Origin of the sequence: Corynebacterium sp. ACRQK (assembly GCF_022345965.1) — a bacterium.
GTDB lineage: Bacteria > Actinomycetota > Actinomycetes > Mycobacteriales > Mycobacteriaceae > Corynebacterium.
Map to the genome: position 1 here is coordinate 1 of NZ_JAKRMU010000003.1, position 57,009 is coordinate 57,009.

At 62.0% G+C, this 57,009-nt stretch carries 50 protein-coding genes and 2 tRNA genes (1 of these 52 only partly in view); 26 read left to right on the top strand and 26 right to left on the bottom strand.

Going from position 1 to position 57,009, the window contains the following annotated elements; genetic code table 11:
• Positions 1-197 precede the first annotated feature (197 nt).
• From MHX63_RS04190 to MHX63_RS04205, 4 genes are all read left to right on the top strand, one after another.
• On the top strand, positions 198-1,862 hold the full coding sequence (locus tag MHX63_RS04190) for a sodium-dependent transporter (protein ID WP_239387375.1): 1,665 nt from the start codon (positions 198-200) through the stop codon (positions 1,860-1,862).
• Positions 1,859-2,038, top strand: coding sequence for a methionine/alanine import NSS transporter subunit MetS (gene metS, locus MHX63_RS04195; protein ID WP_239387376.1), 180 nt, complete (start codon positions 1,859-1,861; stop codon positions 2,036-2,038). The genes MHX63_RS04190 and metS overlap by 4 nt, the downstream gene beginning before the upstream one ends.
• Positions 2,039-2,111: 73 nt before the next feature.
• On the top strand, positions 2,112-3,929 hold the full coding sequence (locus MHX63_RS04200; protein ID WP_239387377.1) for an AI-2E family transporter: 1,818 nt from the start codon (positions 2,112-2,114) through the stop codon (positions 3,927-3,929).
• A 27-nt stretch (positions 3,930-3,956) separates the two neighbouring features.
• A complete protein-coding gene (locus MHX63_RS04205) occupies positions 3,957-4,889 on the top strand; it encodes a DUF6542 domain-containing protein (protein WP_239387378.1) in 933 nt (310 codons plus the stop codon).
• An 85-nt stretch (positions 4,890-4,974) separates the two neighbouring features.
• Here MHX63_RS04205 and MHX63_RS04210 read toward each other — a convergent pair whose 3' ends face one another.
• Positions 4,975-5,961: a 4-hydroxy-3-methylbut-2-enyl diphosphate reductase gene (locus MHX63_RS04210; RefSeq protein WP_239387379.1), complete on the bottom strand. Its 987-nt coding sequence runs from the start codon at positions 5,959-5,961 to the stop codon at positions 4,975-4,977.
• Positions 5,962-6,059: 98 nt separating this feature from the next.
• Here MHX63_RS04210 and xseA point away from each other — a divergent pair, with 98 nt between their 5' ends.
• Together xseA and MHX63_RS04220 are read left to right on the top strand one after the other, a co-directional pair.
• The gene (xseA, locus tag MHX63_RS04215) at positions 6,060-7,379 is read left to right on the top strand and encodes an exodeoxyribonuclease VII large subunit (RefSeq protein ID WP_239387380.1); all 1,320 of its coding nucleotides are present in this window, start codon (positions 6,060-6,062) and stop codon (positions 7,377-7,379) included.
• Positions 7,380-7,383: 4 nt separating this feature from the next.
• Positions 7,384-7,671, top strand: a complete 288-nt coding sequence (locus MHX63_RS04220) for an exodeoxyribonuclease VII small subunit (RefSeq protein WP_239387381.1) — start codon at positions 7,384-7,386, stop codon at positions 7,669-7,671.
• Positions 7,672-7,684: 13 nt separating this feature from the next.
• Here MHX63_RS04220 and MHX63_RS04225 read toward each other — a convergent pair whose 3' ends face one another.
• Positions 7,685-8,323: a DUF4245 domain-containing protein gene (locus MHX63_RS04225; protein ID WP_239387382.1), complete on the bottom strand. Its 639-nt coding sequence runs from the start codon at positions 8,321-8,323 to the stop codon at positions 7,685-7,687.
• 169 nt (positions 8,324-8,492) lie between these two features.
• Between MHX63_RS04225 and glpX the strand changes: the two genes are divergently transcribed.
• From glpX to MHX63_RS04245, 4 genes are all read left to right on the top strand, one after another.
• Positions 8,493-9,524: a class II fructose-bisphosphatase gene (gene glpX / locus MHX63_RS04230; RefSeq protein ID WP_239387383.1), complete on the top strand. Its 1,032-nt coding sequence runs from the start codon at positions 8,493-8,495 to the stop codon at positions 9,522-9,524.
• Between the two features lie 176 nt (positions 9,525-9,700).
• The gene (locus tag MHX63_RS04235; protein WP_049049125.1) at positions 9,701-11,104 is read left to right on the top strand and encodes a class II fumarate hydratase; all 1,404 of its coding nucleotides are present in this window, start codon (positions 9,701-9,703) and stop codon (positions 11,102-11,104) included.
• Positions 11,105-11,967: 863 nt separating this feature from the next.
• Entirely contained in the window at positions 11,968-12,744 is a 777-nt protein-coding gene (locus MHX63_RS04240; protein ID WP_239387580.1) for a TetR/AcrR family transcriptional regulator, read from the top strand.
• Complete coding sequence (locus MHX63_RS04245) at positions 12,741-14,360, top strand: MDR family MFS transporter (protein WP_239387384.1); 1,620 nt, start codon at positions 12,741-12,743, stop codon at positions 14,358-14,360. Before MHX63_RS04240 ends, MHX63_RS04245 begins: the two co-directional genes overlap by 4 nt.
• A gap of 113 nt (positions 14,361-14,473) precedes the next feature.
• On the opposite strand, the gene MHX63_RS04250 is transcribed toward MHX63_RS04245, so the two are convergent.
• The 4 genes from MHX63_RS04250 to MHX63_RS04265 all read right to left on the bottom strand — a co-directional run bounded on the left by MHX63_RS04250 (position 14,474) and on the right by MHX63_RS04265 (position 18,402).
• Positions 14,474-15,220, bottom strand: coding sequence for a GNAT family N-acetyltransferase (locus tag MHX63_RS04250; protein WP_239387385.1), 747 nt, complete (start codon positions 15,218-15,220; stop codon positions 14,474-14,476).
• A gap of 63 nt (positions 15,221-15,283) precedes the next feature.
• A complete protein-coding gene (locus tag MHX63_RS04255; protein WP_239387386.1) occupies positions 15,284-16,675 on the bottom strand; it encodes a PhoH family protein in 1,392 nt (463 codons plus the stop codon).
• A gap of 255 nt (positions 16,676-16,930) precedes the next feature.
• On the bottom strand, positions 16,931-17,563 hold the full coding sequence (locus MHX63_RS04260) for an LGFP repeat-containing protein (protein WP_239387387.1): 633 nt from the start codon (positions 17,561-17,563) through the stop codon (positions 16,931-16,933).
• A gap of 131 nt (positions 17,564-17,694) precedes the next feature.
• Positions 17,695-18,402 carry a LysR substrate-binding domain-containing protein gene (locus MHX63_RS04265; RefSeq protein WP_239387388.1) on the bottom strand — a complete coding sequence of 236 codons (708 nt, stop codon included), beginning with the start codon at positions 18,400-18,402 and terminating at the stop codon, positions 17,695-17,697.
• A 37-nt stretch (positions 18,403-18,439) separates the two neighbouring features.
• Between MHX63_RS04265 and MHX63_RS04270 the strand changes: the two genes are divergently transcribed.
• On the top strand, positions 18,440-18,808 hold the full coding sequence (locus MHX63_RS04270; protein WP_239200275.1) for a DUF5997 family protein: 369 nt from the start codon (positions 18,440-18,442) through the stop codon (positions 18,806-18,808).
• A gap of 729 nt (positions 18,809-19,537) precedes the next feature.
• Positions 19,538-20,713 carry an acyl-CoA dehydrogenase family protein gene (locus MHX63_RS04275; protein ID WP_071057189.1) on the top strand — a complete coding sequence of 392 codons (1,176 nt, stop codon included), beginning with the start codon at positions 19,538-19,540 and terminating at the stop codon, positions 20,711-20,713.
• Between the two features lie 9 nt (positions 20,714-20,722).
• Here the strand turns inward: MHX63_RS04275 and MHX63_RS04280 are convergent, their stop codons facing one another.
• The 3 genes from MHX63_RS04280 to glyA all read right to left on the bottom strand — a co-directional run bounded on the left by MHX63_RS04280 (position 20,723) and on the right by glyA (position 23,632).
• Entirely contained in the window at positions 20,723-21,523 is an 801-nt protein-coding gene (locus MHX63_RS04280; RefSeq protein WP_239387389.1) for an enoyl-CoA hydratase/isomerase family protein, read from the bottom strand.
• 123 nt (positions 21,524-21,646) lie between these two features.
• Complete coding sequence (locus tag MHX63_RS04285) at positions 21,647-22,285, bottom strand: isochorismatase family protein (RefSeq protein ID WP_239387390.1); 639 nt, start codon at positions 22,283-22,285, stop codon at positions 21,647-21,649.
• 36 nt (positions 22,286-22,321) lie between these two features.
• A complete protein-coding gene (gene glyA / locus MHX63_RS04290) occupies positions 22,322-23,632 on the bottom strand; it encodes a serine hydroxymethyltransferase (RefSeq protein ID WP_370643969.1) in 1,311 nt (436 codons plus the stop codon).
• 176 nt (positions 23,633-23,808) lie between these two features.
• On the opposite strand from glyA, the gene coaA reads away from it, so the two are divergent.
• Positions 23,809-24,735: a type I pantothenate kinase gene (gene coaA, locus MHX63_RS04295; protein WP_035004421.1), complete on the top strand. Its 927-nt coding sequence runs from the start codon at positions 23,809-23,811 to the stop codon at positions 24,733-24,735.
• Positions 24,736-24,792: 57 nt separating this feature from the next.
• Here coaA and MHX63_RS04300 read toward each other — a convergent pair whose 3' ends face one another.
• The 3 genes from MHX63_RS04300 to mca form a co-directional block, all read right to left on the bottom strand.
• A complete protein-coding gene (locus MHX63_RS04300; RefSeq protein WP_370643971.1) occupies positions 24,793-25,563 on the bottom strand; it encodes an isoprenyl transferase in 771 nt (256 codons plus the stop codon).
• 10 nt (positions 25,564-25,573) lie between these two features.
• Entirely contained in the window at positions 25,574-25,993 is a 420-nt protein-coding gene (locus MHX63_RS04305; RefSeq protein WP_239387391.1) for a hypothetical protein, read from the bottom strand.
• Between the two features lie 95 nt (positions 25,994-26,088).
• A complete protein-coding gene (mca, locus tag MHX63_RS04310) occupies positions 26,089-26,997 on the bottom strand; it encodes a mycothiol conjugate amidase Mca (RefSeq protein WP_370643972.1) in 909 nt (302 codons plus the stop codon).
• A gap of 109 nt (positions 26,998-27,106) precedes the next feature.
• Here mca and MHX63_RS04315 point away from each other — a divergent pair, with 109 nt between their 5' ends.
• A complete protein-coding gene (locus MHX63_RS04315; protein WP_239387392.1) occupies positions 27,107-27,541 on the top strand; it encodes a DUF4307 domain-containing protein in 435 nt (144 codons plus the stop codon).
• Positions 27,542-27,688: 147 nt separating this feature from the next.
• Positions 27,689-28,210: a transcription elongation factor GreA gene (greA, locus tag MHX63_RS04320; RefSeq protein WP_071057200.1), complete on the top strand. Its 522-nt coding sequence runs from the start codon at positions 27,689-27,691 to the stop codon at positions 28,208-28,210.
• Positions 28,211-28,770: 560 nt separating this feature from the next.
• On the opposite strand, the gene MHX63_RS04325 is transcribed toward greA, so the two are convergent.
• Positions 28,771-29,658: a Bax inhibitor-1/YccA family protein gene (locus MHX63_RS04325; RefSeq protein ID WP_239387393.1), complete on the bottom strand. Its 888-nt coding sequence runs from the start codon at positions 29,656-29,658 to the stop codon at positions 28,771-28,773.
• 217 nt (positions 29,659-29,875) lie between these two features.
• Here MHX63_RS04325 and MHX63_RS04330 point away from each other — a divergent pair, with 217 nt between their 5' ends.
• Positions 29,876-31,477 (top strand): succinic semialdehyde dehydrogenase, encoded by a 1,602-nt coding sequence (locus tag MHX63_RS04330; RefSeq protein ID WP_239387394.1) that lies wholly within the window; start codon positions 29,876-29,878, stop codon positions 31,475-31,477.
• Between the two features lie 34 nt (positions 31,478-31,511).
• Here MHX63_RS04330 and MHX63_RS04335 read toward each other — a convergent pair whose 3' ends face one another.
• Genes MHX63_RS04335 through MHX63_RS04345 form a run of 3 tightly spaced genes read right to left on the bottom strand, consistent with a single transcriptional unit; the run spans position 31,512 to position 35,081 of the window.
• Positions 31,512-32,621: an NAD(P)-binding domain-containing protein gene (locus MHX63_RS04335; protein WP_239387395.1), complete on the bottom strand. Its 1,110-nt coding sequence runs from the start codon at positions 32,619-32,621 to the stop codon at positions 31,512-31,514.
• A 21-nt stretch (positions 32,622-32,642) separates the two neighbouring features.
• Positions 32,643-33,341, bottom strand: a complete 699-nt coding sequence (locus tag MHX63_RS04340; RefSeq protein WP_239387396.1) for an SDR family oxidoreductase — start codon at positions 33,339-33,341, stop codon at positions 32,643-32,645.
• Positions 33,342-33,401: 60 nt separating this feature from the next.
• Positions 33,402-35,081, bottom strand: a complete 1,680-nt coding sequence (locus tag MHX63_RS04345; RefSeq protein ID WP_239387397.1) for a bifunctional ADP-dependent NAD(P)H-hydrate dehydratase/NAD(P)H-hydrate epimerase — start codon at positions 35,079-35,081, stop codon at positions 33,402-33,404.
• Between the two features lie 200 nt (positions 35,082-35,281).
• On the opposite strand from MHX63_RS04345, the gene MHX63_RS04350 reads away from it, so the two are divergent.
• From MHX63_RS04350 to MHX63_RS04360, 3 genes are all read left to right on the top strand, one after another.
• Positions 35,282-37,366: an acyltransferase family protein gene (locus tag MHX63_RS04350; RefSeq protein WP_239387398.1), complete on the top strand. Its 2,085-nt coding sequence runs from the start codon at positions 35,282-35,284 to the stop codon at positions 37,364-37,366.
• A gap of 394 nt (positions 37,367-37,760) precedes the next feature.
• Positions 37,761-38,102, top strand: coding sequence for a hypothetical protein (locus tag MHX63_RS04355; protein WP_239387399.1), 342 nt, complete (start codon positions 37,761-37,763; stop codon positions 38,100-38,102).
• Entirely contained in the window at positions 38,099-38,503 is a 405-nt protein-coding gene (locus tag MHX63_RS04360) for a hypothetical protein (RefSeq protein WP_239387400.1), read from the top strand. The genes MHX63_RS04355 and MHX63_RS04360 overlap by 4 nt, the downstream gene beginning before the upstream one ends.
• Positions 38,504-38,519: 16 nt before the next feature.
• On the opposite strand, the gene MHX63_RS04365 is transcribed toward MHX63_RS04360, so the two are convergent.
• From MHX63_RS04365 to MHX63_RS04400, 8 genes are all read right to left on the bottom strand, one after another.
• Positions 38,520-39,683 (bottom strand): acyl-CoA dehydrogenase family protein, encoded by a 1,164-nt coding sequence (locus tag MHX63_RS04365; protein ID WP_239387401.1) that lies wholly within the window; start codon positions 39,681-39,683, stop codon positions 38,520-38,522.
• A gap of 140 nt (positions 39,684-39,823) precedes the next feature.
• Positions 39,824-39,897, bottom strand: a tRNA-Leu gene (locus tag MHX63_RS04370).
• Positions 39,888-40,883, bottom strand: coding sequence for a Ppx/GppA phosphatase family protein (locus MHX63_RS04375; RefSeq protein ID WP_239387402.1), 996 nt, complete (start codon positions 40,881-40,883; stop codon positions 39,888-39,890). Before MHX63_RS04375 ends, MHX63_RS04370 begins: the two co-directional genes overlap by 10 nt.
• Positions 40,884-40,905: 22 nt before the next feature.
• The gene (locus MHX63_RS04380) at positions 40,906-41,472 is read right to left on the bottom strand and encodes a DUF501 domain-containing protein (protein WP_239387403.1); all 567 of its coding nucleotides are present in this window, start codon (positions 41,470-41,472) and stop codon (positions 40,906-40,908) included.
• A gap of 35 nt (positions 41,473-41,507) precedes the next feature.
• Entirely contained in the window at positions 41,508-42,245 is a 738-nt protein-coding gene (locus MHX63_RS04385; protein WP_239387404.1) for a septum formation initiator family protein, read from the bottom strand.
• Between the two features lie 119 nt (positions 42,246-42,364).
• Complete coding sequence (eno, locus tag MHX63_RS04390) at positions 42,365-43,642, bottom strand: phosphopyruvate hydratase (protein ID WP_011273912.1); 1,278 nt, start codon at positions 43,640-43,642, stop codon at positions 42,365-42,367.
• A gap of 213 nt (positions 43,643-43,855) precedes the next feature.
• The gene (locus tag MHX63_RS04395) at positions 43,856-44,725 is read right to left on the bottom strand and encodes a lytic transglycosylase domain-containing protein (protein ID WP_239387405.1); all 870 of its coding nucleotides are present in this window, start codon (positions 44,723-44,725) and stop codon (positions 43,856-43,858) included.
• Between the two features lie 24 nt (positions 44,726-44,749).
• A complete protein-coding gene (locus MHX63_RS04400) occupies positions 44,750-45,466 on the bottom strand; it encodes a metal-dependent transcriptional regulator (protein ID WP_239387406.1) in 717 nt (238 codons plus the stop codon).
• A 123-nt stretch (positions 45,467-45,589) separates the two neighbouring features.
• On the opposite strand from MHX63_RS04400, the gene MHX63_RS04405 reads away from it, so the two are divergent.
• From MHX63_RS04405 to MHX63_RS04415, 3 genes are read left to right on the top strand one after another with little or no spacing between them, the layout of a single operon-like run.
• A complete protein-coding gene (locus MHX63_RS04405; protein WP_239387407.1) occupies positions 45,590-46,504 on the top strand; it encodes a metal ABC transporter solute-binding protein, Zn/Mn family in 915 nt (304 codons plus the stop codon).
• Positions 46,505-47,314, top strand: a complete 810-nt coding sequence (locus tag MHX63_RS04410; protein WP_239387408.1) for a metal ABC transporter ATP-binding protein — start codon at positions 46,505-46,507, stop codon at positions 47,312-47,314.
• Positions 47,311-48,168 carry a metal ABC transporter permease gene (locus MHX63_RS04415; protein WP_239387409.1) on the top strand — a complete coding sequence of 286 codons (858 nt, stop codon included), beginning with the start codon at positions 47,311-47,313 and terminating at the stop codon, positions 48,166-48,168. Before MHX63_RS04410 ends, MHX63_RS04415 begins: the two co-directional genes overlap by 4 nt.
• On the opposite strand, the gene MHX63_RS04420 is transcribed toward MHX63_RS04415, so the two are convergent.
• Both MHX63_RS04420 and mfd read right to left on the bottom strand, forming a co-directional pair.
• Positions 48,165-49,490 (bottom strand): MazG nucleotide pyrophosphohydrolase domain-containing protein, encoded by a 1,326-nt coding sequence (locus MHX63_RS04420; protein ID WP_239387410.1) that lies wholly within the window; start codon positions 49,488-49,490, stop codon positions 48,165-48,167. The genes MHX63_RS04415 and MHX63_RS04420 overlap by 4 nt on opposite strands.
• A 25-nt stretch (positions 49,491-49,515) precedes the next feature.
• Positions 49,516-53,271 (bottom strand): transcription-repair coupling factor, encoded by a 3,756-nt coding sequence (mfd, locus tag MHX63_RS04425; protein WP_239387411.1) that lies wholly within the window; start codon positions 53,269-53,271, stop codon positions 49,516-49,518.
• A gap of 90 nt (positions 53,272-53,361) precedes the next feature.
• Between mfd and MHX63_RS04430 the strand changes: the two genes are divergently transcribed.
• From MHX63_RS04430 to MHX63_RS04445, 4 genes are all read left to right on the top strand, one after another.
• Positions 53,362-53,433: transfer RNA gene (locus tag MHX63_RS04430), tRNA-Gln, on the top strand.
• 24 nt (positions 53,434-53,457) lie between these two features.
• Positions 53,458-54,840 (top strand): MFS transporter, encoded by a 1,383-nt coding sequence (locus MHX63_RS04435; RefSeq protein WP_239387412.1) that lies wholly within the window; start codon positions 53,458-53,460, stop codon positions 54,838-54,840.
• An 88-nt stretch (positions 54,841-54,928) separates the two neighbouring features.
• A complete protein-coding gene (gene glmU / locus MHX63_RS04440) occupies positions 54,929-56,446 on the top strand; it encodes a bifunctional UDP-N-acetylglucosamine diphosphorylase/glucosamine-1-phosphate N-acetyltransferase GlmU (protein WP_370643975.1) in 1,518 nt (505 codons plus the stop codon).
• Positions 56,447-56,557: 111 nt separating this feature from the next.
• On the top strand, positions 56,558-57,009 hold the start of the coding sequence (locus tag MHX63_RS04445; RefSeq protein ID WP_370643976.1) for a ribose-phosphate diphosphokinase. The gene runs 520 nt beyond the window's last position; 452 of the gene's 972 nt are visible here — the first part of the coding sequence; the start codon lies at positions 56,558-56,560; the stop codon falls past the right edge of the window.

Here is a 57,009-nt window from a genome sequence, read left to right on the forward strand (position 1 = left end):
CACATACCCCAGACCGCCTACCCCCGCCCCTTCATTGGGTAGTCAATATCAGGAAAAAATTGTGAAAACCCACTATCAGAGCCTTTCAACAGCCATATAGTAAGAGCACCTTAGAAAACCTTGAGGCTTTACCACCCCTTAAGCCTCTTCTGTTAATTCTTCGCCTTGCGAGATGCCTGCTAGAAAGTTGCGCCTCAATGACCACTTCATCCTCCTCGCCTGAAGCTAGTGCCCGTCAGAGACGGGAAACATTCAACACCCGCCTCGTGTTCCTGATGGCCGCAATCGGCTCCGCGGTCGGCCTGGGTAACATTTGGCGTTTCCCCTACGTCGCCTATGAAAACGGCGGCGGCGCTTTCCTGATTCCCTACCTGGTTGCACTACTCACTGCGGGTATTCCGCTACTGTGGTTCGACCTCGCCATGGGTCACCGCTTTCGCGGTTCCACTCCCCTGACGTTCCGCCGTACCAGCAAGTACGCCGAGCCGATCGGCTGGCTAAAGGTGGGCGTGAACTTCTTCATTGCGGTCTACTACGCTGCCATCATCGCCTGGGCGGGCCTCTACACCTGGAAGTCCATTGGAAAGACGTGGGGTGAAGACGCAGAGACTTACTTCCAGGCTGAATTCCTGAAGCTCGACGATTCGTCCGCCTGGACAGGCGACTTCGTCATCCCGGTTCTGCTGGTCATGGCCGCCGTATGGGTGGTCTGTATCTTCACCCTGGCCCGCGGGATTAACGAGGGTATCGGTCGCGTCACCATGTTCTTCGTGCCGGTGCTGATCGTCCTTTTCATCGTCATGGTGGTCCGAGCCCTATTCCTCGATGGTTCCGCCGATGGCCTGAACACGTTCTTCACCCCGGACTGGAGCGTCCTGTCCGATACCTCCGTATGGATCGCCGCCTACGGCCAAATCTTCTTCTCCCTGTCCATCGGCTTCGGCATCATGATGACCTACGCCTCCTACCTGAAGCCGCGCACGAACCTCACCGGCACCGGTATGGTCACGGCCTTCGCTAACTCCTCCTTCGAGGTTCTGGCCGGCATCGGCGTGTTCGCCACCCTGGGCTTCATGGCTGCGCAGTCCGGCAGCTCCGTCGAGGAATCGGTTTCCGGCGGTATCGGCCTGGCATTCATCGCCTTCCCGACCATCATCAACGAAATGCCAGCGGGACCCCTGTTCGGCGTGCTGTTCTTCGGCTCCCTGTTCCTGGCCGGTATTACGTCGCTGATCTCCATCATGGAGGTCGTTATCTCCGCTGTGAAGGACAAGCTGAACCTGACTCGCGAGGTCGCCGCCATTAGCATCGGTGGCGTCATGGCCGTCGTCTCCTGCCTGCTGTTCTCCACCACGTCTGGTCTGATCACCCTGGACATCATGGATAAGTTCACCAACAACCTGGGCATCGTGATCTGTGCCGTCGCCGCGGTTCTGACCATTGGTTGGATTCAGGGGCGCCGTAACGAAATGGCGCAGCACCTCAACGCTGTTTCGGAGCTGCGTCTGGGATTCGTGTGGCAAGCTTGCGTATTCGCCATCACCCCTGTGGTGCTGCTGTACTTCCTGTTCGAGGAAATCCGTACCCTCCTCTCCGAAGGCTACGAGGGCTACGCATCCGGGACGATCTTCGCTTACGGCTGGTTGGTGCTCATCATCATCGGCCTGGGCGCGGTGGTATGGAGCTTCGTGCCTTTCCGCGGCAACCTGTTCCTCGATGGTCTACCGAGTTCGGACTACGGCGTGCCTCCAAAGGGTCGACCGAGCGGCAGTCCGAACCCGCTCACCAATGGCGCTGCCACCGCCGCTACTTCTTCCACCAGCTCTAACAATGGCCCTAACAATGGAAAGGAACTGTCATGACCGGCCCCGCAATTCTCCTGATGGCCCTGTTCATTATCGTGATCTGGGGTGGGCTCGTTGCAGCGATTCTTATGCTCGCGAAAACGGATGACGCCACCACCGGCGAGCTGGGATCCGCACCCGGCACGGACAACGATTCCCTGCTCAAGGTGAACACGTCCTCCGTGGCACATTAAGCCGCCTATCAACACACCCAGGGAGCGCGTCATAAACTCCCGTTTTGGACCTGCGTGAGGCAGAATAGGGAGAATGAACTCCCAGAACCCTCACGACAGGTCCTTTCCCTATAAGGATGGCCGTGACTTTGCAGACTTCATCGCAGGGTCCCATCGACTGGATACGGAAAACATTCCTATCCCAGGGGACGACAGGGACGAAGAACGCCTCGGCCGCGGACAGTTCGTTGACGAACCGGAGGCCGCCAAGCACCCAACAATCAGCCCCGACTCCCCCGAGGCCGAGCTGGTCGAGGATAAGCGAGCAGAAACTGCCCCCACAGTGGCGGAAAAGGGGGACTCCTACGTCCAGGAGCGCAACACCGCCCGCGCCACGACAGGCATGGAGAAGCCACTGGATGAAGTTCACGAGCCAGACGGAGAAACAGAAACTGACGATCGTCCTGGGCTTCGCTCGCACGCCGCAAAAGTCAAGAAGAAGGATAAGAAGCCTGCTAAGAAGTCTCCTGTCGATGAGGAGCTAAACCCTGAACTGCGCGACCGCGCGGAGGTCATCGGCACCACCGGTCGCTGGTTTGCGGGCTGGTGCTTGCGTTTTATCATCATCGCCGCGGCGCTGTACCTGGGATTCCAAGTATTCGGCAAGCTCTGGGCCGGCATTCTGCCGGTCTGCCTGTCGGTGATCGTATGTACCGTGCTGTGGCCGGTCGTGCGCCTGCTCCGCAAGTTGAAGATCCCCAACAGCTTGGCTGTGCTGATCTCTATCCTAGGCTTCTTCGCCCTCATCATCGGCACCTTCGCCGCCATCGCGCCCAGTGCCGTGGAGCAGGGTAAGACGATCGTCAACCAGGCCAGCGACGGCATCGGCCGGATCCAGGACTGGCTGCAAGGACCCCCTGTGAACTTGCAGGAAAGCCAGTTCAACGATGGTGTCCAGCAGATCACCGACTGGCTGCAGAACAAATCCGGCGACATCGCAACGAGCATCGCCGCCTTCGGCACGGAAACCGCCTCCTTACTGGTCACCCTCTTCGTGATGCTGGTGCTAACCTTCTTCTTCCTGAAGGACGGAGAGAACTTCCTGCCGATGCTGCGCCGCGTGGCGGGTCGCCGCGTCGGCTGGCACCTCACTGAGGTTCTGACTCGTTGCTGGAACACCCTGGGCGGCTTCATCCGCACCCAGGCCATCGTGTCCGCGATCGACGCCATCTTCATCGGCCTGGGCCTCGTGCTGCTGAACGTTCCGCTGGCCGGCCCGCTGGCTATCCTGACGTTCTTCGGCGGCTTCATCCCCATGGTCGGCGCTTTCGTCGCCGGCGCGCTGTCCGTGTTGATCGCTCTCGTGGCAGTTGACTTCAACACCGCCGTTATGGCGCTGCTTCTGGTTATTGCAGTCCAGCAGTTGGAAGGCAACATCCTACAGCCGGTGCTGCAGTCCCGCGCGATGAACGTCCACCCCGTCATCATTCTGCTGTCCGTCACCCTGGGCTCCACCCTATTCGGCATCATCGGTGCCTTCCTAGCCGTGCCCTGCGCCGCTATGATCGCTGTCATCCTGCGATACATGGGCGACCTAACGGACCTCGCCACGGGCGAAAAAACCTCCCAGGATATCGAGTTTGCTACCACCGCGGGTTCTCTCACAGGCGAACAGTCGGAGCGTGCCGCCCAACGCTGGCAGGAGCTGCGCAAGACCATGATGTTGAATAGCTCCGACAAGACTGATTCTGCCGATTCCTCCGAGACTACGACCGCCACGGCGGTCAGCGACGATCCTGCGGAGGCGGCGGCCGACGCGGACGAGGGGGCGTCATCCCTCAGCGACAAGAGGGCACAGATCCGCGGTAGGGTGCAGTCAATCTATAAGTCCCTCCGTGGCAATAACGAGTAGAGCGAACCAAAGAAGTAGCATTACCCCGTGACCGAAAGCAGCCGACACAGAAGCAACAACCGCTCCGTACACCGTGGCGTACGCAGCCGCGGCATGGCTGAGGTGGCGCATGATGATTCACCGGCGCACTGGTTCCCCGTCTGGGCACCCGCACTGGTGATGCTGGCCATTGTCTTCACCGGCCTAGTGCTCGCCAATGGCGATACCACGATCCCGACTCTTTTCTTCGGCCTCTTCGCCGTAGGAATGATTGCCTCTACCATCTTCGTCGAGCCGCGCGGGCTCTTCATCACCGTCGCCTCGTTCCCACTGTTTTACCTGTTCGGATCGCTTTTGATTGGCTGGTTCAGTTCCGGAAGGGCGACAATTGCCAGCCGAAAGACGAAGGTCATCACCTCGATCTACCCCGCCATTGAGCACTACCTATGGCTACTGATCCCCTTCCTCGTCGCAGTGGGTATTGCGGTTTTCCGCTGGTGGAACTTCCGCGAGTCCCTCACCCGCAAGGCCGCGAAGCTGGAGATGCAGCGCCGCCGTCGCAGCGAGTCCGACCGCAGCAACATTGAGACCTACGGCCGCGCACAGGAGCGTTCGCATGCCCGGAGCCACGCGCGCAGGAGTGCTCGTTCTGTTGATGGCGCCCCCAGCTACGAGCCGCGGGAGCGTTCAGAGCGGACAGCACAGCGTGGAACCCGCATTCCGCGGGGCGGGGATTCGGTTCCTGCCCCCTATCAGGAGCGCGCCGCCAGGAGCTTGGATAGGGATTCCGACAGGAGCATCGATAGGGACGAGGAATTCCTGCGCCTTGGAGAGACCTCCAGCGCCGACAACTCCCGTACTAGCGCCAAGCGGGTAACCCGCAGCTCTGAGGAGTTGCGCGAGAACGCTCAGCGCCGCCGGGTCCCCTTCCCAGAGCGGCGCATGTCCCCCAAGCGCTACCTCGACGACGAGCGCGACTAAACAGACGGGACTCGACAGGGTAAGAGGAGGTAAGTCCTTGGACTAACCCTAGGTCTCCCCCTCCCTCAGCGATTCACATCGCGTTTTACTTCTGGGTCCGCGGCGGACGCAGCTCGCGTGGCAGGGAGAAGATCAGATCCTCCGTGGCGGTGGTGACTTCCTCCACCTCGCCGTAGCCCTTCTCCGCCAGCAGCTCCAGCACACCGCGAACGAGGATCTCCGGGACGGATGCGCCTGAGGTTACGCCGACGTGCGTCACGCCATCCAGCCAAGCGGGATCGACCTGTTCTGCGTAGTCCACCAGGTGGGCATCCTGCGTACCGTGCTGCAGGGCTACCTCCACCAGGCGCTTGGAGTTGGAGGAGTTCTGCGAACCAACCACGATCATGAGCTCCACCTTCGGAGCGATGGCCTTGACCGCGACCTGACGGTTCTGAGTGGCGTAGCAGATGTCATCGGACGGCGGATCCTGGATGTGCGGGAACTTCTCGCGCAGCAGCTTCACGGTTGTCATAGTTTCGTCCACGCTCAGGGTGGTCTGGGACAGCCACACCAGCTTCGTATCCTCCGGGAAGTCCAGCTCATTCACGTCGTCCTCGCCGTCGACCAAGTGGACGACATCCGGGGCCTCACCCGCGGTGCCCTCGACCTCTTCGTGGCCGTGGTGGCCGATCAGGATGATCTGATAGCCCTGCTTAGCGAAGCGCGTGACCTCGTGGTGGACCTTGGTGACGAGCGGGCACGTGGCGTCAAAAGTCTTCAACTCGAGTTGGCGTGCCTCCTCGTGCACGGCGGGCGATACACCGTGCGCCGAGAACACCACATTGGAGCCGCGAGGAATCTCCGAGGTCTCGTCGACGAAGATCACGCCGCGATCTTCGAAAGTCTTCACAACGTGCTTGTTGTGCACAATTTCCTTACGCACATACAGCGGCGCACCGTGCTTTTCCAAAGCCTTCTCGACGGACTCGACGGCACGATCGACTCCGGCGCAATAACCGCGCGGGGCAGCTAGATAAACCTTCTTCGTGTCGGCAGTTGCCTCGGTAATTGGGGTACTCATGTGCCCCATCGTAATGGAAGTACCTGACAGTGCCCATCCCCTGCCCATCCGCTGCGCATCCCGCAGCCATCCACTGGTGTCCGGGCCGTCATTTAGAATGCTTAACCATGAGCGTTCCAAACTCCGCTGAGGCCCCGTGGGCGGTCGGGCAGCTAAACGACCAGGTGAAGAACTGGATCCAGAGACTGGGGTTCATCTGGGTAGAAGGCCAGGTCACGCAGGTAAACATGAAGAGCACCTGGCGGTTTTCCTACATCACCCTGCGTGATGTGAACCTGGAAGCTTCGGTCTCCCTGACCGTGGAGACGACCGCGCTGAAGAACCTGGCCACGCCAGTGAAGGACGGCGACCGCATTGTCGTTCACGGCAAGCCGTCGTTCTATTCCAAGCGCGGCAGCTTTTCCCTGTGGGTCACGGAAATCCGACAGGTTGGTATCGGCCAGCTGCTCGCGCAGATCGAACAGCTGAAGAAGGCCATGTTTGCCGAGGGACTTTTCGATCCCCGCCTGAAGGCTCCCCTGCCCTTCCTGCCCACCACCGTGGGTTTGATTACCGGTCGTGGTTCGGCGGCGGAGCGGGACGTGATGGAGGTGGCCAAGCGCCGCTGGCCCGCAGTGCGCTTTCGGGTGATTAATACAGCCGTCCAAGGCCCGAAGACGGTTCCGCAGGTCGTCGATGCTCTACACGAGCTGGAGCAGGACCCGGCGGTCGACGTAATCATCGTCGCCCGTGGCGGTGGTTCGGTGGAAGACCTCCTACCATTCTCCGAGGAAGCACTGGTCCGCGAAGTATCCCGTCTGCGAACCCCGGTGGTTTCGGCCATCGGGCACGAGCCGGACAATCCCCTGCTGGACTACGTGGCCGACGTCCGCGCGGCCACTCCCACGGACGCAGCCAAGACGGTGGTGCCGGATGTGGTTCAGGAGCTGCGAATCATCAGCGAAGCACGCCAGCGCGGCGCCGGTGCCCTGCGCAACTGGGTCGCTCACGAACGTAAGGGGCTGGCGCAGATCCGCACCCGGCCCGTGATGGCGGACCCCAGCCTGCCAGTTACCCGTCAGAAAGACATCATCGCAGAGGCTCTGCAGCGCAAGGATCGTGCCCTGGGGGTGCATGTCCGCTCACTGCGTTCCTCGATCGAGTCGCTGAAGGCACAGGTCAATGCCCTGGGGCCGTCCCAGACCCTTGCGCGTGGCTATTCCATCGTGCAGGTCATTCCGCGCGACAAGTCGGGAGCCCAGGTGGTCACCACGGTGGATCAGGTTGACCCCGGTTCGCAGCTTCGCATCCGTGTCCCCGACGGATCCATCACGGCCGCGGCGATGGGTGTGCAGGCGGCGCCTGGGGGCGTCATGAATAAAAACAGCAACAAGACAGACAGTACCGGCAGCACAGACAGCACCGAGAACAGCACAGGAGAGGCTTAAGACGATGGCGAACAACACCAGCAACGGCACCAACAACACCGAAAGCGGCGAGCAGCAGAAGTTTCGCCCGCTCGACCAGCTGAGCTACGAGCAGGCACGCGATGAACTGGTGGAGGTTGTGAAGATCCTCGAGCTCGGGCAGATGAGCCTCGACGAGTCGCTGAACTACTGGGAACGCGGCGAGGAGCTGGCCGCATACTGTGAGGACTACCTCAATGGCGCATCCAAGCGCATCGAGCAAGCGCTACAGCAGCGCGAAGCACGCAACGCCGAGGCGCAGGGCGAAAGCTAGCCAGCGCCTGGGGCTAGTTAGCTGTTTCGGCGCTACTGGGCCCGGCAGCCGCTCCCGCAGTATCGGGACTGTCGGAAACGTCGGTGACGTCAATTGGCTGGGTCGCAGCAATCTTCTCCGCGGCAGTGCGAGTCTGCTCGTGGGAGGCCATCGCCTCAATAGCCAGGCGCACATCCCCCAGGTCAGCGACCCACAGCGGACGGGCGTCGTCTCCGGTGAAGACGTGCCACTCGACGTCCCCCGTGGTCTCCGTGCCAGTCTCTTCCCGCACGGAATCATCAGGCTGAGAAGCAGCCTTAAAGTCGGCACCGGTTTGGGTCAAGGAAATGTAGTTCTCCCCGTTAATAACCCAACCGACCAGGCTCGACGGCTCGCCGCCGACCATCACACGACGGGCGGAGTTGGCCACCCAGCCTTCCGGCATCTCCGGATTACGGATAGGGAAGTCGAAGGTCCGGGCATCCATCTGCAGCACAGTATCCTTGTCGACCTCCTGCACAGGACCCGAGCGATCAGCCTCTCCAGGGTTATAGGAGCACAGGCCCGTAAACCCGACCGTCAGGAACATGGCAACCAACAGCACCACCAGGGAAAGCACAATGTCCTTGGTGGATTGAAACGCACGGGGTTTTTGAATCTGCACGCCCGCCATTATCGCATTGCCTCCGCTGGCCTGGCCAAATCAACCCTAGGTAGGGCTGGACGGCGAAAGATAGGGCAAAGCATGAAACAACGCCCGGGGTAAATGAGGCACAATGGAAGAAGAGTGGAAACAATTACCTATCAGCCACCAATCAGCAACAGAAAAGAGCTTGAAGATCATGTCTACTGAGCACATCCCTGCTGTCTCCCCAAACCCGGAGGCTCCGGATCGCAACCTGGCGATGGAGCTAGTCCGCGTGACGGAAGCCGCCGCCCTCGCCTCCGGCAAGTGGGTTGGTCGTGGACAGAAAGAATCCGGTGACGGTGCAGCCGTGGATGCGATGCGCCAGATGATCAACTCCGTGGAGATGGACGGCGTTGTCGTGATCGGCGAGGGCGAGAAGGACGAAGCCCCCATGCTGTTCAACGGCGAGCAGGTCGGCACCGGCAACGGCCCGGCAGTGGACATCGCCGTCGACCCAGTCGACGGCACCACCCTGATGGCCGAAGGCCGCCCGAACGCCATCTCCGTGATCGCCGCCGCCGAGCGCGGATCCATGTACGACCCGTCTGCTGTGTTCTACATGAAGAAGATCGCGGTTGGCCCTGAGGCCGTGGGCAAGGTGGACATCGACGCTCCGGTCGCTGACAACATCAACGCCGTGGCCAAGGCCAAGGGCACTGTCCCAGGCGACATCACCGTCGTCGTGCTGGACCGCCCACGCCACGAGGATCTGATCCGCGAGATCCGCGAGGCCGGCGCGAAGGTCCGCCTGATTGGCGACGGCGACGTGGCTGGCGCCGTAGCAACCGCCCAGGACACCTCCACCAACTCCGTGGACATCATGATGGGCATCGGCGGCACCCCGGAGGGCGTTATCGCCGCCGCCGCCATGAAGTGCATGGGCGGCGAGATCCAGGGCAAGCTGTGGCCAAAGGACGAGGCCGAGCGCCAGAAGGCTCTGGACGCAGGCCACGACCTCGACCGCGTGCTGACTACCAACGACCTGGTGAACTCCGAGCACTGCTACTTCGTCGCCACCGGCGTGACCAACGGCGACATGGTGCGCGGTGTCTCCTACCACCATAACTCCGCCACCACCCGTTCCCTGGTCATGCGCTCTCGCTCCGGCACGATCCGCTTCATCGAGTCGCAGCACCAGCTGGCGAAGCTGCAGTCCTACTCCGTGCTGGATTACACCCGTAACTAGCCCTTTTTATGACGCCCCCACGCCGCCCCGCGCAGCAGGCCTTTTAGGTAGATTGGGCGGTGTCCGTGCGGGGCACGAAAGACTATCCGCTTTCCCACGGTTCCCGACTTTTGAACCCTTCGGTGGGTTCGGAGCGGGAGGCGTCAAAAAGCTAAGAAGATAAAGGTGATGAAAGAATGACCGAGCAAGAATTCCGCATTGAACACGACACGATGGGCGAGGTTAAGGTTCCCGCGAAGGCTCTGTGGCGTGCGCAGACACAGCGTGCCGTGGAGAACTTCCCGATCTCCGATCGCCCGCTGGAGTCCGCACAGATCCGCGCGATGGGGCTGCTGAAGGCCGCCTGCGCGCAGGTGAACAAGGATCGTGGCCTGCTGACCGACGAGCAGGCGGATGCCATCATCTCCGCCGCCAAGGAAATCGGCGAGGGCAAGCACGACGCTGAGTTCCCGATCGACGTGTTCCAGACCGGCTCCGGTACCTCTTCCAACATGAACACCAACGAGGTCATCGCCTCCATCGCCAAGAACAACGGCGTGGAGATCCACCCGAATGACCACGTGAACATGGGCCAGTCCTCCAACGACACGTTCCCAACCGCTACCCACGTGGCCGCCACCCAGGCTGCGGTTAACGACCTGATCCCGGGACTAAAGGTCCTGCAGGAGTCCCTGGCCAAGAAGGCCAAGGAGTGGGAGACGGTCGTGAAGTCCGGTCGCACCCACCTAATGGATGCCGTCCCGGTAACCCTGGGCCAGGAGTTCTCCGGCTACGCCCGCCAGATCGAGGCAGGCATCGAGCGCGTTGAGGCCACCCTGCCCCGCCTGGGTGAGCTGCCGATCGGCGGTACCGCAGTCGGCACCGGCCTGAACACCCCGGCTGACTTCGGCGCCAACGTGACCGCCGAGCTGGTGAAGCTGACCGGCGTGGAGCAGCTGCGTGAGGCAGAGAACCACTTCGAGGCACAGGCTAACCGCGATGGCCTGGTCGAGTTCTCCGGTGCTATGCGCACCATCGCTGTCTCCCTGAACAAGATCGCCAACGACATCCGCTGGATGGGCTCCGGCCCGCTGACCGGCCTGGGCGAGATCCACCTGCCGGACCTGCAGCCGGGCTCCTCCATCATGCCGGGCAAGGTCAACCCAGTTCTGTGTGAGACCGCAACCCAGGTTGCTGCGCAGGTCATCGGTAACGACGCTGCTGTTGCATTTGGCGGTTCCCAGGGCGCGTTCGAGCTGAACGTGTACATCCCGATGATGGCCCGCAACGTGCTGGAGTCTGCGAAGCTGCTGGCTAACACCGCCCGCGTCTTCGCAGAGAAGCTGGTCGACGGCATCGAGCCGAACGAGGAGCGTATGCGCACTCTGGCTGAGTCCTCCCCGTCCATCGTTACCCCGCTGAACTCTGCCATTGGCTACGAGGCTGCGGCGAAGGTTGCTAAGACTGCCCTGAAGGAAGGCAAGACCATCCGCCAGACGGTCATCGACCTGGGCTTTGTCGACGGCGAGAAGCTGACCGAGGAGGAGCTGGATAAGCGCCTCGACGTCCTGGCTATGGCAAACACCGACCGCGACAAGTAGGCGAAAACTAAGTACTGACGCTGTTGCGGGGCCAGCTGGCTAGTTGGCTGGTTGGCTGGCACACTAGCCGGGCCACACTAGCCGGGTCATCCTGGCTGGTCACACTTGCCGACACACCCGCTGTTGTTTTCCGAAGGCGCTAGTAGTCATTAGTGCTACTAGCAGGCACTAGCCACCGTCTTTGGAGGAGCGACAGCGGGTTTTCCTATTTGCCATGCATCTGGCCACCTGCCCCTCTGCCCCCTCTTGCCGCCTCCGCAGGGGGCGAAATGTCGCTAGAACGAGAATATGTACAGCCGCGAAACCGGCTTGAGGAAATCACAACGCCCTGGACTGGGCTTTTGCCTTACTGGAATTTGATCCCGTTAACGAATTCTCGTTCTAGCGACACTCAGCCTCTCCAGCACCGACCAATACCCACTATCTGCCACCACACCGCCAACAACCACTATCCTTCAAAAGCTATTGGTCACACCAGCACCACGCGTTTCAAGGATGTCGGAAAAGTTGCAAAACGCCTCCCTCCCAAAATCGGCACCCTCCACACCACCCCCGTGACCTGCACATTTAAAATATTGGAAATCTACCCCGACAAGGTTTTGCAACTTTTCCGACATTTACCCCACCGGAGTGCAACATTTCCGACATTTGCACCCCCCTTGGAATGGAGCTTTGTCGCCACGCGAGCCACTATATACCCACCCACCACGCCAGTCGCAGCACACCCACCCGCCATGCGAACCACCGTATGCCCGCCCGCGTCGCCGACCGTTAACCACCACACACAGGGCAAACCTCTATGAAAAATGACACAAATCTTGCACTGGATATAACTTTGCACTGGGTGTAAGTTTGTCCGAGTGATGAGTTCGAACTGCTGCGATCCAACAGATCCCACGGATATCTCCACCATGGGGTTGCGCGAGCGCAAGCGCCTGGAAACGAGGCTAAGGATTGAGGACGAGGCCACCCGTCTCTTCCTCGACCGATCCTTCGATGGAGTCACCCTGGAGGAAATCTGCGAAGCGGCCGACATCAGCCGCCGCACCTTCTTCAACTACTTCTCCTCAAAGGAGCACGTTGCGGTCGGTAAACAACCCCCGTTGCTCACCAAGGATGACTTCAACAAGCTCGAGAGATTCTCCCCCGCACAAGGCAGCCTGCCTCAATACCTCTACGACATGCTGACCAAGAAGCGCATCGAGGAGGCCAAGAAGTTGGACAATGCCAACCTCGATCCGAAACTGGCGGAGTCGATAAGGTGGCGTCGATCCCAAATAATAAAGAAGTTCCCCAGCCTGGCACTTGCGAAGCTCGCCAGCTACGAAAAGCTGCGCAGCGATCTTGCCGAAGCGGTGTGCAAGAACCTCGAAGGGCACCCGGGCAACCGCAGCACCGACATGGAGGCGATGGAAGAGGCGCACCTCATCGTCACCGCGGCAACAACGGTGCAATGGGCCGCAGCAACCTCAGCCGCACGGCACGGAAAGCCACTAACCAGCACAAACGACTTCGATATCGCGCTTGCCGGGTTGCAAGAGATTTTCAGCGCCATCTCACCAGCCACTTTTGAGCCACCCCCACAATCGACCGCAGACCCCTCGCAGAAACCGCAGGAGATCAAGGAGAACCGCCCATGAAAGTTACTCGCGAAACGGCCACCGCCGCCAACGCGCAAGCTGCCAACGCGCAACCAGCCAAGGCACGGCTCGACGCGGCGGAAAAGCAGCGCCAAGAAAAACGCAACAACGTCCCCCTGGTCTTCGGCTGCCTGATGCTGGGCATGCTGATGTCCTCGCTCGGGCAAATGATCTTCTCCACCGCTCTACCCACCCTCGTTGGCGAGCTCGGCGGAGCCGACAAAATGAGCTGGGTCATCACCAGCTTCCTGCTGACCATGACCATCGGCATGCCCGTCTACGGCAAGTTGGGCGACCAGATGGGCCGCAAGCCGCTGTATCTGGTGGCAGTAGCCCTGTTCCTGACCGGCTCCGTCATTGGCGCGCTGGCGCAGAGTATGGACATGATGATCGTCGCCCGCGGTGTGCAGGGCCTCGGCGCCGGCGGCCTGATGATCGGCGCGCAGGCAATCATCGCCGACGTAGTTCCCGCCCGCGATCGCGGGCGCTACATGGGCATCATGGGCGCAGTCTTCGGTCTGAGCTCCGTGCTGGGGCCATTGCTGGGTGGCTTTTTCACCGACGGCCCGGGCTGGCGTTGGGCGCTGTGGTTCAACGTTCCGTTGGCGGTCATCACGTTCCTGATGGTGTTCTTCAACCTCCAGCTGCCGAAGCGTGGCTCGGGCGCCCGCCTGGACGTCCCCGGCACGGTCCTGATGACCGGCGCAACTAGCTCGTTGATTCTGCTGCTCACCTGGGGTGGGCGCGATTACGCCTGGTCCAGCCCCGTCATTATCTGCTTGGGCATCGCGGCAGCCGTCTTGGCTCCCCTGTTTGTGCTGGTGGAACGCAAGGTGAAGGATCCGCTGATCCCGATGCGGCTGTTCACCGTCCGCAACTTTGTGGTCACGACTGCGGCCGGCACGATCACGGGTGTGGTCATGTTTGGCGTGTTGGCTTACATGCCGACATACATTCAGATGGTGCACGGCATGACCCCCACCAAGGCCGGTCTAATGATGATCCCGATGATGGCCGGCATGATCGTCACCGCCACCGCCTCCGGCCAGTATGTTTCCCGGACAGGTCGCTACAAGTGGTTCCCCGTCGCGGGTCTGCTCGTTGCCGCCACTGCGGTTGGTCTTATGGGACTTTTTGACGCCCACGATTCCCTCGTGCACCTCGGTCTTGTCTTGGCTCTCATGGGTGTTGGCCTGGGGCTTTCGATGCAGATTTTGGTGCTGATTGTGCAGAATTCTTTCCCGATCTCGATGGTGGGCACTGCGACTGCTTCGAATAACTTCTTCCGCCAGATTGGTGGTACGGCTGGCTCAGCGATCATCGGTTCGCTGTTCACGCACCGCGTGGCTGATCTGATGGGTCAACGGGTGCCCGGCGCGCTGCAGGAGCTGGGCCCGCAGGGAGCTAAGTTCGCGCACGATTTCCAGGGGGGCGGCAGTGCCCGGCTCACCCCGGAGATCGTCGATACGCTGCCTGGCCCGCTGCACGACGCGATCACTACCTCGTATAACGACGCCCTAGTCCCCGTGCTCGGCGCCATGGCGCCGGTAGCCGTGTTGGCTGCGCTGATTCTGGTCTTGGTGCGTCAGGACAATTTGAAGGAAACTATCGAATAGTCCCCGTTGGGATTCCACGCAAGCGAAAGGCGACCGCGCTAATGGCTAATGCGGTCGCCTTTCGCTGTGTCTGAGCTCGCTCGGGAAACGTGCTCGGAAAAGTGCTTGGAAAGTTACTCGGACTTTTCTGCCGATCCCTTGGAGTTGTCGGTGTTGCCAGCGCTGTCGGCGCTACCCTCGTCGGAGTGCTCCAGGTTTTCCTGGTAGTACTTCCATGCCGGGCCGCCCTCTAGGATCTTCTCCATCACCATGTTGTGGCGCCACGTGCCCTTCTTCGGGCCGTAGTTCATGCGGGACATGCAGTGGAATACGCCCACTTCCTCGAAGCCTCGAGAGGCGTGCAGCCGGACAGAGCCCTCATTCTCCGGGAAGATGCTGGAGTGCATCGCCCAGTGGCCCTGCTCGGCGGCGTCCTTGAGCAGCCTATCGAGCAGGCTACCGGCCACGCCCTTGCCCGCGGCATCCTTGTGGACGTAGATCGAGTCCTCCAACACCCCGTCGAACACGTCACGGTGGCTGGCGGAGGTGGCGGTGATCCACCCCAGGATCTTCTCCTCATCTTCGCCAAGTCCCGCGGCTGCGGCAGCCGCGGGATCGGTATCGACGGCGACGAAGGAGAGCTCGGGCAGGCGGTGGCGCATGAAGTCGTCCCACGCTTCGGGCGCGTTCTCCTCAAAGGTCGCCTCGCCCGTATCCATACCGGTCTGCAGGATCTTTTGGACCTGCGGATAGTCCCTCTCCTCCATCAGGCGGATGGAGATTGCCTGCTTGGCACTGTTCTTGGCGTTGTTGCCAGCACTGCTATCTGCAGCGCTCCCGGCCGTGTTCGCAGTGTTCCCTGCGGTGTTCGCGGAAGTCATGGAAGAAATTGTGCCCTAAGACCCAGCGGTTACGCCACCTGACTACCGGCAGCTGTGAGCGAACTATCCCTTTTCCAGCAGATTCGTCACCAGTTCAGCGATCGCGGAACGCTCGGATCGGGTCAGCGTGACGTGCGCGAACAGCGGATTATTCTTCAGCTTTTCGATGACCGCCTGGATGCCATCATGGCGGCCTACGCGCAGGTTATCGCGCTGCGCAACGTCGTGAGTCAGCACGACACGGGAGTTGCGCCCCAGGCGGGAGAGCACAGTCAGCAGAACGTTGCGCTCGAGCGACTGAGCCTCGTCCACGATGACGAAGCTATCGTTCAGGCTGCGGCCGCGGATATGCGTCAGCGGCAGGACCTCCAGCAGACCGCGGGCGTCGATCTCTTCCAGCACGTTGTCGCTCACCACCCCTTCCAGGGTGTCGTACACCGCCTGCGCCCACGGGTTCATCTTTTCCGTCTCACTGCCGGGCAGGTAGCCCAAGTCCTGTCCACCTACGGCATACAGGGGGCGGAAGACCACGATTCGCTTGTGCTCACCGCGTTCCAGCACTGCCTCCAAACCGGCGCACAATGCTAGAGCGGATTTGCCGGTGCCCGCGGAACCGCCGAGGCTTACGATGCCAACCTCGTTATCCAGCAGCAGGTCCAGCGCCACGCGCTGCTGGGCGCTGCGCCCGCGGATACCGAACGCTTCCAGGTCGGTGGGAACCTGGCGCACCATGCCGTCACCCATCGAGCGCGCCAGAACGGATTGGCTGCCCGCGGTCAGCTGCAGGCCGCAGTGGATCGGCAGCTTGTCGACCTCGTCGCCGTCTACCGTCAGTGCGCCAGAGATGTCGGCCTCCCCCACGTCGTATAGTTCGTCGATGATGCTGGAGGGCACCTCCGCACGAGCCATGCCGTTGTATCCGGTGAGCACGACGTCCTGGGCATGGTATTCGTCGGCGTCAAGACCAACGGCACCGGCCTTCACACGCAGTGGCACGTCCTTCGTCACCAGCGTGACGTTGTGTCCTTCAGCCCGCAGGTTCAAAGCACAAGCCAGGATGCGGTGGTCATTCTGCTCTCCGCGCAAACCAGTAGGAAGCACGGACTGGTCAACGTGGTTCAGCTCGACCTGGATGGTACCGCCCGTTTCGTTGACGATGCTGGGCATGTCCAGTCGGCCATGCTCCTGACGAAAGTCTTCGAGCATGCGTAGAGCCTGGCGAGCAAACCAGCCAAGTTCCGGGTGGTGGCGCTTGCCCTCGAGTTCACTGATGACGACGACGGGGAGGATGATGCGGTGTTCCGCAAACTTGATGAGTGCCCAGGGATCGGAAAGCAACACCGAGGTGTCGAGGACGTACGTGCGTAGGCCGAGCTCTGCATCGGAGTGCGCGTTGAGAGCTTGCTCTGCCTGAAAGTTCTGATGTGCCTGATCAGTGGGCGCGGCGGAAGTCATGGAGGTGGTGCTCCTTGTAGAGGATTATGAGTCGATCAACCCGGACGTTCCACGCCGCAAAAGCTACGCTTTACATCCGGGAAACGGATGAGGTGGGTAGTTGTTACTTGCTTCGGACATCCTCGACGCTATGCGCACCGCATGGAAATTACATTGTTGTCAGATGAACTCTGGGTAAACATAAAAAAGCCCCAGGCTCCGGGACATTTACCGTCCCTCACCTGGGGTTATCAAGCTCTACTTTAAGGTTAGAACTTAGCGCTTCTCGATGGTCTCGGAGAACTGACCGGACTCATCCTTAGCCCACGTGATGGTGCCGTTCTCGAAGGACTGAGTCCAGCCGTCGGCTGCGTCGCCCTTCTCCGGAGCGGTCGGCAGACCCAGCTCGTTGTCCAGGCCGCCGCCGTTGTTCCAGGTCTCACCGATCTTGCCGATCAGCGGAACTGCACCATGATCCTTGGAGTTAGCGATCCAGCCCTTTTCAAAGGTTGCCAGGGAGCCGTTCTCGCCCTCGGCAAACTCGGCGAGCTTACCGAAGGAACCGGACTCGCCGCCCTCGTTGTCCCAAGCGGTCTTGACGTCCTTCGGCAGCTCAACTTCTTCACCGCTAGCGGTCTGGACCTTCTCGGTCTCACCCTCGGCGCCCTCAGCGTCAGCGCCCTCAGAGTCAGCACCCTCAGCCTCGGACTCACCGTCCTCGCCTTCACCGGCCTTCGCGGTAGCAGAGTCGGCAGCCTCACCAGCCTTCTCAGTAGCGGAGTTTGCTGCGTCGCCAGCCTTGTCCTTGGCGTCCTCAGCATCGTCAGAGCATGCAGCAACACCGAAAACCAGGGATGCACCTGCAGCCAGTGCCACTGCGGAACGACGGAAGCGCTTGTTGGAGTTCATTACTAATACCTTTCTGTCGGCTCTTTTTCAGCTCTCGCTTATTGCAAAAGCAATACCCCCTATTCCTAATAGTGTTCCAACGAAAAATACACGTTTTGTTTAGGATCTTTAACCCAATCGGAACCAATTCTTTATTTTCGCCGCGCGCCTTGAGAAGTCTTTTTCTTACCTCTTTTCTTTGTTTTATCTGCATTTTTATGGACGCCACCACTCCCGCGCTTAGCCACCTGCCGCGAGCTACTCGCGGTGCGCCCTTTACATATTCCAACGAAGTCCTGGATGACGTCACTGTCGGATTCGGTAAGCCACATCAGAGCCACGCGGGTGCGGGGGCAGGTGGTGGCGTCAATCCCTGAAAGATCCCGATGCACCACCCCGCGCTGGTTAATAGCCCGCAGCAAGGGGCGCGGCGCGACGGCGATGCCAACATTGGCAGCAACCACCTGCAGGGCTTCGCGCAGAGCTATCACATTATCCCAGCCGGTAGAAGGAGTGACGTACATGAGTTTCTCGTCGGCCAACTCCCGGAAGTCTATGGAATCCATGACCTTGACGGGATGCTCCTTAGGTGCGGCAACGCCGATCTGCTCCTCGTAGAGGGCAACCTCGTGCATGTAAGCCGGGCGCTCGAACCCTTCCGTCGGGAGGCGCACCAAAGCAACATCCGCCTGGCCTGCGCGAATATAGGGCAACGGATCGTCGGTGCCCGCGCTGGCGATCTTCCACCCGGGAACCCGCTCGTCGAAGCGACGGAACCACTTATCCGGCTGTACGCCAGTGCTAAAGACAACTTTTAGGTGCTGGCGCGGTTTCGCGGCGTGGTTCTGCTGAGTGGGCATGGCACCAATAATAGAGCCGTTCATTAGAATGATGAACATGACTGACGCGATCCCAAGTTACAAGTCCGGCCCGCCCATGAAGCCTGCCACCGCCGCAAAGAAGCTGGCCATCTACCTTCCAGCCACGCCGCAGGAGTTTCAAGATTCCGCACTTACCCATGAGCAATTCGTGGAGCTGCAGAAGAACCCGCCTGAGTGGCTACAGACGCTGCGCCGAGAGGGGCCACACCCTCGCCCCGAGGTAGCTCGCAAGCTGGGCATTAGCATTACGTCGCTGAAGAACAATGACATGGACAAGCCACTGACGACCGCGGAGATTAAGGCATTGCTTGAAAAGCAGCCGGAGTGGCTGCGAGAGGCTCGCCGTAAGTTGGCTAGTGAGCGCGAGGAGACGGGGCGTCAATAAGTTCAGCTAGAGGCGGCACAAGAATAAGAAAAAGGCGAGGATAAGCCCGATATTTCGGACCTTTCCTCGCCTTTTCGCCTTTGGCCATTGACCTTCGGCCTTCGATGGTGACGAGCCATCAGAAGCTTTATCCGGTAAGCAACCTCCAGGTGACGAAGCTGACGGTTGCCGGGTAACCGGATGAACAACCACAGCACCTCGGAGGAGAAAGTGGCTACCGATGCTCATGCGCTTCGGGGAGAAGAGAGAAACCCTCGTCGCATGAATACTGCGCCGACAACTGAACTTTCGACAGGTGCTGCAATATATTCCACAACTGCAGTGCGCCTCAGGTGACTAGCCTGCGACACATCCATGAGGTTAGCCAAGCCTCACCTAGCTTGTCAATATTTAAACAACAAAAATGTTGAATAAATCGCTGACCTGGTTCTTTGCTGGGCGGGGGTGGCCAGCTTTCACAGCAGGGGTGAAGCAACAACCGTGTGTGGCACATAACGGTGTGTTTTCTCCCAACATCGAGGGGTTTCCTTGTACTTTCGCCCCAAAGAAATGCTATTCTCATAAGCAACGCAGAGATGCACGTCACAATAGCGACGTAACATCGGGCTGCAACACACAAAAATCTCTATAACCGACTTTGCTGCCCTCTGGCGCTACGCACGCTGCTGGAATCCCAGTAGTCCAAGTTCGACAGTTCAAGCAGCCAACGTCTTGGTTTGAAAGGAACCCATGAAGAACTTCCTGCCACGCAACATTTTCGAAGAAGAGCACAACATGTTCCGCGAGGCCTGCGCGGACTTCGTGAAGGCCGAGATCGCCCCGAACGTTGATCGCTGGCACGAGCAGGGCTACTGCGACCGCGAGATGTTCCAGAAGGCCGGTCAGCAGGGCCTGCTGGGCATGATGGCTCCGGAGGAGTTCGGCGGCGGCGGTATGGAGAACGACTACCGCTTCAACGCTGTATTGACCGAAGAGCTGGCTAAGGCTGACTCCGGTTCCGTTATCGTGGGCATCCAGACCATCAACGACCTGGTCATCCCCTACCTGCAGCGCTTCGGCAACGACGAGCAGAAGGAGCGTTTCCTGAAGCCGCTGTGTGCCGGTGAGAAGATCGCCGCACTGGCCATGACCGAGCCGGGCGCAGGTGCCGACCTGGCTGGCATCCGCACCTTCGCTAAGAAGGACGAGAACGGCGACTACATCGTTAACGGCGCGAAGACCTTCATCTCCAACGGTGTCCAGGCAGACTTCACCCTGCTGGTCGTCGTAACCAACCCGGAGAAGGGCCGCGCAGGCGTTTCCATGCTGATCGTTGAGGACGGCATGGAGGGCTACACCAAGACCGGCCCGCTGAAGAAGGTCGGCCTGAAGTCCCAGGACACCGCCGAGCTGTCCTTCGAGGACACCCGCGTCCCGAAGGAGAACCTGCTGGGCGAAGAGGGCGCTGCATTCGGCTACCTGCGCACCAACCTGGCACAGGAGCGCCTGTCCATCGCCGTGGGCTCCATCGCTACCTCCCGCCGCGCATTCGACCTGGTTTACAAGCACTCTCAGGACCGCAAGACCTTCGGTCAGCGCCTGATCGACCACCAGGCATACCGCTGGGAGCTGGCTAAGATGGCCACCAACATCCAGGGCTCTCAGTCCTTCGTCGATGCCTGCATCATGGAGAAGGTCAACGGCACCCTGGACGAGGTCACCGGTGCAATGGCTAAGTACCAGACCACCGAGCTGCAGATCGAGGTTGTCAACGAGGCTCTGCAGCTGCACGGCGGCTACGGCTTCATGCTGGAGTACCCGATCTCCACCCACTACCTGGACTCCCGCGTCCAGCCGATCTACGGCGGCCCGAACGAGATCATGATCGAGATCATCTCTCGCCGCCTGGCCAAGGGCGAGAACTAAGGCCTAGCCCTACTCCCCCTTAAACTGCGGTGGTCGCTTTCCTAGGAAGGCGGCCACCGCTTCGCTATGGTCGGCGGTGTTAAACAGGCGCAGCTGTGCCTCCGCCTCCGCTGCGGCAGCATCGCTGATGGCCGAAGTGTTCTTCACCAGCGCCTTCATCTCCTTATATGCTGCAGTCGGTCCAGCGGCGAAGTCGTTAGCCAGCTTCTCCACGGTCGCCTCGAGCTCGGCCGGCTCCACGAGCTGCTCAACTAGGCCCAGCTCTGCGGCTTCCTCGGCGGGCACCTTGCGATCCAGGAGCAGCAACTGCAGGGTCTTCGCACGCCCCACGCAGTCCACAAGAGTTTGCGATAGCCCCGAGTCCGCAGCCAGTCCCACGCCCGTGAAAGCCCCCTTGAAAGAGGCGGCCGTGGACATTACGCGGAAGTCACAGGCCATTGCCAGTCCCCAGCCCGCACCTGCCGCCGGCCCCTGGAGCGCGGCGATGGTCGGCACGCTGATCCCGGCGAGAAGCTCAGTCATCGGGTTGTACTCCTCCACCACCTTTTCCATCCCCGTGCGGTTTTGCGTATCCCGCAGCTGTTCCTTCAGATCCTGCCCGGAGCAAAACGCCTTACCGTTGGCGCGCAGCACCACGGCACGCACCGCCGAGCCTAGTTCTTCGGAATCCTTTTGTGTGTTGCGGAAAGCCTCAATCAGCGCAAGACGCAGCGCTTTGTCTAGAGAATTGTATGCTTCCGCACGGTTGATGGTGATGTATCGTACGCCGGCCTTGTCCTCGACCAGCACAAGATTAGTGTTTTCGCTCATACGGGTTACGCTACGTGGAACACGTGCGTAAAGCTGCGTTTTGGCGCAGATGTTGTCGCGGTTTTTGTTTAGCGACGCCCCCCACGCCATCGACCGCCTCATGCCCCGCTGGCGCGGGGATGGCTAGCGGGGTTGGGCGATAACCTCGGCGCCGGAAGCCCTGAGGGCGTCCAGAGCCTGGGTAGCGCCGTCCTCGCTCACCGCGGCGCAGAAATCCTCGATAACCGTCACGCCGAAGCCCGCCCGGAGCGCATCTTCGGCTGTTGCGCGCACGCAGAAGTCGGTGGCGATGCCCACGATCGTTACGTTTTCTACCTCGTGGGAGTTCAGCCACTGCTGCAGTGTCTGCTCCTCGCCCGCGAGGTGGCCTTCAAAGCCGGAATAGGCGGCGGTGTATTCGCCCTTGTGGAACCAGACGTCCACGAGTTCAGGGTTCAGCTCGGCGCAGACCTGTGCGCCGTGGGTGTCGGCTACGCAGTGGACCGGCCAGGTGTCCTTGTAGTCTGGCTCCTCCCCCTCTGGCGCAAAGTGGCCTTCGGGCTTGATGTGCCAATCCTTGGTGCCGACGATGAGCGGGCGGGCGGCAGCCGAGGAACCGTCGCCGGTCTCGGCTTCCTCCTCCTCGGCGTGCACCAGGCCACCCAGCCAGGCGTTGATCCCCCGCGCCACCTCTAGACCCCGGTCGGTCCCCAGGGAACCATCGACGAAGTCGTTTTGAACGTCGACGACGATGATTGCATCCTTCGCCTGCGTGCTGACCATAGTGCTAAACCCCTTTTCTTAAGGTCGCTTGCCTTCTTAGACCAGCTTCCAGTCTTCCAGGCCCTCGTACAGCGGGAAGTCCTCGGCGATCTTGTCCACGCGGGCGCGCAGCGCAGCAATGTCCGCGTTGCCGGCCAGAGCGGTACCGATGACATCTGCGACCTCAGTGAAGGCCTCGGTATCCAGGCCGCGGGAGGCCAGAGCAGAGGTACCGATGCGCAGGCCCGAAGTGACCATCGGCGGGCGCGGGTCGAAGGGTACAGCGTTGCGGTTGACGGTGATGCCAACCTCGTGCAGCAGGTCTTCGCCCTGCTGGCCGTCCAGCTGAGAGTTGCGCAGGTCAACCAGCACCAGGTGTACGTCGGTGCCGCCGGTGAGCACCTGCACGCCAGCGTCCTTCGTATCCTGAGCGTTCAGGCGCTCCGCCAGGATCTTCGCACCCTCGAGGGTGCGCTGCTGACGGTCGCGGAATTCGTCAGTCTGCGCCACCTTCATGGCCACGGCCTTAGCAGCGACGGCGTGCATCAGCGGACCACCCTGCTGGCCCGGGAAGACGGAGGAGTTCAGCTTCTTGGCGTACTCCTGCTTAGCCAGGATCATGCCGGAACGGGGGCCACCCAGGGTCTTGTGGACGGTGGTGGAAACCACGTCGGCGTGCGGAACCGGCGACGGGTGCAGGTCTGCGGCAACCAGGCCAGCGAAGTGCGCCATGTCCACCCACAGCTTCGCCCCGACCTCGTCGGCGATGGACTTGAAAGCTGCAAAGTCCTGGTGGCGCGGGTATGCAGACCAGCCGGCGATCAGCACCTGCGGCTTTTCTGCAATGGCCTCCTCGCGGATCTTGTCCATATCCAGGCGGAAGGTCTCCGGATCCACCTCATAAGCGGCAACCTCGTAGAGCTTGCCGGAGAAGTTCAGGTGCATACCGTGAGTCAGGTGGCCACCGTGGGCCAGGGACAGGCCCATGATCTTATCGCCGGGGTTAGCCAGGGACATTAGGACAGCAGCGTTGGCCTGTGCACCGGCGTGCGGCTGCACGTTGGCGAACTCCGCACCGAAGACCTGCTTGGCGCGGTCGCGGGCCAGGTCCTCAACGACGTCCACGTGCTCGCAACCGCCGTAGTAACGACGGCCCGGGTAGCCCTCGGCGTACTTATTGGTGAGCACCGAGCCCTGCGCCTGCAGCACGGCGCGCGGCACGAAGTTCTCCGAGGCAATCATCTCCAAGGTGGTGCGCTGGCGGCGCAGCTCACCTGCGATAGCCTCTGCGACCTGGGGATCCAGCTCCGCCAGAGGAGTGTTGTGCTGTTGCGAGTTCTGAGTGGACGAATTCTGCGGAGAAGTCACGTCTACCAAGGCCTTCCATTGTGGATGAATCTAAAAAGATAAAACCGGTTGCTTATCTGCCTCACTATCATAGCGAGTGCCCGTGACACCCCATACCCAACCCACAGCCATCCCATTGCGGTCCTCCGGCCGACCGATGGCGATCCAATTTCACCTTGCCCCATTTTCGGGGCACAATGGGTGCTATGACTTCCCCCAGCCCTTACATTGAGCTGGACCGTACTCAGTGGCGCACCTTAAGAAAGTCGATGCCCCAGGTCCTCACCGAAGATGAACTGGAACAACTCCGCGGCATCGGCGACGAAATCGACCTGGAAGAAGTCTCCGAGGTCTACCTCCCGCTGTCCCGCCTGATTTTCCTACGCGTCGAAGCGCACCGCAGGCTCAACGCAGCCACTGAAACATTCCTCGGCGAGGCAATGCCGCCGATCCCTTACATCATCGGTGTCTGCGGCTCCGTAGCCGTCGGCAAGTCCACCACTGCCCGCGTGCTGCAGGTTCTGCTGCAGCGTTGGGAGACAAACCCGCGGGTGGACCTCGTAACCACCGACGGCTTCCTGCTGCCCACCGCAGAACTCGAGCGCCGCAAGCTCATGCACCGCAAGGGCTTCCCGGAGTCCTACGACCAGGCAGAACTACTGAGCTTCATCACCAAGGTGAAGTCCGGCACCCAAAAGGTGCAGGCTCCGGTGTACTCCCACGAAGCCTACGACCGCATTCCGGACCAGACCATCACCGTCGACCGCCCAGATATCCTCATCGTCGAGGGGCTAAACGTTCTGCAGACCGGCCCCACCCTCATGGTCTCCGACCTCTTCGATTTCTCCGTTTACGTCGATGCCCGGCGCGAGGACATCGAGGATTGGTACATCGACCGCTTCCTGCGCCTGAAGAACACTGCGTTTAAGGATCCGAAGGCGCATTTCCACCACTTCGCCAACTTCAGCGATGAAGAGGCCACCGTGGTCGCTAGGGAGATCTGGCAGACCGTGAACCTGCCGAACCTGATGGAGAACATCCTTCCCACCCGCGTGCGTGCTTCCTTGGTTCTGCGGAAGGGCCCAGACCACCTGGTGCAAAAAGTGCGGATGCGGAAGATCTAGCCCCGCGCTCTATCGCGGGAAGTTGCTGTCCGCGCCCTATCGCCGGTTATCCCCCGCCTAAAGCCCGAAGCGCCTATGCCGCTGCGAGTAGTCGCGAAGCGCACGCAGGAAATCCACGCGCCGGAAGGCCGGCCAATAGGTATCGGTAAACCAGATCTCCGAGTACGCGGACTGCCACAGCAGGAAACCAGATAGGCGCTGCTCCCCCGATGTGCGAATCACCAGGTCTGGGTCCGGCTGACCCGAGGTGTACATGTGGTTCCCCAGCGCCTCGGCGGTGATTGCCTCCGCCATGGCCTCCGGCGCGGTCCCCTGATCTGCCAGCTCAGCCACGAGGGTTTGCACCGCATCCACGATCTCCTGGCGCCCGCCGTACCCCACGGCCACGTTCACACGCACGCCCGTGTGGTCGTCCGTCTTGACCTGGTTTTCCTCCAGGCGAATGCGCAGCTGTTCAGGCAGTAGCTCTAGGTGACCGACGGTGCGCAGCTGGAACCCGGCGTCAGAATCCGCCAATTCCTCGGCAACATCGCCAATGATGCTGCACAGCAACGACAGCTCCTCCGGGGAGCGCTTTAGATTTTCGGTGCTGAGCAGGTACACCGTGACGGTTTCGATCCCCAGCTCATCGCACCATCCGCACATTTCCGCGATCTTCTTCGCCCCCACGCGGTGGCCGTGCGACACATCGGTGAAACCGTTCTCGCGCGCCCAGCGGCGGTTGCCGTCGGCCATGATGGCGACGTGCTTCGGCCGCGGCTTATCGCGCAACGAGCGCGCCAGGCTGGCCTCGTACGCTGGGTATAGCAGCTGGGGGATGCGGTTCACGTTGTTGATCCTACTGATGCTGGTTCGGGGGTTCTTCGCCGTCCTTCTTGACGCCCTTAGCCCGCGCCCGCTCAGCGTCAATCGCAGCGGGGCCGGTCAGTGTGCCAGAGGAGGGCAAGAAACGCTCATCTGTCTGTGGCACCTCAGTTCGGGCGAACATGGAGCGCTTGCTGGCAGTATCGTCGAACTCCTCGGCCTTCATTGCAGCTTCCAGCTTCTCCGTGTCGAACAGGTCGATGCCACGCGCATCGGCGAATGCCCGGCGGCGCTCCAGGCGGCGGATGCGCTTGTTCATGGCGAAGCCGATGAGCAGCACAACCAGCAGCAAGATGACGATCACGAACAGACCCACGGGGGCGGCCTTACCGAACTCGGCACCCTTCGGGCCGGTGCGCTCTGCCTGCGCAATGATCCAGGTGGCGGTGTTCATCGCTCGAAACTCCTTCTTGTTATCTGCCCATTAACTGTAGTTTGTCGCCCGCCTCTGGGGAAACCCTGCGCTGCGCGGATCGGCCCAGTACTGCGCTAATCCGCTGATTCCAACCCGGCGAAGAGTTCCGACTCCGGCAGCTCGCTGTGCACGCGCGACTGCGCGAGCTCGAACTCCTCGGTCGGCCACACCTGCTGCTGCAGATCCGTGTCCGCCAGAAAGAATGCACCCTTCGGGTCAATCTGAGTGCGGTGGGCACGCAGCGCATCATCGCGACGCTCGAACCAGTTAGCCACATTCACCCGGGTAGTCACGCGGGAGAAAATATCCGGCAGCTGCCTCCACAACTCCAAGTGCCGCAGGACGTGCTCCGGCAGCTGTGCGCCACGCTCGTACATGGCGGTGGCCAAGTTCTCGAAACGCTCGCGGATGAACCCATGGGTGTAGTACAGCTTCTTCACCTCCCACGGTTCGCCCAGCTCCGGGTGGTAGCTCGGGTCGCCGGCAGCCTCCCAGGCACGGACGGAAACCGCATGCACCTTGATGTGATCAGGGTGGGGGTAACCGCCGTGCTCGTCGTAGGTGATGATGACATGCGGGCGGAACTCACGCACCACCCGCACAACGTTTTGCGTGACCTCTTCCGTGTCCTGCAAGGCAAAGCAGCCCTCCGGCAACGGCGGCTTCGGGTCGCCCTCGGGCAGACCGGAATCCACATAACCGAGCCATTCATGCTCCACGCCCAGGATGGAGGCCGCCTGAGCCATCTCCTCGCGGCGCACCTCAATCATCTCTCCGACGCCCTGCTCAGCCAGCTCCTGCATCTCTGGGTTCAGGATGTCCCCCCGCTCACCGCCGGTGCACGTCAGTACCTTCACCCGGTGGCCTTCATCGACATAGCGGGCCATGGTGGCCGCACCCTTGCTGGATTCGTCGTCCGGATGTGCGTGAATCGCCAGCAGGCGATAACGCGGCGTATCTACGGAAGCTCTCTTTTCACTCACGCCAATACAATCTACTACCCCGCCCTCCCCTACCCAATAGAGCCATCCGTCCAGGCAAGCCGGGGACGTGGGCGTCAATAATAAAAGGGTGGGCTAGACTAGAGACATCATGAACGCGGCGAAGAAGAGCATCCAAAAAGAGCGCTACGGCGAAACGCGCAACCAGAAGTTCTCCGGGAAAATCGTTGTAGTAATCCTGGCCGTAATGCTGGCAGCAGCGCTGACGTATGCGGTCACGCAGTTCATGCGCAATTCGGAAGCGGATGTTACGGCGCAGGAATCCGGCGGCGAGATCGTCTCGGACGAGCGCATGACCATGAGCATCGACGTCACCCGCAAGGATCCCTCCAAGCCCGCGTACTGCATCGTCACCGCCCTGGACTACGACAAGAATGAAGTCGGGCGCCGTGAGTTCGTCGTGCCACGCGGCGGTGAAGAAGTAGAACGCTTCCTAGTGGACATTCCCACCCGCGAGCGCGGATACGCAGCCACCGCCTACGGATGCTCGTCCACTCTGCCGCCGCACCTCGACCCGCGCGACTAAGCCGGAAGGCTAAGCCGACCTTCGCGACTAAGCCGGGCAGCCCAGGTAGCCTGGCGCCCAGGTGCTACACTTTGCACGCCTACTTAATAATCTATTGACGCCCACGTGAGAGACCGCGTCAACCTTCAACGAAGATGGGAGAACCCAATGGCCGAGAACCAGACTCGCTGGCTGACCCAGGAATCTTACGACCGACTGAATGCAGAACTGACGGCTCTGAAGGAGAACCGTCCGGTGCTGGCAGCCGAGATTAACGAGCGCCGCGAAGAAGGCGACCTGAAGGAGAACGGCGGCTACCACGCAGCCCGCGAGCAGCAGGGCCAGGAAGAAGCACGCATCACCTACCTGGAGGAACTGCTGGATAGCGCCACCATCGGTGAGGCTCCGCAGGAGTCCGGCGTGGCACTGGTTGGTTCCGTGATCCACGTTTACTATGACGGTGACGAGGACGACAAGGAGACCTTCCTGATCGGTACCCGTGGCCTGGAGTCTTCTAACCCGGACCTGGAGACCTACTCCACCGACGCTCCACTGGGTGCGGCCATTGTTGGAGCCAAGGTCGGTGAGACTCGCGAGTACCAGACCCCTGCCGGCGAGACCGTCTCCGTGACAATCGTTGCCGCTGAGCCTTACGATCCGGACCTGGACGTTCCGCGCGCGGATCAGTAGTTTCTACTTTGCAGGCAGCTAAACCCTCTGGTTGCTGGCTGGCGGTAATAGAAAAGGGCGCCTTTGGGCGCCTTTTCTTGTTTTCCTCTGCCTGCAGGTCTCCCTGCAGGGCCCAATGCTGCCCCGGCGACATCTTTCCCACCCAGGCAGCGCCTTGTGCGCCCTTCGGAGCGGTTACTTGTGCGCCCTTCGGAGCGGTTAAATGTCGGAAAAGTTGCAATTTGTTATTGGAAGACATGCTCATTTACCTAAACCTGCAGGTCAGAGCGTTTTGTTACTCACGTGCCGTAGGCTGGAAAATTAGTTTTGCAACTTTTCCGACATTTCCCGCTCTAACAGCGAGATCCCCGCACACCGGCAGCCCCCGCTCTAGCAGCAAAGTCCCCCGCCACCTTTGCGAACCCCCCTATGCAGCAGCAGAAAGGGGCTCCCGGTTAACCGGAAGCCCCTCAACTAACAGCGCCTCAAGGTCTAAACCCCAGGCTCCTAAGACTCAAAAGCCCAGTCTCCAAGGCGCTAGCCCCTGACTAGCCCTAGCCTCAGCGCTAGCTCCTGAAGCACTAGTCCCTGAAGTAGGACAGCAGGCGCAGGATCTCGGTGTACAGCCAGACCAGGGTAACGGCCAAGCCCAGCGCCACACCCCAAGCCATCTTCGACGGAGCACCAGCGCGAACCAGACGGTCAGCCTGGTCGAAATCCAGCAGGAAGCTCATGGCCGCGATACCGATGCAGACCAGGGAGAAGATGATAGCGATCGGGCCACCGTCACGAAGGATGCCTGCGGATCCCGTAACCAGAGCAAACACCAGGTTACCCAGAGCCAGAACCAGGATGCCGATCATGGCACCCACCAGGAAGCGGGTGAACTTCGGGGTCACACGGATAGCACCAGTCTTGTAAACAAACAGCATGCCAATGAACACGCCAATGGTTCCCAGAACCGCCTGGGCAATGAGCATGCCGGCGTCAGTATCACCAACCGCAGCGCCAGACACCAGGAACGTAAAGCCACCAACAAACAGGCCCTCGAAGGCGGCGTAGGTCAGCGTGACCGGCGCGGAATCGTACTTCTTGCCGAAGGCAGAAACCAGAACGGCGATCAGACCACCGATCATGCCGACGAAGGTCAGGATCATCGCCAGGCCGGGGTTGTTCAGGCCAATGATGAAGTTCACCACTGCCAGAGCAATGATCACGGCCAACGTGATACCGGTCTTGGTGACAACGTCATCAACGGTCATCGGACGGTCGGCACTGCCAGCCTGGCCGTAGTTGGCTGCGTCCTGCATGCCGTAACCCATAGCGGCGGTCTGCACACCACCGTGAGCGGAGGTCGCATAGGGGTTCATCCCCTGCTGGCCGTAGCCACCCTGGTTGCCCTGCTGTGCGAACGGGTGCTGGCCCTGGTTCTTGGCCAGCGACCCCATGAACGGGTTCGAGCTTTTCATTCTTTAGTACTCCAAAGTTGTGCTGGTCATTTTCGGTGCCGGAGCCTAGCGATTAGCCACCGGCGCTTTCGCGTACATCCTACCAACGGCTTAGTCTGCATAAAGGTTCCCACAAGCAAAAATTCGCACTCCCCCGCACCTTCGGCGACCTATTCATTTGCTTAGAAATGTTCTAGATCGAACACACTTCCCCGGCCTTTTAGGTAGTCTCCCAAACATGAAACGAACCAACTACAAGCGCCTATCCGTAGCCGCTCTGCCCGCCGACCTGGAAGTAGAGCTGCGCGAACTCACCACCAACGCCCGCCTTCACAACCTCAACGACGATTACGACGGCAAGCGCCTGGAGATCGAGGCTCCGTTCCTCGGCGAGACGATCGGCTGGGTCGCCAGCGGTGACGCCGACGATGTCACCGAAGCCTTCCGCTTCGCCCGCCGTGCCCAGCAGTCCTGGGTGCATGTCCCCTTCGCCGAGCGCAAACGCATCTTCCGCCGCTTCCACGACCTGGTGCTGAAGAACGCCGAACTGCTCTGCGACATGGTGCAGCTGGAGACCGGCAAGAACCGTGCCAGCGCCTTTGACGAGGTCATGGACGTCGCCAACAATTCGCGTTACTACTCCAACAACGTGGAGAAGTTCATGAAGCCGCGCAGGCGCGCCTCGGCGATGTCGATCATGGCGAAGTCCATCGAATACCGTCACCCGCTGGGTGCGGTTGGCCAGATCAGCCCGTGGAATTACCCGCTATCCCTCGGCATTGGCGACGCGATCCCCGCGCTGCTCGCCGGAAACGCTGTGGTCGCTAAGCCCGACTCTGCTACGCCTTTTACCTCGCTGTTGGTCTTTAAGTTTCTTTTTGACGCCGGACTGCCGCGCGACCTGGTGCAGTTAGTTACCGGTTCCGGCCGCGTGGTTGGTAGTGCCATTGCGGATCAGTGCGACTTCTTGATGTTCACTGGCTCCACCGCAACGGGCAAGGTTTTGGGCGAGCAGGTTGGCCGTCGTCTGATCGGCTATTCCGCCGAGCTGGGTGGCAAGAATCCGCTGATCATCGCCACTGACGCGGACGTCAACTACGCCGCCCGCGGCGCTATCGATGCGTGCTTCTCTAACTCCGGTCAGCTGTGTGTTTCCATCGAGCGCATCTATGTCGAGCGTGCGTCCTACGAGGATTTCGTGGGCGCGTTTTCCTCGCGAGTGCAGTCCATGAGCCTGGGCAGCGGCTTCGAGTGGGAGACGCAGATGGGCTCGCTGGCTTCCGCTAGCCAGCTGGAGACCGTGGAGAAGTACGTGGAGGACGCCCGCGAGAAGGGGGCGAACATCCTGTGCGGTGGTAAGAAGCGCCCGGATCTGGGCCCTTACTTCTACGAGCCGACGGTCATGGTCGACGTTCCAGAGGATGCGCTGCTGCGCACCGAGGAGGTCTTCGGCCCGGTGGTGTACATCGAGCCGGTGGAGGATCTGTACGACGCGATTGAGCTGGCCAATGATACGGACTACGGCCTGAACGCCTCTGTGTTTGCCGCCGATGACACTGCTTGGCAGATCGGTCCGAAGATCGAGTCCGGTTCGGTGGCTCTGAACGATGGCTACACCTCCAGCTGGGCGGCCATCGATAACCCCATGGGCGGCATGAAGGAATCCGGTGTCTCCCACCGCCATGGCGCGGAAGGGTTGCAGAAGTACACAGCAACGCAGAACGTCACCTCGCAGCGCTTTATGTACTTCCGCGGGCCGGAGTCGCTTAGCCGGAAGAGCTTCTCCAAGGCTATGCTCACGCTGCTGAAGGCCGGCAAGACCTTCCGCATGCTGCCGTAGCAGCGATTTCCGCCGCGCGATGCTCGCGCGGCTGTCACCCTCGGGTGGCTGCCACTACCTCGGCGGCCACCCTTTTTGCATGCACACCCACGCCAGTGATGGTGGCGGAGCCGGGCCCCACCCAATCGCCATAGCCCACGAGGAAAAGGCCGGGATGCTGGGGCGAGGGGGCGTCACCACGAAAAGAGAGCAACCCGCGAAAAGGACCGAGGGCGGGGCGGAACCCGGTGCACCAGATGAGGTGGTCGGCGGAAACGTCATCGAGGGTGGAGAACATCTGCGTGGGGCGCAGGCGGCCGGTATCGCGAGCGCGGCGGACGGCAGGGAGCATGACGATGTCCCCGAGGCTAGAATCGGCGCCGGGGTCTTCCTTACCTGCGGAAATGGCGAGGTATCGCTCGCGGTTGCGGCGGAAAAGCTCCGCGCCGTCGACGTCGTCAGGCATCCAGCGTGGCGGGTGGCGGACGAACCAGGTGACCTCGGCGATGTCAGCCAAGTCGGCGGCGATCTGCGCGCCCGAGTTAGCCGCTCCGACGACGGCCACGGAGGAACCAGCGAATGGCTCCGGCCCCGAATAGGTGGCGGTGTGCCACTGCCGGCCGGCAAACTCGCCTGGATAGTGGGGAACGAAAGGCGCGGACCAGGTGCCCGTGGCGGCGACGACAGTGCGGGCGCGCCAGATGTGGGCGCGGCTGGTGTGGGAGGTGCTAGACGAGTAGCCATCGCCTCTACCCGGGCGGGCATGCAGTTGAAACAGCCCGGTCGAGTCGTCGTACTCCACCCGTTCGATATGCACGGGACGGACGACGGGCAGGTCGTAGCGGCGTTCGTATTCGCGCAGGTAGTCGACCACATGGCCGGGCGGTGGATAGCCTTTAGGCCCGTTGTAGCTGGGCATCGGCATGCCCGGGAGGTTAGAGAAGTTGGTGTCGGAGAATAATGTCATCGACGGCCACATGTGCCGCCAGGCCCCGCCTGGCGCGGGCTGATCGTCGAACACCGCAAAGTCAGGGGCTTTGCGCCCCCGCCTGTCCTCCCGGCGCAGGTAGAAGGCCGTGGCCAGGGCGGATTGGCCGCCGCCGACAATGGCGCAGTCCAGGATGCGGTTTAAGTCAGGGGCTGAAGCTGAGACTGGTTCTGTCATGAGTTGCCTGCCAGGAAGGACCTAGCGTCCATTGGCCGGGCGGATCGTCAGCGACTCGACCATGGCATCGTCCGTCGCGTCAATGGCCAGGCGCACAGCCTTCGCCACCGATTCCGGGCGCAGGTACTGAGTTTCGTCGTAATCCGCTTCGGCCACACCGCGGTGGGCCTGGATCTGACGCTGCATGTCGGAATCGACCTTGCCTGGGTGGATGGAGCTCACGCGGATCTTGTCGCGCTGCTCCTCCCGCAGCGCATCAGTGTAGGCACGCAGGGCGAACTTCGTGGTGGCGTATGGCCCAAAGCCCACGCTGGAGCGGTAGCCCGCGCCGGAGTTGATCGTCACCACGGTTCCGTGCGCCGCCTGCAGCGCACCGAGGAGCTGCCGGGTGAGCTCCGCAACCGCAAACAGGTTGATGTCGAAAGCGTGTTTCCACTGCTTAGGAGTGGTTTCGGTGACCGGGTCGTGGGCCACCACGCCTGCGGAGTGCACTAGCACGTCCAGGCTGTTCAGTCCCAGTTCTGCCACGGCTGCACCGATGCCTTCCGTATCGGCGAGATCCGCCACGAAGCCTTGCGCGCTCGGGAACTGGGAGGCAACGTCGTGGGCCTTCTCCGAGCTGCCACCGATGATCAGGTGGTAGTCGTCCTGCAGTTCGCGGGCAATCGCCAGGCCGATGCCTCGCGTGCCGCCGGTAATCAGTGCGATCTTGCGTTCCATTGCTGTTTTCCTTCCTCTGCTCTCTTGTTCTCTTGCTCTGTACCCTTGCGCGTTCTCGCTTTATTTATGGTCGGGCGCCACTGTGCCCAGCCACGCCGTCGCGTGCGGGATATGCTGCGCGATCTTCAGCGCCGAGGTCGGCGCCGGGCCGTACGGGGTAAGGGAGGCTATATATGACGCCGCAGCGTGCATCGCCACACCGATCGCAGCCGAATCGACCACGTAGTCTGCCTCGTGCGCCTCCAACTCGTACTGCCCGGCTTCTGTGTAACCGGTGTCCCGCGCCCGCTTGCCGGCATCGCGTGCTACCAGCGCACCCAGAATGCCCGCGAGTACGTCGCCGGATCCGGGAGTGGCGGCCCAAGACGATGCGGTATCGACAACCACGGTGCGCTGTGGGTTGGCGATGATGGTGAAGCGCCCCTTCAGCAAAACCGTGCAATTCAGCTCGCGGGCCAGTCGTTCGGTGGAGGTGATTCGGTCCGGCGATTCCGCTGGCAGCCCGGCCGCCTTGGCCAGCCGATCAAACTCCCCATCGTGCGGGGTGAGCAGCGTGGGAGCGTTGCGCGCACGCAGAATCTCTAGAACGTCAGGGTTCTTCGCCAGGACGGTGATCGCGTCAGCGTCCAGAACCAAGGGCTGCACCATGTCTAGAACGGCGAGCAGCTCATCGCGGGCGTCACGGTCCGTGCCGCGGCCGGAGCCGACCATGCGCGCCTGCACCTGCCCCGCTCCACGGACCACAGGGTGCACAACAACTTCCGGGGTGATGGCCAGAACGTATTCGGGGTGCTCGCCGATATAGCGCACCATCGAGCTGGTGGTGTTCACCGCCGCGAGCGTGGCCAGCACGCCTGCTCCCAGATAGTCCTTGCTGCCCGCGCAGATGCCTACTACCCCGCCGGAGTATTTGTCCTCCACTGCCCCCGGTTCGGCGGGCAGTTCCCCAGGCAAGGGTTCCAGGCTGCCGAGCAGCTGCGCAGCCATATCTTCCCGCGCGAGGTGTTCGACCGGCGTGTGCCACAAAGAGACGGTGCTTTGGGCACTCTCGGCACTCTCCGCGTTTCCGAGCCTGGCCAGCTCGGCGGAAAGCATAGAGCCATCGTCCAAGCCGATGTCCTCGCACAGCACCGTTCCGCACTCGGCGCTGAGGCCGTGCGCCCGGCGCAGCCCACCGAAAGTGACGGTCACGTCGGCACTAACGTGCCTGCCCGGCGCCTTGCCGGTATCAGCAACCACACCGCTGGGAAGGTCGATGGCCAGCACGCGAGCCCGGCACTTCCTTCCAGCGCGCACCCCCTGGGCTTCTCGCAGGAACTCATCGACCTCCACCGGGATCTCGCCACGCCCGCCGAGGCCGAACATCCCGTCGACGATCAAGCGATAGCTGTCTGCTCGCTCCAGACCGACGAAGCTTCCGCCCGCCGCCGTAAACGCCCGCGCGGCGCGCTGGTGCACGCGGTCAGCGCCTTCGAGCGGGTAGGCCTCAACCTTCCTCCCCTGCATCGCAAGAACCGCGCCGGCGTACAACGCATCGCCGCCGTTTCCTCCCGGGCCGACCAGCAGCAACACGGAACCTTCCGCGGCGCCCGCTGGCTCCCCTGCTAGGGCCAGCATCTTTTCCGCCACGACCGCCACTGCGTGCGAGGCGGACTGCATCAGCTCATCCTCCCGCTGCTCGCGGGGGAACAAGGCAGCCTCGGCCGTGCGGATGTCCTGGGCTGTGTAAAGAGTGCGCATATCTCCCATGATAGGTGTGCAGCGCACCTCCCCTGCGCTCGAACCGGACCTCCACCCCTGCCCCCGTGGTGGCGTCCTAAAAAATCGTTTCCCAAAGGTATCCCAAAGAGCTAGACTGCAAAGTCTGAACTGATGCGCCGGCAGCGCGCATAAAACCTCATAACCACCTCACTTTTTGAATAAAGGTTCATTCGCTTCACATGCCTCGCCCAATAAATAAAAATCAACGGTACGTATCCGGACTCGATGGGCTGCGAACGATCGCAGTTGCCGTGGTTGTGCTCTACCACCTGCACGTTCCCGGCTTCGTCGGGGGTCTCATGGGCGTGGGCGTGTTCTTCACGCTGTCGGGTTACCTCATCACCGCCAACCTCATGCGTTCGTGGGACAAGAAGGGCAACCTGACGCTCCGTACCTTCTGGTTGCGCAGGTTCCGGCGCCTTATGCCGGCGGTGATAGTCACGTTGGTCGCCACCCTGATCCTGACGGCGGCGCTCACTCGTGACGAGCTCACCGATCGTTTCTGGGAAGCACTTTCCGCCCTGTTCTACGTGAACAACTGGCACACCATCTTCCAGGAGAAATCCTACTGGGATAACTTCGGCGGCCCGAGCCCGCTGAGCCACATGTGGTCGCTGTCCGTCGAAGAACAGTTCTACCTGCTCTGGCCCCTAGTGCTGCTTGCGCTGCTGGTGGTTACCCGCTCGCGGATTGGTGCGCTGATTGGGACCTTGCTGCTGACGGGCGCCTCTTTTGCCTGGATGTGGGGGCTGGCAACCCCAGGGATGGACAACACCCGCGCATACGAAGGCACCGATACTCGCGCCGGCGCCCTGTTGTTGGGTGCGTGCCTGGCGATTTGGCTTTCCTCCCGTCGCCAAGCGGGTAAGTCCGTCGAGCCTGCGAAAAGCACCGCGAACCTGTTTGGCCTCATCGGCTTGGCGGGCATCGTGGCGCTCGTCGTGCTGGTGGAGCAGGAGTCAATGTTCCTGTACCACGGTGGGCTGATCTTGCTTTCCGTGGCCTCTGTGCTGGCGATATTCTCCGTCCTGCACCCGCAGAGCCTGTGGAGCCGAGTGTTGGGCTTTGGCCCCATCCGCTGGCTCGGCGAGCGCTCCTATGGCATCTACCTATGGCACATGCCGGCGATTGCCTTCATGCCGCAGTCGTGGCTGGAGAACAATAAGCTCGTGGCCAGCGTTATCACCATCGGCGTGAGCGTTGCGCTGGCCGCTATCAGCTGGACGCTTATCGAGGATCCGATCCGCAAGCATGGCGTGATCCCGCCGATCAAGGCATGGCTGCGTAGTCGCAAGGCAGACCGCGAGGTCGGCGACAGCCGCGACAACTCGGGCGCGCTCTCGGGCATCTTCCGCCAGCCCTTCCCCACCTACTTCACGTCCGGTGCCGCTGTGGTGTTGGCCGCGGTGGTCGCTATTGGTGCGACGCCCATTAGCATCAACCCCACGCCGTCTCAGCAGGAAGCTGGCGCGGGTAAGGGCGGCGAGCCTGCGATGGAGCTGGATCCGTCGCAACGCCCGGGTGGTGCTGGAAAGGCTGATGGGGCGCAGAACCCCGCTGCTGAAGGGCCTGCCGAGGATGTCGGCCAGGAACCGGAATCCAAGCTTATGAGCTGCAAGCGCGTGGTGCACGTCGGCGATTCCACGTCCATCGGCATGTTCGCCAACGACATGGTGACCGATCCCGAGAACACGGCCTTCGAGACATACCTGAAGTACGGTGCCGAGGAAGTCATTGACAGTGTATTCGGCGCGCGCAACACCACCGAGGGCTGGCAGTCCGAAGACGGTTCGCAAAGCTACCCACCGGCCATCGACTCCGTACAGGAGCTGCTGCCCACCGCAGCTGGCCCGGATACCTGCTGGGTTATCGCTACCGGTGTGAACGATGCGGCGAACTACGCGGCGGGCGCAAACCTGGCTGCCCCAGAGCGCATCAAGATCATGATGGACATTCTGGGCGACCAAAAGGTCATGTGGCCGACGGTCACCACCAACACTAACGAGGGCTACTACGCAAACTCCAACATGGAGGAGTTCAACCAGGCTCTGCGTGACGCGCAGAAGGATTACCCCAACCTGCGGGTCTACGACTGGGCCGCCGAGGCGAAGCCCGAGTGGTTTGCCGAGGGCGATTTCGCCCACTACGGCCCGGAGGGCAACAGCCAGCGCGCCGAGCGCTTCCCCGCTGCCCTTGCCAAGGCCTACCCAAAGTCGAAGGGCGGCCAGCCCTCCGACGAGTTGGTGGTGAACTCCGGGCTGTAGAGCCAACTCCCAAGAACATAAACTCCCAAGAACGTGCGGAAGCGCATTGAGCTTCTATACGTTCTTCTTTAATACAAGGCTTATGCAGCGCTCGTGAGATTAGCGCTCATAGGCGGTTCAACGTGTAGTAGCCCAGGCGTGGAATCACCGGAAAACGCCAGCCGAGACCAGCGAGGCCAACGGAACCAGTGGAACTCGCGGAACGAGTGGAAGAACGTGGTGCGCTCTGACGAAGCTCCGGCTGCGGAAACCGATGCGGCGACTAACTCCAGCACGCACCCCTTCCACGGAGCCTTTTGCGCCGGTATCGCAAATCCAACAGCCAGCTTTCAATCCCAATTCAGCCCCCGGTGCCGGCCCGGGTTCCGGCCCCGCGCCCGTATTCGGCCCGGGCATGGCTCCCCCACCTGCGGCGGCGCAGGCCTTGGCGCAGGTTCAGCCTCCGAAGAAGAGTTCGGCGCTTCTGCCGGCAATCGTCACCTTCATTGTCTGCGTCCTGCTGCTGGCGGGTGGTCTGTTCGGATACAAGAAGCTTACCGAGCCCTCCGGTAGCGAGGCTGCCCCCCCGGCAAGCCTTCCGCAGCCTCAGGCGCGGATCCTGACACAGAGTCCGGTGCAGGATCTGATGCAGAGCCAGCCGCGGAAGACTCCGACGACGGAACCGAGTCCGGTGGGTCTAACGAGTCCGGGGAGCAGTTTGACGCCGCCGACCTGGTCCCACGGATGGCCTCCATGACGGTGCCCGACTTCAGCGTGCTGGAAGATGCCGAACGTTCCAATGAAACGAATTTTCCGGCAGTCACCTTAAACGATGGTAGGTACGTCGCACCCGACTATGGTTTCAATATCAGACTTGGCAGCGACACCCCTGAGGCTGGTCGTGACGAGATCTCCCCAATCTACGCCCAAGGCGACCTCAACGGTGACGGGGAGGACGAGATCGTCGTGCAAATGTACAGCAACCGGGGAGGAAACAGCTACGTTAACCACTTCGTGGTGTACGACAAGAACCTCACCCCGATGGGCTACACCCAGGTGGATGACCTCGACGAAGATCTGCCGACGATGGGTCTGTGTGGCCAGACGGCCGACGAGGTGAAGGTCGAGGATGGAAAGCTGTTCGTCGATTACCTTTAGTCCCCTAGCCCACTCGCTAGTCCTGCTTAAACTCGCGGGCGATCAGCAGCTTCATAATCTCGTTCGTGCCGCCGTAGATGCGCTGCACGCGGGCATCCGTGTACATGCGGGAGATCGGGTACTCGCGCATGAAGCCGTAGCCGCCGAACAGCTGCAGACAGCGGTCCGCCACGGAGCTCTGCAGGTCGGAGGCCAGGTACTTCGCTGCCGAGGCCTGTGCGGGCGTCAGCTTGCCCTCAATGTGTAGCGCCGTGCAGTAATCGGTTAGCGTCTTCGCCGCCAGCGTCTCACTCGCGCACTCGGCCAGGACGAACTGGGTGTTCTGGAACCCTAGGATCGGACGTCCAAACGCCTCGCGCTCATTGACGTAGCGGATAGTTTCGCGCACAGCACCCTCGCACGCGGATGAACCGGCGATGGCTAGGATCAAGCGCTCTTGCGGCAGCTGCTGCATCAACTGTACGAAGCCCATACCTTCCTTGCCTCCCAGCAGGTTATCGGCGGGCACGCGCATGTCGGTGAAGAAGAGCTCACGGGTGTCCTGACCACGCTGGCCGATCTTGTCCAGCACGCGGCCACGCTCGAAGCCCTCGAGTTCCTTGGTCTCGGCGACGATCAAGGACAGTCCCCTGCCGCCCGGCTGGTCGTTGGTGCGGGCGACGATCACCACAACGTCGCAATGCGTGCCGTTAGTGATGAAGGTCTTCGAGCCGTTGATTACCCACTCGTCGCCGTCGAGCTCCGCGCGTGTTTTGATGGCCTGCAGGTCGGAGCCGGTTCCGGGCTCGGTCATGGCGATAGCGCCGACCAGCTCACCGCTGGCCATTCCCGGCAGCCAGCGCTTACGCTGCTCCTCCGTGCCGAGTTGGTAGATGTAGTGGGCGACGATCACGGAGTGCACACCGTTGTGCCAGGCGGAGTCGCCAGCCAGGGCAAGCTCCTGCTGGATCACGGCTTCGTGAGCGAAGGTGCCGCCACCCCCGCCGTACTCCTCGGGGATGGAGGCACACAGCAGGCCAGCGTCGCCGGCCTTGTTCCAGAACTCACGCTCGACCTGGTGGTTTTCTTCCCACTTCAGCTCGTTGGGAGTTACCTCCCTGGCGATGAACTCGCGGGCGTGCAGGCGTAGCGCATCGGTTTCCTCGGTTTCCCAAGTAGCGCGGTAGTTATCCAGAATCATGTCGATGGCTCCCTCAAAAGTGAATCAAAGCGCCGGCATGTGATTTTGCCGACGAAATACTTTCCTAGGAACAACGCTACAACAGCGCGATCGTGATCTGGCTCACTTTCAAAAAGAGGTTTTAAAAGAAAAACAAAGAGTCCCCCCAGTCGGACTCGAACCGACACTGAACGGATTTTAAGTCCGCTGCCTCTGCCAATTGGGCTATAGGGGGCGTGCCATGACCTCAGCCAGCATCCCGTCCAATATATCCTTCTCGCTGACCGTGATCTCACTAAGCCCCCAATCAAGGAACTGACTCGTGAAGGTGTCCACCACGATAGAACCGCCACCGATCACATCCGCGCGGCCCGGGTGCATAGGCCCGTACTCGCAGCGTTGGGGTGGCGTCAATCCCAAAAGATTGCGCGCCGTGGCGCGGAAGTCCTCCAGCGACAGGGTGGCCATGTGGATAGCCCGCGAGTCGTACTCGGAAAGCCCCAGGGTGATGGCGGCGAGAGTGGTCATCGTGCCCGCTACGCCCACAACCTGATCCACGTCGCGCAAATCCACGTGAGAGCGCACCTGCTCCATCAGCTCCCCAACAAAGGCGCGAGCCTCGGCAACCTGCTGCTCCGTCGGCGGCTGTCCGTGCAGGAATCGCTCCGTCAGGCGCACACAGCCCATGTCTGCCGAGAAAGCCTGTGGCTCGCGCCCCGGGCCGTGCACGACGAACTCTGTGGAGCCGCCACCCAGGTCGATGACGCACACGGTACGGTCCTGTGCATCCGGTAGATCCGTGATGGCACCGCGGAAGCTCAACTCCGCCTCCTGCTCGCCGGAGATCACCTGCGCCACCGCCCCCTCGCGCACGCGACCCAGGTGCCGCCGGGTGATGTCGAAGAACTCCTCGCGGTTCGCCGCATCTCGGGTGGCGGAGGTCGCCCCCATCATCACGTCCACCACGCCGTAGTCGACCATGCGGTCGGCGTAGATCTGCAGAGCCTTGTCCACGCGCTGCAGGGCCTCGTCAGCGAAGCGACCCGTGGCATCCACGCCCTGGCCCAGGCGCACGATGATGTTATCCCTGTTGAGCTCGTTGATCTGCCCATCCGGGGTGCGCTCGCTGATCAGTAGGCGGATGGAATTCGTGCCGCAGTCGATGGCGGCGAAGCGGGGAGTCTGGGACTCGTTCTGGGGCTGGTTCTGGGCGGTGCTCATGGTTCCCCAGGCTACCCCGCGGCTACTCCGCGATGCTCGCGGCATCCATCGACGTGCCCAGCGAGGCCGACGACGGCCAGTCCGCTGGCAGCGCCGTGCCCTGAAGCCTCGGGTTGTTCTCGATGGCCAATGCGACGGCCTCGGTGCCCAGGCGTACCCGCTGTGGCCCCTCCGCCAGCGCATAGGCAATCAGCACGTGCAGGCACTTCACGCGGTCGGGCATACCGCCGCCCGAGAAGTCTGTGCCCAAATCCTCCATCTTGTTGCGCTCGGCCAGGTAGTGCTCGTGCGCAGCCTGGTAGTCGGCGGCCAGCTCTTCGTCATCGGGCAGCCGCGCCTGCATCGTCTTCATCACGCCTGCGACCTCCAGGCGGGAAGCTTCGGCGGTCAGGCGCGAATCCGTCAGGTAGTACAGCGTGGGGAACGGAGTGCCATCCGGCAGCCTCGGCTGGGTCTTCACCACGGCGGGAACCCCATCCGGCGTGTAGTAGCTGACCTCGACCACACCGCGTAGCGGACGACCGAGCTGCTGGCGCATTACTTCCAGGTCGTCTTCGGTCGGCGGGCCGGGCTGGCGTTGGTTAGTCATGGATTCCCTCGGTTCCTCTGCTGGAGTGTCTCACTCTAGTTAGCTGATGCGGGTGCTGGCGCCTGTTCTGGCGCTGCGGTCTGTCCTTCGGGCGCGGGTGCTGCGGGCTGTTCCTGCTCCGGATTCTCCTCCGGCACAGTCGGCAACTTGTGGTCTTCGCTCGCCGGATCGTCTTCCTGCAATTCTTCCTCCGGCGTGGAGATCGAGTCCCACAGCTGGGCGTACCAGTCGCGGTTTCCTTCGCCTTCGCCCTTGGATTCTTCGTCCGTTTCGGTGCCGAGCTCGTCGGAGTGGATCTTCGGGGAGATGATGCGATATGCCGACTCCCCCGGTTCAATCAGCCCCAGGCGCGTGCGTGCCTGTTCCTTGATGAAATCCTCGTCGCCGTAGCGGTTGAGCTCGCTGGTGAGCTCCGCTTTTTCCTTCTCCTGCACCGCAATCTTCTGGTTCAGCTGCGCCAGCTCGGCGCGTTGCTCAAAGTAGTTGCGCAGCGGGTTGGCTATGGAAACCGCCAGAAAGATCACCAGTACCAGCGCCACGAGCCACGTGGTGGGGCTCATGTTCTTAGGAACCTCTACAAAGGAGCGCGCCATGCGTTTCGGCGCGGTTTGCGCGCGGGCCCGACGCCTCTCACGCCTCTCGATCGACCGTGCCCGGGGCAGGTGGGCGGACTCGGGGCGGCTGTTTTCTGGCCCCTCTTTTTCGGACGCCACGTCTGCGCGCGGCTGATCCTCCGGCTCCTTGTCCGGTTCGCCCTTGGTCGATTTGCTCATGGTCTACAGAGTCTAGCGAAGCGAGGCTGAAATGCGAGTAGCCCACGGCCATCGGCTGGATGGCTGTGGGCTACCTGGGGCTACTTGATTGCCTTACGCGCTTGGAGAGCGCCTAGCGCTTACTTGGTAAAGCGCGGGAAGGCGGAGCGGCCTGCGTAGACAGCTGCGTCGCCCAGGATCTCCTCGATGCGCAGCAGCTGGTTGTACTTGGCAACGCGCTCGGAGCGAGCCGGAGCACCGGTCTTAATCTGGCCGCAGTTCAGGGCGACGGCCAGGTCGGCGATGGTGGTGTCTTCAGTCTCACCGGAGCGGTGGGACATCATGCTGCGGTAGCCGTTTCGGTGTGCCAGTTCGACAGCGTCGAAGGTCTCGGTGAGGGTACCGATCTGGTTTACCTTCACCAGCAGCGCGTTGGCTGCTTTCTCCTCGATGCCCTTGGCCAGACGCTGCGGGTTGGTGACGAAGAAGTCGTCGCCGACCAGCTGAACCTTGTCGCCGATCTTGGCGGTCAGGGCGGTGTAGCCCTCCCAGTCGTCCTCCTGCAGCGGGTCCTCGATGGAGACGATCGGGTACTCCTCGATCAGATCCTCGTAAACCTTCGCCATCTCCTCGGCGGTGTGCTCGCCGCCCTCGAAGTGGTACTTGCCGTCCTTGAAGAACTCGGAGGAGGCAACGTCCAGCGCCAGTGCGACGTCCTCGCCGACCTTGAAGCCGGCCTTTTCGATGGCCTCGACGATCAGATCCAGGGCTGCCTTGGTGGAGTCCACAGACGGGGCGAAGCCGCCTTCGTCGCCCAGGCCGGTGGACAGACCCTTGTCCTTAATGACCTTCTTCAGGGTGTGGTAGACCTCGGCGCCAACGCGCAGTGCCTCAGAGAAGGTCTCTGCGCCGATCGGGGCGATCATGAACTCCTGGACGTCCACGCCGGAGTCTGCGTGTGCGCCACCGTTGAGGATGTTCATCATCGGTACCGGCAGTACGTGGGCATTCGGGCCGCCGACGTAGCGGAACAGCGGCAGGTCGGCGGACTCTGCAGCGGCACGAGCAACAGCCATGGAAACGCCCAGGATGGCGTTGGCGCCCAGCTTGGACTTGTTCTCGGTGCCGTCCAGGTCGCGCATCAGCTGGTCGATCAGACGCTGATCGTCTGCCTCCACGCCCATCAGCTCTTCGTCGATGTCCTCGATAACGTTCTTGACGGCGTTGAGAACGCCCTTGCCCTGGTAGCGCTCGCCGCCATCACGCAGCTCGTGCGCCTCGTGCACACCGGTGGAAGCGCCGGAGGGAACGGCTGCGCGACCGAAGGAGCCGTCGTCCAGAAGTACGTCTACCTCGACGGTCGGGTTACCGCGGGAATCGATGATTTCGCGTGCGTCAATGTTGAGGATCAGGGCCATGTGTCTGCCTCCTTGGCATGTGGCATTGGGTGCCAAACTGTTGATTATCTGTTCTTGGGTTAACAGCTAACAAAGGTCTCTACCGCAGCGCTGGGTAGCCCACAGGTGGCACCGAGCACAGCGGTCTACTCCCATTGTGGCACCGCCAGAATTTTTTCGCCGTCACGCGGGCAAATCCTGGCTAAAACCACCCCTCCCTAAAGGGGGAATGGCCTACTGCGGCGACTGGCCAATCGCGTAGTTCGCCGCTGCGTCGCGTACCTGCACGACGTATTCCTCGGAGAGGTTGTACCCCTTGATCGCGCTCTTCCAACCACTTTCGGTGCTAAGGTCGCGCCCTTCTCTGCACAGTAGTTTGGTCGCGGTGGCGGCGGCGTCGTAGACGCTCTGCGGATTCTTCTTGCCGTCGCCATCTGCGTCCACCCCGTAGATCTTCCAGGATTCGGGGATGAATTGCATCGGCCCCAGCGCACGGTCGTACTCGCGGTCGCCGTCCAGACGCCCGCCGTCGGTATCCTCCACCTTGGCGAACTCGCGGCCGTTGAGCTGCGGGCCGATGATGTCGGGCTCGGCGATGCCGTCGTCGTTGAGTTTGGACGCTCCGAATCGCTCGCCGTCGTAAGTCCCGTGGCGGGTCTCTACGTAACCGAGCCCGGCCAGAGTATTCCAGGACAGGTGGCAGTCGGGAGTCTCCTGCCGAGCGAAGTCTTCGGCCTTTCCGTAGGCTATGAGGGCCTGCAGAGGGATGTTTAGCTCCTCGGACTTTGGCTTAGCCCAGTCCAGAGCCTGCTGGTATGCGCGGTCGCTGTCTTGCGGGTCGAAGTCCGGCGCGGGACTCGCGGCCTTCGGCGGAATATCGGTGGGCACCGGCAGGCGGTCGGATTCGGAGCCGCGGTCACTGGTGACGAACCCTGCCACCAGGTAACCGACCAGGGCGATGATACCCAGCAGCGCGATGACCACTACGAAGAATCCGCAACCACCCAGCAGCCCCCGGTTCGGGCGGCTTCCGGCTGCGTCGTCATCCCACACAGAATCGTTTGGTTCGATCCTCTGCGGGCGGCGATAGTGGTTCGACGCCATGGATGTCCTTCCTGCTTCTTTTTCTTAGGCCTTCTTAGGCTTCTCAGTGTGACCGCTCTGCGAGTTCTTATCGGCTGCACTTACCAACACTGCGCTTAGGCTACTTGCCGGAAGTTGAACCCGTGTTTCCGACTCGGTGATGTGCAGCTCCGCCATATCTGCGAACACACGTTCGCCGACGGTGATGTGAACTCCGGGGAGTACGCCGTGCTCGGTGAGATAACGCACCAGGGCGGCATCCCTGTCGCTGATGCGATCCACGATGAGCTGTTCGCCCGTGTGGGCGTCCGAAAGAAGGAAAGCCGAGCTTGCAGGAATGTGGCCGCCTTCGTCGGGAATAGGGTCACCGTGCGGGTCTCGTGTGGGGTTGTTCAGCAGGCTGGCGATGCGATCGACGAAGGTTTCGGAAACCGCGTGCTCCAGAACCTCGGCCTCGTCGTGCACTTCGTCCAAGCCGTAGCCCAGGTGGTTGCACAGAAAAGTCTCGATCAGGCGGTGGCGGCGAACCATGGTAAGAGCGATTCTGCGACCCGCTTCACTGAGCTCGATGTCCCCATAAGGGGCGTGGTCGACGAGCCCTTGGGTGGCGAGGCGCTTGATCGCCTCGGAGGCCGTGGAAGGGCGTTGGTCCATGTGACTGGCCAAGACAGAGAGGGAAACCCCACCTCCGGACCACTCCTGCAGATCGAAGATCTTCTTCAGGTAATCCTGGGACCTCTCGGGAAGGTCTGTGACATGCATGTCGACCAGTGTACGGGGGTAATCGGGGTTTTAAGAACTCATGGGTGTGGACTAAGCTGCACTATATTGTTCAACCCATTGAACATTACGCCCCTCACTATCGGAAAGTTTATTACCTTGAAAATGAAGCCCAGTAAGAAGCTAGCGGCAACTCTGTGCACCACAATCCTCGCAGTTGCAGGCACCACCGCCTGCAATAGCGAGAACACACCCGATGAAAAAGCCGAGGTTCTAACGACTTTCACCATCTTGGAAGACATCACCTCCAACATCGCCGGCGAGACCCTCACCGTGCGCTCACTAACCCAGCCCGGCGCGGAGGTTCACGGCTACGACCCCACCCCCAGCGACATCGCCGCCGCGTCCGAAGCGGAGCTCATCATCAACAACGGACTGGGACTGGAACACTGGCTGGACAAGCTGACCGCAGACAGCTCCGCCCAGCGCACCACTGCCAGCGACGGCGTGAAGCCCATCAACATCAAGGGCACCGATCAGCCCAACCCACACGCCTGGATGAGCCCCACCCTCGCCAAAACCTATGTGGACAACATCGTCCAGGCCTTGAGCGACCTGCGTCCGGAAAACACAAAGACCTACGAGGACAACGGCAAGAAGTACAAAGACAAGCTCGACGACGTGCAGACCGAGCTCCAGGACGGCCTGAAATCCCTGCCCCGCCACCAGCGGGCACTGATGAGCTGTGAGGGTGCCTTCAGCTACCTCACCCACGATGCCGGCATGAAGGAGGGCTACATCTGGCCCGTCAACACCGAGGGCGAGATCACTCCCCAGCAAATCACCCAGGCAGCCGATTTCGTCAAGGACAATGACGTCCCCGCTGTTTTCTGCGAATCTACAGTGGAGCCCGGGCCGAAGGAACAGCTCATGCGAGATACCGGTGCCCGCGACGGCGGTACACTGTACGTCGACTCGCTCTCCGAAGCCGACGGTCCTGTACCGACCTACCTCGACCTTCTTTCTTACGACGCCCAAACCATCGTCAGCGGACTCACGGGCAAGAATCCGAAGGAATAAATGAACTCGCCACACTCTTCCCCCTCCCCCGCGCTGGTCGTCGACAATGTGCACGTGAGTTACGGCCACGTCGATGCTCTCACCGGCGTAAACCTGCAGCTCGGCTTCGGCCAGATCACCGCCTTGATCGGCATGAACGGCGCGGGCAAATCCACCCTGTTCAAAGCCATCATGGGGCTGGTGCGCCCCACCTCCGGGAGCATAACGGTCAACGCCACCGGCTCACGCGGCACGGTGGCCTACGTCCCTCAACACGACCACGTGGACTGGAACTTCCCCATCAGCGTGCGCGACATTGTTGCCAGCGGACGGCGCCGCGCACGCTCCAAGATAGGCCTGCTACCGCAGGGTTCGGCGCTATGGGGGCTGAAGAGTTGGCGTCAAGAGAAAAGAGAAAACAACCGCATCATCGACGCGGCATTGCGGCAGACCGGACTGACCGACCTGCAGAACCGCCCCGTCGGCGCGCTATCAGGCGGCCAGCGCAAGCGCGTTTTCGTAGCACGCGGCATCGCGCAGGAGGCGAAGATCATGCTGCTGGACGAACCCTTCGCGGGGGTGGATACGCAGTCACAATCGCAGATCACCGCACTGCTACACGAGCTCGCCGAGGCCGGGACAGCGCTACTGATCTCCACACACGATTTGGACCGGCTGCCGGAACTGTGCGACAACGTGGCTATGCTCAACCGGCGGATCGTGGCCGAAGGGGCGCTGGAAGAGGTTCTGACAGCAGAGAACCTCGCGCGCACCTTCAGCACCAACACGGCGGACGCACAGCTGGTCGCTAGTGAGGAGGCGCAGCGATGAGCACACTTTCGACTCTTTTCGACCCAATCCTGGTGCCCCTGAGCTACAGCTTCGTACAGCGGGCGGTGCTCGCCGCCAGCGTGATGGCCGTGGTCGCGGGACTACTGAGCTGTTGGTTGATATTGGTGGGCTGGTCACTGCTAGGCGATGCGGTCTCCCACGCCGTGCTGCCCGGTGTGGTGCTGGCCTACATCACCGGAGCGCCCTTCGCCGTCGGTGCGATGCTGGCCGCACTCATCGCCGTCGGCCTGGTCGGCTCGGTAAAGGAAAGAACCACCCTGCGGGAGGACACCTCCATCGGCATTGTCTTCACCACCTTCTTCGCCCTCGGACTAGTGCTTCTTTCTGTGACGCCTAGCGGCACGCACTTACAGGAGATCCTGTTCGGCAACCTGCTGGGCATAACGCAGTCCGCGCTGTGGCAGATCCTGGCCATTGGAGGCATCGCGTTTGTGGTGTTGCTGGCGAATGCACGCACGTTTACTCTGTGGGCTTTTGACGCCGAACACTCCAGAACCATGGGCTTCAATACGAAGGCCATACGGTGGGCACTGTTGGCGTGCCTGGCGTGCGTGGTGGTGGCCAGCGCCCAGGCCGTTGGCGTGATCTTGGTGGTAGCAATGCTGATTACCCCCGGCGCAACCGCTTACCTGTGGACGCGCCGCTTCCGCCACATGCTGCTTATTGCTCCGTTGGTGGCGTGGGTCAGCTGCATCACGGGCATCCTGCTGAGCTTCAACGTAGACGTATCCACTGGCGGCACCATCGTGCTGGTACAGTCGGTCATCTTCGGGCTGACGTACCTCTTCGCCCCACGTGAAGGCCTGGTACGCAGTTTTCTAACGCGGCGCTAGTTGCCCTGCTGCTGGCTCCCTGGCTGCTGGGGGTTGGGATGCTGAGGCTTGTGCTGTTGGGACTGCAGCTTCTCGCGGAACGCCGCAACAGCATCGTGTAGGCGGCGCTCTGCCTCACCGGGGCTATCTAGCTCCAGGCCAACCATCGGGTAGCGGATGTCGGTCGGGATGTCCTTATCCGGGATTCCCTGCTCCCGCGCCTCAGCGATGACGGCCTCCGCTGCGGTCAGGGCGCTGGTGCCAGTCGAGCCGACAGCTGTGCCAACAGAGCTGGCGGGGACTGCCGGACCTGCCGTTTCAGCGGGCGCTTGGACGGCCGGGAACTGTTCCGCGTGCGGCTCCTGGCGGGGCTGTGCAGACTGTGCAGGCTGTGCAGGCTCAGCCTGCTTCTCGGCCGCCTTCCGCTCAGCTTCCTTCTTGGCCTCGCTGTAGCGCAGGTACTCCTCACCGAAACTGCGAATTCGCTGAGCTTCCTCTTCCTTCTTGCCCTCCTCCCATAGGCGATCCTGCTCCTGGCGCGGAACCTGACGCTCGACCTCCTCAAACAGGTAGGGGGCGCGGGCGCGCAGCTTCGCAGAAAACGCCCCGGCCACGTGGCCAATGTCGAAGGCACCACGGCGGTTGGCGATCTCTGCGTGGAAAAGCACCTGCAGCAACACGTCCGACAGCTCGGAGCACAGATCCTGCTCGATCCACTCCGGACGCGCAACAGCCTCACCCTCGCCCTCAGGCTCCCAGTTCTCCATCAGATCGATGGTGCGGGCCAGCTCCTCGGTTTCCTCCCGCAGGAACTTCACCAGGCTGGTGTGGGTCATGGACTGCTCCCACTCCCCCTGGCGCAGGGCACGTGCCATCAGCGCCACCGCGTCCTCGATTTCATCCATCACGGAAGCTGGCACCTCGGTGCGCGTCGTGCGACGCAGGCCGGCCACGGCCGCAGTGTGCTCGTCGGTCCCGACGATCTCGCCGTCCACCACGCCATCGCCCGAGTGGGTGATCTCGGCTGCGTTTTCCCCGTCGGTGGCGTCACTAACAGAAGAGCTACCGGCCTCCAGTTCGCGGGCGGGCTCCATGTGCACCTTGAGGCTCGGCGCGGTGATGAGCTCCTCACCAGCCTCGATGCGGGTAACGACAGCTTCGTTTTCCAGATCCGTCGTGACGATAATGTCGGACTCATCGACCGTGTGGCCGCCCAGATCCGCGATAACCCAGCGGACGCGGATGGGCACCTCCTCCGTGTAGCACACATCTCCACGGAGCAGATCGACGGCCTCCACGGGAATCATCGCGGGGAAACGGGGATCTAGTAATACGACTGACATGGCGGTTATTCTAGCGCGTCAGTGTTTAGGACGTGCCCTTATCCTTGCCTGCCCCCTTACTTGAGCCCTTGCCAGCCCCCTTGCCGGCACCGCCCGCCATGTTGCGAATCGGGATGCCAGCCAGCTGCGTCAACGCATCGGCGCACCACTGCACCAGCTCCGTATCGCGCAGCGGAACCGCTCGCATGCCCTGGCCTCGCTTCGGTGCCGGGATCAGCACGATCTTCGTGGTCGCGCGGTAGTTCGCGGCGGGGAACAGGCGCTTCAGGCGCACCTGGGTGGAATCCTGCAGTTCGATGGGGCTAAAGCTGATCTTCGAGCCCGTGGCCACTACCTCCGTGACCTGCAGATCGCGGCACAGCAGGCGCAGGCGCGAGAGCACCGCGAGCATCTGGATCTGCTCCGGCGGCTCACCGTAGCGGTCACGCAGCTCCTCGAGGACTTTCTCGATCTGCTCCTCGTCCTGCACCTCGGCGAACTTGCGGTAGGCCTCCAGGCGCAGGCGCTCCGAAGCGATGTATTCGGCCGGGATGTGCGCATCCACCGGCAGGTCGATGCGGATCTCCTTCTTTTCCTCCTCCCTGCCGTCGACGGGTTTGCCGTCAGCCATCGCGCGGAACGCCTCCACTGCTTCGCCGACCAGGCGGACGTAGAGGTCGAAGCCCACACCCGCGATGTGGCCGGACTGCTCGGCGCCCAGCACGTTGCCCGCACCGCGCATCTCCAGGTCCTTCATGGCCACCGCCATACCCGCACCCAGATCGTTGTTCTGGGCGATGGTTGTCAGGCGGTCGTAGGAGGTCTCGGTCAGCACCTCGCCCTTGGGGTAGAGGAAGTAGGCATAACCGCGCTCGCGGGAACGCCCCACGCGGCCGCGCAGTTGGTGCAGCTGGGATAGACCCATGTGGTGAGCATTTTCCACGATCAGCGTGTTGGCGTTGGCGATGTCCAGGCCAGTCTCCACGATGGTGGTACACACCAGCACGTCGAATTCGCGATCCCAGAAGCCCTTCACCGTGGTCTCCAGCTGCTCCTCGCTCATCTGGCCGTGCGCGACCACTACGCGGGCTTCCGGAACCAGGCGGCGAATGTCCGCGGCGGTCTGCTCGATGCTGCGAACCTTGTTATGCACGTAGAACACTTGGCCGTCGCGCAGCAGCTCGCGACGGATAGCCGCGGCGACGTGCTTATCCTCCTGCGCACCCACATACGTCAGCACCGGGTGGCGGTCCTCCGGCGGGGTGAGGATCGTCGACATCTCGCGGATGCCCGCCATCGACATTTCCAGCGTGCGGGGAATCGGGGTCGCGGACATCGTCAGCACGTCCACGTGCGTGCGCAGCGACTTGATGTGCTCCTTGTGCTCCACACCGAAACGCTGCTCCTCATCCACGATAATCAGCCCCAGGTTCTTCCAGCGCACACCCGTCTGCAGCAGGCGGTGGGTACCGATCACGATGTCCACCGTGCCGTCGGCCATGCCATCGATAACCTTCTTGGACTCCGCCGGGGTGGTAAAGCGGGACAGCTCCTTGATGGTGGTGGGAAAGTCCTGCATGCGCTCGCTAAACGTATTGTAGTGCTGCTGCGCCAGCAGGGTGGTCGGCACCAGCACGGCCACCTGCTTGCCGGACTGCACGGCCTTGAATGCGGCACGCACCGCTACCTCGGTCTTGCCATAGCCCACATCACCGACGATCACGCGGTCCATCGGCACCGGCTTTTCCATGTCGGCCTTCACGGCCTCGATGGCGTTGTACTGGTCCTCGGTCTCGGTGAACGGGAAGGCATCTTCCATCTCCCGCTGCCAGGGCGTATCCGCGGCGAAGGCGTAGCCCGGCGCGGCCTGGCGGCTGGCGTAGAGCTGCACCAACTCGCCCGCGATCTCGCGCACAGCGCCACGGGCCTTGCGTTTGGTGTTCTTCCAATCCGCCCCACCCATCTTTGACAGCGCGGGCTTTTCACCACCGACGTAGCGCGACAGCATATCCAGCTGGTCCATCGGAACATAGAGCTGGTCGCCCGGCCCGCCCCGCTTGCTGGGCGCGTACTCCAGCACTAGGTACTCGCGGCGGGAGGCATCTGGCCCCTTGCCCACCGTGCGTTCCGTCATCTTCACGAACTTTCCGATGCCGTGGGAATCGTGCACCACCAGATCCCCCGGCTCCAGCGCCAGCGGGTCCACGCGGTTGCGCTTCTTCGCGGGCTTGCGCTTGCCGGTTGCCTTCGCGTCCACACGGTTGCCGGTCAGGTCCGTTTCTGTGAAGAACAGCAAGCTGGGGCGCTTGTCATCCCCGGCAAAGGGGAACACCAACCCCTCGTAAGCCACGGCGTGGTAGATGCTCACCTGGTGCGGCGCGGGCTCATCGGCGGTGGTGTGCTTGGACTTCTTAATCCGCCCCAGGCCACGGCTGCCACTTAGGTCCACACCGATCGCCTCGGCCGCGATGCCGGCTTCTTGGAAGCGCCGCAGCATGCGGGCCGCCACGGCCGGGGTCGGAGCCGCGAAGGCCACCCGTCCGCCGGATTCCACGCGCTTGCGGATGTCGCTCATCAGCGCACCGATGGCCTCCATCTCGCCGTGCGGTCGGGGCGCCGAGTCGTAGTTGAGTTCCAGAACATCGGAAGTATCGGCGTCAAAATCCGCCATCCCGAGCGTAGACAACGTCCACCAGGGCCGCCCCAGTTTCTGCTGTACCTTCTGCACCGCGTCGATCGAAAGGTAAGCCACGCCCTCCATCGGCGCCGAGCCGCCCATTGCCGCAACGTCCCAGCCGGCCTCCAGGAACTGCTGGCCGGTTTCGCGCAGGTCGTGGGCGCGGCGTTCGACGGCCGCGGGTGCCATCACCAGCGTGTGCGTACCTTCCGGCATGAGCTCCGGCAGCGCCACCAGCTCCGCCGTGTGCAGGGCCGGGATCAGCGATTCCATCCCCTGCACCTGGATTTTCTGGCTGATCTTGTCGAGGATATCGGCCAATTCCGCGTTGCCGGCATGTTCTTGGGCAAGGTTCTTTGCTTTGGACGCCACCTCGTCCGTCACAATTAATTCCCGGCACGCGTAGACCATCACCTCGTCCGGCTCTACCCCGGGGATGGTCCGCTGGTCGCCGACGCTAAAGGCGCGCACCTCCGTGATCTCGTCGCCCCAGAAGTCCACGCGGACGGGCATTTCCTCGGTCGCGGGGAAGATGTCCACGATGCCGCCGCGGATGGCGAAGTGGCCGCGCTTACCCACCACGTCCACGTGCGTGTAGCCGAGTTCTTGCAGACGGTGGGTCAGGGAGTCGAAGTCGATCTCCGCGCCCACCTTCAGCTGCACCGGGGTGACCTCGCCCAGGTTGGACTGCACGGGCTGCACAGCTGCGCGGGTCGGAGCCACCACCACCTGCAGATCCTCGTCGCCCTCGTGCAGGCGACGCAGCACGCGCATGCGGGTGGACACAGTCTCCACGGCCGGCGACAGCTTCTCGTGCGGCAGGGTCTCCCACGACGGGAAGAGCTCCACGCAATCCCCCAGCATGTAACGCAACACCGTGGTGAGGTCCTGGGTCTGGCGCCCCGTGGCCGTAACCACTAGCAGCGGGGTGCGCTGCGCCAGCGTGCCCACTGCGAAAGGCCACGCGCCCTCGGGGGCCTGCATGTGCAGGGAGCCCCCCCCCAGGTGCGTCATCATTCCGCGCAGTTTCCCGTCCTGCGCAGCGGCTTTCAGCAGCCCCGCCAGGCTAGGCGCCGGGTTCGATGAGCGGTTGGCGTTGGCTTTGGGCGTGGCTGTCTGACTCATGGCCAACAGTCTATCCTCCACACCACCCGGCGGTTTATGCGCCCGGTTGGGCGTGCTGTAAAGTGTTCGCTGCACATTAATAAGTGCGCTTCTCCCATGGTGTAATTGGCAACACTACGGTTTTTGGTACCGTCATTCTAGGTTCGAGTCCTGGTGGGAGAGCTTTTTTTGGAAGGGGGGCGACACATGTCCGGCAAGTCCAGCACAGAATCCAGCAAGTTCTGGCACACATTCACCACGAAATGCATCGGCACGCCACCCGAGAGCGACCTGAAGCACGTCGAGGAAAACGCGGGCCGTTATTCTCTGGGCTTCGGCACGCAGAACATCGGCGATCAGATCGTTTCCGCTAAGACGGTTCTGCCGTGGTTTTTGTCAGTCGTCGCCGCCCCGGCGTGGATCATCCCGCTGCTGGTGCCGATCCGTGAGTCCGGTTCGATGCTGCCGCAGGCCCTGTTCCGCCCGTGGCTGCAGACAAAGACCTCGCGGCTGGGTTTCATGCTGATCGGCACGCTTGGCCAGGCGCTGGCCTGCGCGATCATGGTCGCCGCGGCGCTTCTGACCGACGGGCTGCTGGCCGGGTTGATCGTTCTGTTCGCCCTCGCTCTGCTGTCCACTTGCCGCTCTTTGGTTTCGCTGACCAGCAAGGACATTGCCGGGCGCACGGTTCCCAAGGGTTTCCGCGGGCGGCTGACCGGCTTTGCCACCACTCTGTCCGGCGCGGTGGCGATCCTGGTGGGTATGGCCATTCAGGCCGCCCGGGGCGAGCTCACCCCTACCCTCTTCGCAGTGCTTTTCGCCATCGCCACCGCAGCCTGGCTGGCCAGCGCATGGCTGTTTAAGGGGATCCGTGAGGGCGTCACTAAACAAGAACAAAAAGAGCTACCACAGGGCACGAACTACCTACGCGATGTGTTCGACGACATCGTGGACCTCGTGCGTTCTGACCGTGACTTTAGGCGCTTCGTGCTGGTTCGTTCGCTGCTGCTGGCCTCCGCACTGTCGCCGACATTCCTGGTGACGATGGCGAACCAACAGAGCGTGACGGAGGAATCATCGCTGGCCAGCGCCATCTTCACGGGTCTGGGGACGTTCGTGATCGCTTCCGGCGTGGCCGCGCTGCTCGCAGGCAGAATCTCTGGCCTACTGTCCGACGTGAGCTCCCGCAACACCCTGTCCGGCGCCGCGCTACTGGCGACGATCGTGCTGATCATCACCGTGGCACTGGGTTACGCTTCTTCGCTTAGTGACGCCCATGCGTGGACCACCACCCTGGTGTGGTGGCTGCCCATCGCGTTCTTCATTATTTCGCTTGCCCACGCTGCGATTAGAGTCGCCCGCTCCACCTACATCGTGGACATGGCTGAGGGCACGCAACGCACCCGCTATGTCTCGGTCGCAAATACCCTGATGGGCGTGTTGCTTCTGATCGTGGGTGCGCTGACCAGTGTGTTGGCACTGGTTTCCCCCGAGGTCGCGCTGGCTGCGCTGGCGCTTTTCGGGCTTCTGGGCGCCGCACTGTCGAAGACCCTGCCGGAAGTCTCGGTGGGCAAAAACCAGATTTCCTAAACGCCCGCGGGCAGCCCTCCCCGACGCAGCGGCTATGCGGCGCTATGCTGGTATTCGCTTTTAACCGAAAGTAAGGAATGCCAACAACGTGACTGATGCTGCTCAGAACCCCGAAGCTCAACCAAAGGCCCAAGACAAGCCTGTGGCAGTGATCGTACTGGCCGCAGGGGCGGGCACGCGGATGAAGTCCGCAACCCAAAAGACCCTGCACTCCATCGGCGGGCGCACCCTGCTTTCCCACAGCCTGCACGCTGCCGCAGGCATCAACCCCGCCCGCATCGTGGCTGTTATCGGCCACGGACGCGAGCAGGTCGGCCCAGCGGTGACGGAGGTCGCCGAGCAACTGGGGCGCAACATCGATACTGCGATTCAGAAGCAGCAGAACGGCACCGGCCACGCCGTGCAGTGCGCAATGGAGGAGCTGGAGGGCTTCGAAGGCACCGTAGTTGTCACCAACGCGGACGTGCCATTGCTGTCCCCGGAGACCCTGCAGGAACTGACAGCCACCCACGACGGGGCGAGCGTCACCGTGCTGTCTGTCAACCAGGACAACCCCACCGGCTACGGTCGCATCCTGCGCACCAACGACGGCATGGTCACTGCCATCGTGGAGGAAAAGGACGCGACGGAAAAGCAGAAGGCAATCACCGAGGTCAACTCCGGCGTATTCGCCTTCGACGCGGCCATCCTCCGCAACGGCCTGGCGCAGTTGAACACAGATAACGCCCAGGGCGAGCTGTACCTGACGGACCTGCTGAGCATCGCCCGCCGGGCGGGTCACCCCGTGCGCGCCCACATTGCCGCCGACGCGGCGGAACTCGCGGGCGTCAACGACCGAGTACAGCTTGCCGCCGCGGGCGCCGAACTCAACCGCCGCACCGTGACCGCCGCAATGCGGGGTGGAGCCACCATCGTGGATCCGGCGACAACCTGGATCGACGTGGATGTGCAGGTAGGCCAGGATGTCACCATCCTGCCGGGAACGCAGCTACTGGGCACCACCACCATCGGCGATAACGCGCAGATCGGCCCGGACAGCACACTGAAAAATGTCACTGTCGGCGAAGGCGCGCAGGTGGTGCGCACCCACGGCTTTGATTCCACCATCGGCCCCCGGGCCGAGGTAGGCCCCTTCACCTACATCCGCCCCGGCACGATCCTGGGCGAAGAGGGCAAGCTCGGTGGCTTCGTCGAGACGAAGAAGGCGAACATCGGACGCGGCTCGAAGGTACCGCACCTGACCTACGTCGGCGATGCGACGATCGGCGAGCACTCCAACATCGGTGCCTCCAGCGTGTTCGTGAACTACGACGGCGTGAACAAGCACCACACCACCGTGGGCTCCCACGTGCGCACCGGATCCGATTCGATGTTCATCGCCCCGGTCGTCGTGGGCGATGGTGCCTACTCCGGCGCCGGTACCGTCATCAAGGAGGACGTACCGCCGGGCGCGCTTGTGGTATCCGGCGGCAAGCAGCGCAACGTCGAGGGCTGGGTGGCTAAGAAGCGCCCCGGAACCCCGGCGGCGGAGGCCGGCGAGGCCGCAGCCAAGCGTGTGGCGGAAGGTGGTTCCCCCGCTTCCACACCGCAGGCGGACCAGAAGTAGAAAACGGAAGCTACGCTGGTTTTTGTTGATATCTCTGGGCTCGCCCTAAAATAGGGAGCGCCTTAGTAAAAGTGAATAGTCCAGCTCTTCGACCGGAAGGTTTAAGCACAAGTGTCCACCACCCACTGGATCGACAATCAAAAGAACCTGATGCTGTTTAGCGGTAGGGCTCATCCGGATTTGGGGGAGGCTGTTGCCCGCGAACTGGGCATCGAGGTTACTCCGACCACCGCCCGCGACTTCGCTAACGGCGAGATCTTCGTCCGCTTCGAAGAGTCCGTTCGTGGTTCCGATGCCTTCGTACTGCAGTCCCACCCGCAGCCGCTGAATGATTGGCTGATGGAACAGCTGATCATGATCGATGCTCTGAAGCGTGGCTCCGCCAAGCGCATCACCGCGATCCTGCCGTTCTACCCCTATGCCCGCCAGGACAAGAAGCACCGCGGCCGCGAGCCGATCTCCGCCCGCCTGGTTGCCGACTTGCTGAAGACCGCCGGCGCGGACCGCATTGTCTCCGTCGATCTGCACACGGATCAGATCCAGGGCTTCTTCGACGGCCCGGT

Excerpts from the sequence above, each read along its gene's own strand:
- greA (WP_071057200.1), top strand. The coding sequence starts at position 27,689 with ATGGCCGAGAACCAGACTCGCTGGCTGACCCAGGAATCTTACGACCGA.
- MHX63_RS04400 (WP_239387406.1), bottom strand. The coding sequence starts at position 45,466 with ATGCATGTCACAGACCTTCCCGAGAGGTCCCAGGATTACCTGAAGAAG.
- MHX63_RS04220 (WP_239387381.1), top strand. The coding sequence starts at position 7,384 with ATGGCGAACAACACCAGCAACGGCACCAACAACACCGAAAGCGGCGAG.
- MHX63_RS04265 (WP_239387388.1), bottom strand. The coding sequence starts at position 18,402 with ATGCCCACTCAGCAGAACCACGCCGCGAAACCGCGCCAGCACCTAAAA.
- coaA (WP_035004421.1), top strand. The coding sequence starts at position 23,809 with ATGGGTGCTATGACTTCCCCCAGCCCTTACATTGAGCTGGACCGTACT.
- MHX63_RS04250 (WP_239387385.1), bottom strand. The coding sequence starts at position 15,220 with ATGACTTCCGCGAACACCGCAGGGAACACTGCGAACACGGCCGGGAGC.
- xseA (WP_239387380.1), top strand. The coding sequence starts at position 6,060 with ATGAGCGTTCCAAACTCCGCTGAGGCCCCGTGGGCGGTCGGGCAGCTA.
- MHX63_RS04410 (WP_239387408.1), top strand. The coding sequence starts at position 46,505 with ATGAACTCGCCACACTCTTCCCCCTCCCCCGCGCTGGTCGTCGACAAT.
- MHX63_RS04190 (WP_239387375.1), top strand. The coding sequence starts at position 198 with ATGACCACTTCATCCTCCTCGCCTGAAGCTAGTGCCCGTCAGAGACGG.
- MHX63_RS04355 (WP_239387399.1), top strand. The coding sequence starts at position 37,761 with ATGGCTCCCCCACCTGCGGCGGCGCAGGCCTTGGCGCAGGTTCAGCCT.
- MHX63_RS04280 (WP_239387389.1), bottom strand. The coding sequence starts at position 21,523 with ATGAGCGAAAACACTAATCTTGTGCTGGTCGAGGACAAGGCCGGCGTA.
- MHX63_RS04210 (WP_239387379.1), bottom strand. The coding sequence starts at position 5,961 with ATGGGGCACATGAGTACCCCAATTACCGAGGCAACTGCCGACACGAAG.
- MHX63_RS04255 (WP_239387386.1), bottom strand. The coding sequence starts at position 16,675 with ATGACTTCCGCCGCGCCCACTGATCAGGCACATCAGAACTTTCAGGCA.
- MHX63_RS04350 (WP_239387398.1), top strand. The coding sequence starts at position 35,282 with ATGCCTCGCCCAATAAATAAAAATCAACGGTACGTATCCGGACTCGAT.
- MHX63_RS04345 (WP_239387397.1), bottom strand. The coding sequence starts at position 35,081 with ATGCGCACTCTTTACACAGCCCAGGACATCCGCACGGCCGAGGCTGCC.
- MHX63_RS04285 (WP_239387390.1), bottom strand. The coding sequence starts at position 22,285 with ATGGTCAGCACGCAGGCGAAGGATGCAATCATCGTCGTCGACGTTCAA.
- MHX63_RS04365 (WP_239387401.1), bottom strand. The coding sequence starts at position 39,683 with ATGATTCTGGATAACTACCGCGCTACTTGGGAAACCGAGGAAACCGAT.
- MHX63_RS04315 (WP_239387392.1), top strand. The coding sequence starts at position 27,107 with ATGAACGCGGCGAAGAAGAGCATCCAAAAAGAGCGCTACGGCGAAACG.
- MHX63_RS04415 (WP_239387409.1), top strand. The coding sequence starts at position 47,311 with ATGAGCACACTTTCGACTCTTTTCGACCCAATCCTGGTGCCCCTGAGC.
- MHX63_RS04260 (WP_239387387.1), bottom strand. The coding sequence starts at position 17,563 with ATGAACTCCAACAAGCGCTTCCGTCGTTCCGCAGTGGCACTGGCTGCA.
- MHX63_RS04305 (WP_239387391.1), bottom strand. The coding sequence starts at position 25,993 with ATGAACACCGCCACCTGGATCATTGCGCAGGCAGAGCGCACCGGCCCG.
- glpX (WP_239387383.1), top strand. The coding sequence starts at position 8,493 with ATGTCTACTGAGCACATCCCTGCTGTCTCCCCAAACCCGGAGGCTCCG.
- metS (WP_239387376.1), top strand. The coding sequence starts at position 1,859 with ATGACCGGCCCCGCAATTCTCCTGATGGCCCTGTTCATTATCGTGATC.
- MHX63_RS04360 (WP_239387400.1), top strand. The coding sequence starts at position 38,099 with ATGACGGTGCCCGACTTCAGCGTGCTGGAAGATGCCGAACGTTCCAAT.
- MHX63_RS04235 (WP_049049125.1), top strand. The coding sequence starts at position 9,701 with ATGACCGAGCAAGAATTCCGCATTGAACACGACACGATGGGCGAGGTT.
- MHX63_RS04240 (WP_239387580.1), top strand. The coding sequence starts at position 11,968 with ATGAGTTCGAACTGCTGCGATCCAACAGATCCCACGGATATCTCCACC.
- MHX63_RS04225 (WP_239387382.1), bottom strand. The coding sequence starts at position 8,323 with ATGGCGGGCGTGCAGATTCAAAAACCCCGTGCGTTTCAATCCACCAAG.
- MHX63_RS04330 (WP_239387394.1), top strand. The coding sequence starts at position 29,876 with ATGAAACGAACCAACTACAAGCGCCTATCCGTAGCCGCTCTGCCCGCC.
- MHX63_RS04335 (WP_239387395.1), bottom strand. The coding sequence starts at position 32,621 with ATGACAGAACCAGTCTCAGCTTCAGCCCCTGACTTAAACCGCATCCTG.
- MHX63_RS04380 (WP_239387403.1), bottom strand. The coding sequence starts at position 41,472 with ATGACTAACCAACGCCAGCCCGGCCCGCCGACCGAAGACGACCTGGAA.
- MHX63_RS04270 (WP_239200275.1), top strand. The coding sequence starts at position 18,440 with ATGACTGACGCGATCCCAAGTTACAAGTCCGGCCCGCCCATGAAGCCT.
- MHX63_RS04395 (WP_239387405.1), bottom strand. The coding sequence starts at position 44,725 with ATGGCGTCGAACCACTATCGCCGCCCGCAGAGGATCGAACCAAACGAT.
- MHX63_RS04405 (WP_239387407.1), top strand. The coding sequence starts at position 45,590 with ATGAAGCCCAGTAAGAAGCTAGCGGCAACTCTGTGCACCACAATCCTC.
- eno (WP_011273912.1), bottom strand. The coding sequence starts at position 43,642 with ATGGCCCTGATCCTCAACATTGACGCACGCGAAATCATCGATTCCCGC.
- MHX63_RS04340 (WP_239387396.1), bottom strand. The coding sequence starts at position 33,341 with ATGGAACGCAAGATCGCACTGATTACCGGCGGCACGCGAGGCATCGGC.
- MHX63_RS04200 (WP_239387377.1), top strand. The coding sequence starts at position 2,112 with ATGAACTCCCAGAACCCTCACGACAGGTCCTTTCCCTATAAGGATGGC.
- MHX63_RS04325 (WP_239387393.1), bottom strand. The coding sequence starts at position 29,658 with ATGAAAAGCTCGAACCCGTTCATGGGGTCGCTGGCCAAGAACCAGGGC.
- MHX63_RS04435 (WP_239387412.1), top strand. The coding sequence starts at position 53,458 with ATGTCCGGCAAGTCCAGCACAGAATCCAGCAAGTTCTGGCACACATTC.
- mfd (WP_239387411.1), bottom strand. The coding sequence starts at position 53,271 with ATGAGTCAGACAGCCACGCCCAAAGCCAACGCCAACCGCTCATCGAAC.
- MHX63_RS04275 (WP_071057189.1), top strand. The coding sequence starts at position 19,538 with ATGAAGAACTTCCTGCCACGCAACATTTTCGAAGAAGAGCACAACATG.
- MHX63_RS04385 (WP_239387404.1), bottom strand. The coding sequence starts at position 42,245 with ATGAGCAAATCGACCAAGGGCGAACCGGACAAGGAGCCGGAGGATCAG.
- MHX63_RS04245 (WP_239387384.1), top strand. The coding sequence starts at position 12,741 with ATGAAAGTTACTCGCGAAACGGCCACCGCCGCCAACGCGCAAGCTGCC.
- MHX63_RS04375 (WP_239387402.1), bottom strand. The coding sequence starts at position 40,883 with ATGAGCACCGCCCAGAACCAGCCCCAGAACGAGTCCCAGACTCCCCGC.
- MHX63_RS04420 (WP_239387410.1), bottom strand. The coding sequence starts at position 49,490 with ATGTCAGTCGTATTACTAGATCCCCGTTTCCCCGCGATGATTCCCGTG.